The following is a 55,735-nucleotide window of genomic DNA, read 5'->3' as shown; positions in this document are numbered from 1 at the left end:
CGGCGACCCGGTCGCGGTGACCACCCGGTCCGCTCTCGGCCTGCTCGCCGGATCCGGGTCGGCGGCAGGGCATTTCACCGCGGGCGAGTACAGCGCCGTCGGCGCGGTGACCCTGTTCAACGCGCGGGCACTGCGCACCGCGCTCGGCACGGACGCGCCGCCACCGGACCGCACCGACGGCGAGTTGCTGCTGCGGATGTACGCGAAGTTCGGCGCCGCCGGAATCGCCAGGGCCGACGGCATGTTCGCGCTGGCCATCATCGACGGCCCGGATCTGGTGCTGGTCCGCGACCACGTGGGCGCCCGCAGTCTGTTCTATGCCGAGGCGGGCGGCGCGTGGGCGGCCTCGGGATCGATTCGCGCCGTGGCGAAGTGGCCTGCCCTGCGGACCGGACTGCACCTGCCCGCCGTGCGTTCCTTCCTCACCTTCGCCTACCTGCCCGGCCGCGACACCTTCTTCCGCGACGTGCGTGAGGCGCTACCCGGCCGCTGCCTCCGGGTGCGCCCGGACGGTACCTCGGTCGAGGAAACCTACTGGGAGCCCGCCGAATCCGTCGACGACCTGCCCGCCGCCGACCACGCGCTGACCCTGCGCGCCCTGCTCGACGACGCGACCGCGCGACGGCTGCCCGCGGGCGAGCCGGTCGGCGTCCTGCTCTCGGGCGGGATCGACAGCAGTCTGGTCACCGCCCTGGCCGCCAAGCGCCACGATCAGCCGGTCCGGACCTACTCCATCGCCTTCACCGGGACCACCCCCAACGAACTCGCCTACTCGGGCTTGGTGGCCGCCCACTGTCACACCGAACACCGGGTGCTGACAGTGCCGGGGGAGACCGTCGCGGCCCGGCTCGCCGACACGGTGGCCCTGCTCGACTGTCCCGTCGGCGATCCGCTGACGGTCCCGAATCTGCTGCTCGCCGAGGCCGCCGCGGCCGACGGCGCGCGCGTGGTCCTCAACGGGGAAGGCGGCGACCCCGTCTTCGGCGGCCCCAAGAACCTGCCGATGCTGGTCTTCGAACTCACCCGCGACGATCCGGACCCGGTGGCCCGCGCCGCCGCCTACCTCAACAGTTACCGCAAATGCCACGGCGACCTGCCGGTCCTGCTCAGTCGCGACGCGCTCGCCGCACTCGACGGCGCCCCGCCGCTCACCGACCTGCTCACGCCCCTGCTCACCCCGGGGCCGATGACGAGCCTGCTCAACCAGCTGCTGCACACGAACCTGCGCACCAAGGGCGCCCACCACATTCTCACCAAGGTCGAAAGGCTCACCGCCGCAGCGGGAGTCGAGGGCAGGGCACCGCTGTTCGACCGCGCCGTCATCGATCACGCGTTCCGGGTCCCGCCGCGGTTCAAACTCGCCGGCGCCACCGAGAAGTGGATTCTCAAGGAAGCCGTCCGGGATCTGCTGCCCGCCACCATCGTCGACCGGCCCAAGAGCGGGATGCGGGTGCCGGTGCAGCAGTGGCTGGCCGGTCCGCTGCGCGATCTCGGGCACGAGCTGCTGCTCGGCCGGTCCGCCCGGGCGCGCGGGCTCTTCCGCGAGGACACCATCCGCGCCTGGCTGCGCGGCGACGGCGCGCTGCTGCCCCGGCAGGGCGGGAAATTGTGGTTGGTGCTGTCGCTGGAACTGTGGTTGCGTGCGTTCGAGGTCTGATGAGCAGAGGAGTCACCACCGCATGGCCGAACCGAGGATCAAGCACGCCGCGGACGACGAGAACGAGATCCACGAGGTGGCCGGCTTCGCGGACGCGGGCCGCAACACCGTGACACCGGTCGCGAGTCTGCCCGCCGAGGTCGCGCTGGTGGTGGTGCGGACCTTCGCCGACATCGTCCGCAAGGCCAAGACGATCCACGCCGCGACCACCCCCGACGCCGACGGCATCGTCCGCGCGCAGACCTTCGAGGAGGGCGACGTCTACATGGTCGAGAAGCCCTTCGACGGCTTCTTCGCCGACCGGTACCTGATGGACTTCTACGACGTCACCGACCGCGGGATCTGCTCGCGGATGCACCTGCACACCGGCCTGCGCTTCGTGCGGATGATGACCGGACCCGGCACCCGCATCCGGGTCAGCAGCCTCTCCCCGTTCGAGGTCACCCACGTCGAGGGCGTGACCCCGTTCCGGCCGGAACAATTCACCGACGACCTCCCCGGCCTGCCGCCGCAGCAGCAGCGCACCCGCTACAACCTCATCGTGCCGCCGTGTTCGTTCGTGGACATGCAGATCCCGCGCGGAGTGAGTCACCAGTTCAATGCCTTCGGGCCGCACGCGGTGATCGACTCGGTGCACCCGGAGGAATCCATCGAGGTCTTCCGCGAACGGATGTCGGGCTTCCGGATGACCGCGCAGACCGTCTTCCTGGCCGAGACCGCGCCGGATGCCGCGACCTGCGCCGAAGTCTCGGTCGCCGGACGCTGACGGGCGCCGCGGTCAGACGGTCAGCGGCCGGACGCCGGTGGCGATCTCGGTGGCCTCGGCCAGTTCCAGCCGCAGTTCCCGGTCCGGTGCCGCCGCGGGACCGTCGTGGTGGGTGACGCCGTCGGCGGTGATCACGTAGTGCAGCACGGTCTCGCCGATATGGACCGTCACCGTGCCCGCCGGGACGATCTCGGCGACCGCGTTGCCCAGCGGCAGCGCCAGCCAGTGCGCGCGCACCGCGTCGGTCGGCTTGCGGTCGCCGAGCCGGGGCGTGCCCCAGACCGACAGCGCGTCGAGCACCGGGCGCAAGGCCAGGCCCGCGTCGGTCAGCTCGTAGCTCGAGCGCATGCCGTTGCGGTGGTGGGTGAGCATGCCCTCGCGCTCGAGATCCTTGAGCCGGGTGGCGAGCATGTCGGTGCTGATCCCGGGCAGGTCGGCGAACAGGTCGCTGTACCGGCGCGGTCCGGCACACAGTTCGCGGACCACCAGCAGGGTCCACCGGTCCCCGACGAGGTCGAGCGCGCGGCTGACCGCGCAGTAGTGGTCGTAGCTTCGGCGTGGCACGTGTACTACTTTAACCAGAGGCTTGGAAAAACCAAGTGAAATCTTGGAATTACCAAGTAGTGTGTGCGGCAACCACGGTTCGGAGGGATGTTCATGCAGGTCAAGCAGTCCAGCAAGCTGTCGGGAGTGTCGTACGAGATTCGCGGCCCGGTCGCGGAGGAGGCTGCCCGGCTCGAAGCCGAGGGGCACCACGTGGTCAAGCTCAACACGGGCAACCCGCTGATCTTCGGCTTCGACGCGCCCCCGGACCTGTTGCAGGACATGGTTCGTACGCTGCCGAGTTCCACCGGCTACTCCTCGTCGAAGGGCCTGCTCTCGGCCCGGCGCGCGGTGGTGCAGTACTACCAGACCCTGGGCGTCGACGATGTCGACGTCGAGGAGGTCTTCCTCGGCAACGGCGTCTCCGAACTGATCATGATGGCGATGACGGCGCTGCTCGAGAACGGCGACGAGGTCCTCGTCCCCGCTCCCGACTTCCCGCTGTGGACCGCCGCGACCGCCCTCAACGGCGGCACCCCGGTGCACTACCTGTGCGACGAAGGCGCCGACTGGTACCCCGACCTGGCCGACATCGCCGCCAAGATCACCGACCGTACCCGCGCGATCGTGCTGATCAACCCGAACAACCCCACCGGTGCGGTGTATCCGCCGGAGGTACTGCGCGACATCCTCGAGATCGCCCGCAGGCACAATCTGGTCGTCTTCGCCGACGAGATCTACGACAAGATCTACTACGACGACCTCGAGCACACCGCCGTCGCCTCGCTCGCCCCCGACCTGCTGTGCCTGACCTTCTCCGGCCTGTCCAAGAACTACCGCGCCGCGGGCCTGCGCTCGGGCTGGCTGGTGGTCTCCGGTCCCACCCAGCACGCCGCGAGCTACCTCGAGGGCCTGACCATGCTCGCCGGTCTGCGGCTGTGCGCGAATGTGCCCGCACAGCAAGCGATCCAGGCTGCCCTGGGCGGACACCAGAGCATCTATGACCTCACCCTCCCCGGCGGGCGCCTGCGCGAACAGCGTGACCGCGCCTGGGAAGCCCTCAACGCCATCCCCGGTGTCTCCTGCGTCAAGCCCAAGGGCGCGCTCTACGCCTTCCCCCGCATCGACCTGGACATGTACCCCATCCACAACGACGAGAAGTTCGTCCTCGACCTGCTCCTGCAGGAGAAACTCCACATCGTGCAGGGCACCGGCTTCAACTGGCCACGCCCCGACCACTTCCGCATCGTCACCCTGCCGCACGCCGACGAACTCGAAGCCATCATCGAACGCATCGGCCGCTTCCTGGCGACCTACCGGCAGTGACACCTCGGGTGCCCGGCGCCGGGGATCCGGCGTGAGCGAGACCGCGTGGCGCGGTGCCGGGGCATTGATCCGTCCCGGCGTCCTCGCCTTCACCGGGACGATCGGCGGCACGCGAAGCCACGCGCACCACGCCGTGCAGATCGTGGTGGCCGACGCACCGGTGACCGTGCTCGACGGAGACGGCCGACCGCACACCGGGGCCGAGATCGTCATCCCACCCGACACCGAGCACCGCGTCGAAACCGGCGGCGCGACAGGGATTGTCGTGTTCCTCGACCCCGATTCCGCGGCCGGTCGCGGTGCGGTGCTCCGCGTGGCGACCGCGGGGTGGTCCGGTGGGTCCGCCCTGCGCGATCCCGTCCGCCCGGCCACCTCGACGGCGGACTTCGTCGACGGACTGCTGAGCACGCTCGCGACGGCGAGTGGCGGTGCCGTCGCCGTGCGGCATCCTGGTGTCGTGGCCGCGGTGGCAGCACTGCCCGCGATGGTGGCCCGCGGGCCGGTGCGCCCCGGCGAGGTCGCCGCTGCGGTCGGCCTCTCGGCGAGCCGGCTCACCCACCTGTTCACCGCCCAGGTCGGGCTGCCGCTACGCCGCTACATTCTGTGGCTGCGGCTGATGAACGCCGTCCACCTGGCCCGGGACGGACAGGACCTGACCACGATCGCGCACGCGGCGGGCTTCGCCGACAGCGCGCATCTCACCCGGACCTGCCGGGAGATCTTCGGTCTGCCGCCGTCGGCCCTGACCGGTGCCGTGGCCTGGGATGTCGGAGGCAGCCGAATCGTTCAAGCGCCGACGGGGGAGCGGCGCCCACGCTGAGGGCATGAACATCGCTCTGCGCCACCTCGCCCGCTACGGATATGTTCCGTTGATGCTGGTGGGGCTCAACGGAATCGGCATCGCCCTCGCCGCCACCCACGCCCCGAAACCCTGGCTGCTGCTCGTGCTCGCCGTGGCGATCGCCACCTCGTTCGCGGTCGAACACGTCATCCCGTACGAACCGGCCTGGAACGGTGCCAAGGCCGACAGCGTCCGCGACCGTGTGCACGCCGTCGTGAACGAGACGCTGATCCTGGTGAGCGTGGCGGTGATCCCGCTGCTCGCCGCGATCGTGCCCGCCCCGAGCCTGTGGCCGGGTGAATGGACGTTCCCGCTCCAGGTGGTCCTCGCCATACTGATCGCGGACGCCGGAATCACGGTGGTGCACTTGGCCAGTCACAAGATCGGCGTGCTGTGGCGCTTCCACGCCGTGCACCACAGCGTCACCCGGTTCTACGGACTCAACGGCCTGATGAAACACCCGCTGCACCAGACCGCGGAGATGGCCGCCGGTGTGGCCCCGCTGATCCTGATCGGCCTGCCGGTCGACGTCGCCGCCGCGCTGGCCCTGGCCGTGGCCATCCAACTGCTGCTCCAGCATTCCAACGCCGACTACCGCGTCGGTCCGCTGAAGTACGTGCTCGCCCTCAACGAGGGACACCGCTTCCACCACCTCAAATGGGCGGGCGTCGGCGACGTCAACTTCGGCCTGTTCACGCTGCTCTGGGATCACCTGCTGCGCACCTACAGCTACGATCCGCGCCGCCGGTTCACCTCCGAACAGCTCGGCATGGCAGCGCATCCCGACTACCCGGTCGGCTACCTGGACCAGCTGATCGAGCCCTTCCGCCGCCTCACCTGAGGCCCGAGCGCACGAACGCGGTGACCTTCGGTTCGCGGAGGTGGTGTCGACGGGAACTGAGCGAAAGCGCCTGTCCGATAGCTACTATCCGACGTACTGTTTGCGCATTCAGCGAGGGGTGTGGGGTGACATCAGGCGGATCGGGCACGGCAGGTAGGCGCGGCAAAATAGCCATCGTCGGAGGTATCCGCCCCTGTGAGCCAGGGGACGAGCCGCCGTGGAGCGAAGAAGCCGGTGCTCGAGCGGCGAGTGAGATCGGGGCGGCGCTGGCGAAGGCAGGGTACGACCTCATCGTCTATTCCAGCGCAGCGAAGTTCGTTGAACGCGATGTGGTGGGCGGCTATCTTTCGATCGAGCCGGTCCGCGCCGGTTCGATCCACGTTCGTCCTCCGTACGCAGGTCCCAGTATCGACTTCCCGCACGCGCCCGAACATTCCGATGCGTTCGTTGTTCGCCACGAAGCGGGGACCGACTGGGAGGTCGCCTACTACCGATCGCTGCGCGAAGCGGAAGGGATTGTTCTGCTCGGTGGGGGCCGCACCACATTGATCACGGCGATGGTGGCCACGGCCTTCGATATCCCGGTGGCACCCGTAGCCGCATTCGGCGGTGGCGCGCGGAAGGCCTGGGTGTCGTTGGGGCGGAACGAGAACAGCGCGACGCCCGACGAGATCTCGACTTTCGGCGCGGCGTGGCGTACAGGTTCGGCAGAGAGCGTCGTGGCCGCGCTGACGGGGCAGGGAGAACGTCACCGGTCCTTGGAAATCCAGCGCAAGACCGCCCAGCGCCGGATCGCCTACCGGGCGAACGCCGGCCTGGTGCTCGGAGCCCTCCTGTTGGTAGCTGGACTGGCCACCATTCCGCTGGTGTACGCAGGTGACGGGAACGCGTCGCTGACGTTGATCGGCTTGATCGCGGGCTCGCTGCTCACTGCTACCGCTGGTGCGATCACCCGGACCGCAGTCGACCGGGGTGACGGCTGGGGGCGGGCCGCGGTTCTGGGAATGTCTGCCGGCGCGATTGCCGTACTCCTGTTCATCTCCGCCCAGCTGGCGACGTCGCCGGATCTGTTGAGCGGACCGGATGCGCGGCGTCTGCTGTTCTTCGTGCTGTCGGTGGGGTTCATCGCCGGATTCACCTTCGACGCTGTCTATGCCAAAGTCCGGCAACAAGACGCGCTGCACGGTGCGGGCTTGCAGGCTGTGCTGCCCGACGGGCAGGAACACCACGATGACCGGTGACATCGAGCCGCCGAGCAGACCGCGCGTATTCCTCAGTCATCGGTATCAGTCTCCCGCCGTCAACCTCTTCTTCTGGCAGATCATCAGGACAGTGCAGCCGGTGGCCTTCCGCGTGGACGAAGGGCTGACCTTCACCAGCCCAACGCGGCTCGACCGGATGATCAGGGACGCAGACGGTTTCGTGGGTATCTACCCGCTACCGGGCGATCCGCAAGCTATCTGGGATCTCGCGGCGCTGAAACAGCAGGCACGCTACTTCTTGCTCGAATTGAGCATCGCGGCGCGTCAGCAACGTCCCAGCATCATCTTCTGCGACCACCGGTACGGCGTTGTCTTGCGTTGTCCGCCGGAGATTCTCGTTGTCGAGTACGACCCGCAGGAGATCGTCGAGGCGGAGGATTCGCCGCTGGCGGCACGCTGCACGACAGCGCTCACGGCGTTCGTGCATCGGCTGCGGGTCAGCATCGCGGCCCGCGCGGGTGTGCGTTCCTATCGCAGGAGGGAAGTCGGGCTCATGCTCGACCCTGGCACGAGGGTGGAACTCGGCGCAGCGGTGGAAGGCAGCCTGGAGAACGCCGTGTGGCAACCGATGTACATGCCGTGGCCGCCGAAGCTCGAGCTGTCGTTCATCAGTCGGCTGCGGGAGCTGGACTGGGTGGTGATACCGCTGGACTCCGCGTTATCCTACGTGGTGGCCAGTTTCGCCTTGGGACATGGAGTGCCCTGTCTGCTCCTGGCTCGCGAGTCCGCGGAGGGAGCGGGCGAGGATCTCTTCCAGTCCACCATCGGATATATAGAGCCCCATCACCCGCGCCGTGTGCTGCGCTGGGCGGAACCCGATGATCTCGCGAAGTCGTTCGAGGACACGCTGGAAGTGATCGGACGTCAACCCCGGCTGATCATCGATGCCGACCAGGCCGTCCGATACTTCACGGCGGCGGCTCGTCGCAAGGAGATGGTCTTCCTGAGCTATGCCCACGAGGACGGAAGTGTTGCCGAACTGTTCAATCGGGCACTGTCCGGGAAGTTCCAGGAAGTGTTCGACTATCGGAAGAGCGGGTCGATCCGGACCGGCCAGAACTGGCTCGACGAGCTGATGGACAGTCTGGCGAAGACCGCGGTCGGTGTGCTTCTGCTGTCGCCGGACTATGTGGCCAGTCCGTACTGCCTCACCGAGGCCCAGCGACTCTTCCAGGCCAGTATCGAAGGGCGTGTCACGCTGTTACCGGTTCGCCTGCGACACCTGGAACTTCCCGAGTTCCTGAAGGGGGTTCAGTATCGCCGCCTCGGAGCCGACCCTGAGGTTGATGTCGAGGCCGTCGTGTCAGAACTGATCGAACTACTCGGCGAACCCGAGTAGTTCACTTGAGCCCCGACCGTACGAAGGCATTGACGATGTGGCGTTGCAGGACGAGGTAGAGCAGCAGGACCGGGAGGCAGGCGAGACTGGCCAGGGCCATCATCGGGCCCCACTGGTCACCTTCGGTGCCCATGAAACTGCGCAGGCCCAGCTGCAGGACATCGTTGGACTGACGCAGAACCACTGCGGGCCAGAAGTACTCGTTCCAGGCGTTGATGAACAACAGGATGCCGAGGGCGGCCAGGGCAGGGCGCAGGTTCGGGACGACGACCGTCCACAGGATCGCCCAGGAGGAGCGGCCGTCGATCTTGGCGGCGGCGATGAGCTCCTTCGGGAAGGCGTTCATGTGCTGGCGCAACAGCAGCACGCCCAGTGCCGAGCACAGGGTCGGCAGGACACAGCCGATGAGTGTGTTGATCAGGCCCATCCGGTTGAGCAGGATGTAGTTGGGCAGCATGGTCACCTGGAACGGCACCAGCCAGACACCGACGAACGCGAGATACATCAGCCGCTGTAGCGGGAAGGTGTACATCGCGAACGCGTACGACGCCAGTAGCGCGATCAGCAGCTGACCCGCCGCGGACAGGATCGCCACGACGAACGTGTTGACGATCAGGCCGGTGACATCGACCTTGTTCGCCGCGTCGAGGTAGTTGTCGATCGACAGCGGCCACGGCAGCGGCGACAGCGAGGTGACGTCCTCGGGCCTGCGCAGAGCCGTCGCGAACAGCCAGTAGATCGGGAACACGCACACCAGCGCCGTCCCGGCGAGCAGCAGATGGCTGCCCGCTAGGCGGAGACGGTCAATCATCATGAACGGCAACCTTTTCCGAGATCCAGACCAGCACCGCGGCCAACGCGCCGAACCCGGCGAACAACAGCACACCCGCCGCGGCGCTCAGGCCCGCGTCGAAGCTGTGGAACGCGTAGTCCCAGAGCAGGTAGTAGATGTTGGTCGTGGCCTGCGACGGTCCGCCCTGGGTCATCGAGTCGATGAGCGGGAACGACAGGGTGGGACTGAGCAGCACGGTGGTGAGCACCAGGAACAGCAGGGTCGGTGACAGCAGCGGCAGGGTGATCCAGCGCCGGATCTGGCCCGGTGTCGCCCCGTCGACCTGCGCGGCCTCGCTGTAGTCGCCGCTGATGCCCGCCAGCCCGGCCCACACCACCAGCACCGCGAAACCGAGCAGCTGCCAGCCGGTGATCACGATGATCACGGCCTGCGCGGTCGAGGCGTCGTAGACCCAGTTGTGGCCGGTGCCGGCGAGCTGGTCGACGAATCCGGAACCCGGATGCAGCAGCCACCGCCACACCGCCGCGGCCGCGACGGGGGCGACGAGGAACGGCGCGAACACCAGCGCCTGATAGAACGTGCGAGCCCGGCCGTGCACCCGCCTGCTGGCCAGCGCGATCAGCACCGGCAGCAGCACCGTGAACGGCAGCAGGCCGAGGATCAGGGTGGCGGTGCGGCCCAGCGAACCCCAGAACGCCGGAAGATCCAGCAGCCGGGAGTAATTGGCCGTGCCGACCGGTGTCATGGGCGCGGTCGGCAGCAGGTTCCACGAATACGTGGACAACTGCAGGGCCTGCACCAGCGGCTGGTAGGTCCACACCACCAGCAGGATCAGGGCAGGCGCGAGATACAGATAGGGCGCGATGAGCCGGGCGGCCTTGCGCCGGGTGAACCGGCGCGGACCCGGCGCCGGGGCGATGCTCGCCACCTGCGCCGGGTCCTGCCTGTCGTCGATGACGAACATGTCACCGCGTCCGGGCGGCGATCGCCGCGAGCTGGTCGAGCACCTCGGATTCCGGCCGGTCGTAGACCGGCGTCGCCGGGGTCGCCTCGATCGCGGTGGCCAGCACCGTCGATCCGACGAGATCGATGCGGCTGTACCCGAATCCGGTGAGCCCGCGGTGCCTGCCCGCCGGCGCCATCGGATCGATGCGGTACGACAGCGCGGGCCCGATCCACACCGGGATACCGGCCACCGCCGCGGCGGCCGTCAGATGGTTGTGCCCGCACAGGATCATCCGGACATCCGAGCCGTCGAGCACCTCCACCAGCCGATCCGCATCGGTGAGCTTGAGGAAGTCGGCGGTGGCGATCGGGGAGGGCAGCGGCGGATGGTGCAGCACCAGCACGGTGCCCCGCGGGGCGGGCGTGCGGAGCTGAACGCTCAGCCAGGCCAGCTGCTCGAGTTCGAGCCTGCCCTCGTGCCGCTGCGGCGTTGTGCTGTCGAGCACGATGATGCGCAGGCCCGCGATCTCGACGCTGCGGTCGTGCGGCAACGTGGTGTCCACCGAGCCGGGAGCCAGATCCAGCAGCTCCTCGCCGAAGGCGGCGCGCTCGTCGTGATTGCCCATGACATAGACGATCTCGGCGCCGAGCTCGGCCGCGACCGGCTCGACGGCCGCGCGCAGCCGCCGGTACGCCTCGGGTGACCCGTTGTCGGACAAGTCACCCGAGAGCACCAGGGCGTCGACGTGCTGCCCGGCCTCGCGCAGGTGGGTGAGCACCCGCGCGAGGTTCGCGTCGGTGTCGACGACACCGTGGACAAGCTCACCGGCCGGGCGCAGGTGGGTATCGGTGAGCTGGACGATGGTCAGATCGCTCATGTGACCGGCAGGAGTTTGGTGCCCTCTGCCTGCGCAGCGGTCAACGTGGACTGAGGATCCTTGCCCTGGAACACGATCGCCTCGACCGCGTCCATCATGCCGTCACGCATCTGCAGATAGTTGTTGCCCGGCATCGACACCCACGGCTCCATGTTCGCCAGCTGGGCGACGTTCGGCTTCAGCAGCGGGTTCTTCGCCGCCCAGTCCTTGAGCCCGTCGGCCTGGTCGAGCAGGCCGGTGCGCAGCGGCAGGTAGCCGATGTTCTGCGAGATCTTGATGTAGGACTCCTCGCTGGTGAGGAACTTGATCAGCTCCCACGAGGCGCGCTGCTTGGCCGGATCGTTGGACAGGATGTGCAGGCCCGCACCGGAATTCGTCGGCACGGTCGCCTTGCTGCCGAACGACGGCATCGGCGCCGACCGCAGGTCCCACTTGTCCTTGGCGCCGGTCACGAAGGTGCCCTGGATGGCGCTGGTCTCGAGGATCATGCCGATCTCGCCGCGCGCGAACGCCTCGTAGCCCTGCTTCTGGTTCAGCTTGGGCATGCCGCCGGTGTTCACCAGGTTCTGCGCCATCTGGGTCACCTCGACGACGGGGGCGTCGGCGTAGGTGAGGGTGCGGCGGTCCTCGGAGATGACCCGGCCGCCGTTGGAGCGCACCAGCGACTGGAAGCACCAGTCCTTGGCGGTCTTGGTGAGGCAGTCGATGTACACCCCGCCCTTGCCGGTGCGGTCGGCGATCTGCTTGGCAGCGGTGGTGACGTCGGCCCAGGTGGCGGGCGGCTTGGCCGGGTCGAGACCGGCTTCGGTGAACAGCGAGGCGTTCAGGTACAGCACGGGGGTGGAGAACACGAAAGGCACGCCGTAGGTGTGGCCGTCCCAGTCGTCGAGGACCCGGGCGCGCGGAGCGTAGGCGTGGCGGCCGTCGAAGTTGCGGGCCACCTCCTGCTTGCCGACCAGGGTGTCGAGCGGCTTGGCCTGCAGCTGGTGCACCGTGAAGTCCAGGTCGGAGAAGCCGAGCTGGGCGACGTCGGGCGGGGTGCCGGCGACCATCTGGTTCTGGATGCTGGAGATGGTGTCGGTGGCCGGGTTCGGGCTGTTGCCCTGCGGCTTCTGCGCGGTGACCTTGATGTTGGGGTACTTCTTGCCGAAGTCGGTGATCAGCGCGTTGAACGTGTCGGTCCAGGCGCCGGCGAGACCGTAGTTGTAGGACTCGAAGGTGATCGAGACCTGCTGGTCGGGCTTCAGCTCGGGGATCTGCGCGGTCGTCGTGGTGTCCGTGGACACGGTGCCGCCCAGACCGCAGCCGCTCAGGGCGACGGCGGTGGTGAACACCACGCCCAGGACGGGCAGGGTGCGTTTCATGGTGGTTCTCCTCATCAACGGGTCGTGCGGAAATCAGGGGACGGGCACTGCCGCCGCGTCCTTGCTCGGTGTGGAATCCGATTGCGGCGCTCGCCAGGTCAGCCGGAGGCCGGTATCGGGATCGAACAGATGGATGTCGGCGGGATCGACACGCAGCGCGACGGCCTCGCCGGCGCGGACCCCGGCCGGGCGCGGTGCGCGCACGCACAGGCTGGTCTTGCCAGCGTCGAGGTGCACCAGCTCCTCGCTGCCGAGGTTCTCGACCATCCGCACCGTGCCGGTGACATCGCTGGCCGAGGGGTCGATACGCAGGCGCTCCGGGCGGATGCCCGCGATCACCGCGGTGGCGTCGCCGAGTTCCTCGGAGATGTCGAGGGCGGCGTCAACGCCGTCGGCCGTCACCCGCAGGCCGCCGTCGCGGGACTGCACGACCGCGGGGAACAGGTTCATCGGCGGCGAACCGAGGAACCCGGCGACGAAGGTGGAGCGCGGCTGGTCGTAGAGCTCGGCGGGTGTGCCGCACTGCTCGACCCTGCCCTCGTTGAGCAGGGCGATGCGCGAGGCCATCGTCATCGCCTCGACTTGATCGTGGGTGACGTACAGGAACGTCGCGCCGAGTCGCCGGTGCAGGGAGATCAACTCCGCCCGCGTCGCGCTGCGCAGCTTGGCGTCCAGATTCGACAGCGGCTCGTCCATGAGGAACGCGCCGGGATCGCGAACCATGGCGCGCGCCAACGCGACCCGCTGCCGCTGCCCGCCCGAGAGCGCGACGGGCTTGCGGTCGAGCAGGGCAGACAGTTCCAGGGTGGCCGACACCTCGGCGACCCGCTGGGCGATCTCGGCGCGCGGCCTGCGTCGTGCGCGCAGCGGGAAACCGATGTTCCTGGCCACCGACAGATGCGGGTAGAGCGCGTAGCTCTGGAACACCATCGCCAGGTCACGGCGCTGCGGCGCCGCGTCGGTGACATCGGTGCCGCCCACCAGGATCCGGCCTTCGCTCGGCTCCTCCAGCCCGGCGATCATCCGCAACAGGGTGGACTTGCCGCAGCCGCTGGGGCCGAGCAGCACCATGAATTCGCCGTCGGCGATATCGAGGCTCACCTCGCGCACGGCGTAGTCGGTGTCGAATCTCTTCGACACCGCGTCGATCTGCAGTCGCGCCACGTCTCTCCTTCAGGCCGGCGCGGTGCCGGCCGTGATCCACTGCGACACGCCCGCGGCGATCGCGGGCGAATCCTTGAGCCAGGTGAAGTGATCCAGGTGCTCGACCGCGGAGTTCTCGTCGATGTGCCACTGGGTCACCGCGGCCGAGGGCATCCGCGAGACCAGGAAGTCGACGTTGGACTTGGGGCCGAGTACGTCCTGGGACAGCGAGATCGCCAGCACCGGCAGGGTCATGTTCGCCAGCAGCGTGTTGTAGCGGCGCTTGGTGCCGCTGGGGCGGTAGTAGCTGGTGAGCGAGTGGATCGACCAGTCGACCATCACCCCGCCCGGCATCGGCGCCGGGATCAGCACGCCACCGGGCCAGTGCCCCTTGACCCGCGAGACCAGGCCGATCCACTGGATCTGGCTCAGTGCCTCGAACCAGCGGCGCGGACCGAACGCCCACCAGAACACGGTGCCGGTGCCGATCACGGTGATCCCGGCGACCCGCTCGGGCTCGGCGGCGGCGAACAGCAGCGCGAGCTGACCGCCCAGGCTGTGCCCGAACAGGTGCAGCGGCGCCTGCGGGAACCGCTCCTCGACCGCGGAAACGATGGCGGGCAGGTCGATTTCGAGCATCTCGCGGTAGCCGAAGTCGGTGTGCTCACCCAGGGCGGGCTCGGCCTCGCCGTGCGCGCGCAGGTCACAGGTCGCCACCGAGAGACCCGCGGTGTGCAGCGCCTTGGCCAGCGACTGGTAGTTGCGCGCCTTCATCGCCATGGCGGGCAGGATCAGCACCACCGGGGCGGTGGGGTCGGCGGCGGCCAGCCAGCGCACCGTGAAGCGCACGCCGTCGGCGGTCTCGACCGTCGTGGTGTCGGGCGTGGTCGTTGTCATCGCTCGTCCGTTCCGGCGATGCGGACATCGCACACGTAGTCGAAGGTGAATTCGGCGGTGCGCACGTCGTTGTCGTCGAGCAGCTCGGCGCGACCGGACAAGGCGAAGCGCGTGGTCTCGGTGGCGGCCAGGACGGCGGCCAGCTGCTCGGCATCGACCGTCGCGACGGCACGGATGCGGCCGCGGGCGGGCTTGCGGTAGGCGGCGGTGCCACCGCGCAGCACCAGCCGGTCGATCGTGTGCAGCCGGTGCGCGGCGGCGCCGACGAAGGCCGCGGCGCCCGCGATGTCGGCGGCGGTGAACAGCGCGCCCGCGTGCACGGTGCCCATGTGGTTGCACATCACCGGCTCGGCGGGGATCTCGACCACCGAACGGGCCGGGGAGATCTCGGTGATCCTGGTGCCGACGTGGGCGCCGAAGGGGACCAGCGCCTGCGAGGCAGCGCGCAGGTACTCGTAGTCGACGGCGTCGGGATCGAGGGCGGGGTAGGCGGCGCCGAAACCGGCGATGCTGCGCGTGGTCATGGGAGTGTCCTCTCAGCGCGGTCCGCGCAGGACGCGCCGCGCGATCGACCAGCGCAGCACCTCCGACGGACCCTCGTAGATGCGGAAAGCCCTGGCTTCCACCAGGAATCGGGCCACCAGGTAGTCCTCGCAGACACCGAGTCCGCCGTGCAGCTGCACCGAGCGGTCCAGGACGCGCCAGACCGCCTCGGAGACGAAGGTCTTGGTGATCGACGCTTCGTGACGGGCCTGCGAGGAGGCGGCGCCGTGCTCGTCGATGGTGGCGGCGGTGGACCGGATCAGGCTGCGGGCGGCGGCGATGTCGATCTCGTTGTCGGCGATCAGGCCCTGGGCCAGACCGTGTTCGGAGATCGGCACGCCGAAGGAGTGGCGGCCGGTGATGTGGTCGGCGGTGAGCTGCTGGGCGCGCACGGCCAGGCCGAGCCAGTTCATGCAGAAGACCAGCCGCGAGGGCGCGAGCCGCACCTGCGCCAGGTCGAGGCCGCGGCCGACCGCGCCCAGGATCGCGGACTCGGGGACCTCGCAGTCGGTGAACTCGACCTCGCAGTGTCCGCCGGGTGCGCTGGTGTGGTCCAGCGTCGGCATCCGGCGGCCCACCTTCAGGCCGGGGTTGTCCTGGTCGACCAGGAACATGGTCGGCCCGTCGGTGGTGGAGGCGACACAGATGGTGAACGCCGCGCCCTGGGCGCCGGTGGTGAAGTGCTTGCGGCCGTTGATGATCCAGCCGGTGTCGGTCTCCTCGGCGACGGTGGCCAGCATCCGCGGATCCGAGCCGGCGCCGGGGGCGGGTTCGGTCATGGCGATGGCCGAGCGGACCTCACCGGAGGCAAGCGGGGCCAGATACCGCTGCTTCTGCTCGGGATTCGCGACCGCGGCCAGCAGGTGGATATTGCCGTCGTCGGGCGCCCAGGCGTTGACCGCGAGCGGCCCGAGCAGACTCGCGCCCGCCGCTTCGAGTACCTCGGCCTGTGCCCTGGTGTCCAGGCCGAGGCCGCCGTACGCGGGATCCGACAGCGGGCCGAAGACGCCGGCCTCCTTGGCCTTCTTCTGCAGGTCGAGGCGCAGGGCGTCGTCGGTGACCCGGCCACCGACCACGACCTCGCGTTCCACCGGGATGACGTGGTCTTGCACGAACTGCCTGGTCTTGTCGACCAGTTCCGCCACTGGAGTCATGCCGCCAGTCTCGGACGGGTCGCCCGCAGGGAGCCGGGGCGATAGTGAATGTCGATCGGTCCAATCGACTCGCCACGCCCCGGCGGCGGTCGCGCCGGGGGTGCACCACGGTGATCTCGACAACGATTCCGCCGAGGGGATGGCCATGACCGACATGAGGGTGCGGGTGATCGAGCGCACCGACGAAGCCGATGCGGTGTTCGCCCTGGCGCTCGCCGCGGTCGACGGTGCTGATCTGCCCGCGTGGACGCCGGGTGCGCACATCGATGTCGCAGCCGGGCCGGCCGGGGTGCGCCAGTATTCGCTGTGCGGCGATCCGGCCGAGCAGGACCGCTGGCGAATCGCCATCCTGCACGAGCCGAACGGTCGCGGCGGGTCGGCGCATCTGTTCCGGACCGCCCTGCCCGGTACGACGCTGTCGGTATCGGCGCCCCGCAACAACTTCGAGCTGTCCACCGCAGCGGAGTACACGTTCGTGGCGGGCGGGATCGGGATCACCCCGATCCTGCCGATGATCGCCGCCGCCGAGCAGGCGGGCGCGCACTGGACGTTGCACTACGGTGCGCGCACCAAGGCGCACATGGCCTTCGCCGACATGCTCACCGAGCGGTACCCGGCGGCGCGGCTGGTGCCGCAGGACGAGTCCGGGCTGCTGCCGGTTGCGGAGATCCTGTCCGCGCGGCCGACAGCGACCGTGTACTGCTGCGGGCCGGAACCGCTGCTGGCCGCTGTCGAGGCCGAAGGCGCACGGCAGCGCGTCACGGTGCGCACGGAACGCTTCGTGCCGCGGCAGGTCGAGACCACCGGACCAGACCAGGCCTTCGAGATCCGGCTGGCGCAGACCGGCCGCACCCTGCGGGTCGGCGCCGACCGCTCCATCGTCGATGTCCTCGAATCGGCGGGCGTCGCGGTGATCACCTCGTGTCGCGAAGGTACCTGCGGTAGTTGCGAAACCCCCGTGCTCGACGGTGACGTCGAGCACCGCGATTCGCTGCTCACCGCCGAGGAGCGCGAGCGCGGCGCGACGATGATGCTCTGCGTCTCGCGTGCCCGCTCCGGTGTGCTGGTGCTCGACCTGTGAGCGCGTCGCGGAATCGGCGTCCCGAGAACGTGCGCGTATTCGACGCGCCGATTCCCGTCCGGGAATGTGAGAGGAAGAAATACACGATGAGGAAATCTGCTGCGGCTGCGGCAATGCTCGCTGTCGCGATCGGCGTGACCGCCGGCGCCACCGGCTCGGCTTCCGCGGACGCCGACGCGCCGGTCAACTTCACCGCGCAGGAAGTGGCCGGCAAGTCCGTCATCACCACCGATGCGGGCTCGATGGTCGTGGAGGAGGGCGCTTTCAAGCTGAAGGCTCCCAACGGCACCACCATCGCGGCCACCCCGCTGACCTTCCGTCTGGACGACTTCGAACTGCCGATCGCGGCCGAGATCGCGGGCAACACCGCGACCCTGTCCCCGCAGCTGGACGTCTCGAAGGCCGTCTACAAGCCGGTCGCCCTGCCCTATGAGGACAAGGCGCCGTGGAAGAACGAGTACGACCGTGAGGTCGCGGCCTGGAGCCGCCTGACCAGCACCATCTCCATGGGTGCCAGCATCGGCACCCTGGTCGGTGGCCTCGGCGGCGCCGCCGTCGGTTGCGTCCTCGGTGGCGTGCTCGCCGGCACGGTCGCCCTGGGCACCATCGTCGGCCTGCTCGGCCCCTTCCTGCCCGCCGCCGCCGTCGGCTGCATCGCAGGCGCCCTGCTCGTCGGTCCGGTCGGCGCCATCGCCGGCCAGATCTTCATCACCGCTCCGTTCGCGATCGGCGCGGCCATCCAGTACTTCACCACCATCAACCAGCCGATGCCCAACAAGTAGGTGGTGGGAGAAGACCCGGTATAGAGCGACCGGGGGACACCCGACCCCGTCCGATCACCCGATCGGACGGGGTCTTTCCCTTTCGGGGAGCGGTCCGGCGGTGCCGGGGACGCCGGTCGCTTTCGGTAGATTCGAGCGATGAGCTCGACCCGCGCCGCCCTGTACTGCGGAACCCGATGGGATGAACAGGGGCGATGGTCCTACGAACTGCTCCGTGCGGACGGCACGACCGAACTGCTGCCGGGAATCGGCACCCGGCTCGCGTTCCGCGTCCGCGACGGCGGCCGATTCTGCCTCGGTTACCACGGGTTCGGCGCGGGCCGCCGGGGTCGGCAGGCGTGCCCGCGGCGCGCGCGGGTCGACAGCGGGAAGCAGTGCGCGCAGTGCCGGATCACCGAAGGGTGGTCGGTGGTGCACAGTCATCGTGGTCCGCTCACGACGCTGCCCGAGCAGGTCCGTGACTATGTCGCGCAGCCACATCATCTGTATGTCGCGTACTTCGGCGACGGGATGGCGAAGGTCGGCACGGCCTCGGCCGCACGCCGTCACCGCCGCCTCTTCGAGCAGGGCGCGCTGGTGGCGCGATTCATCACCGATTCTCCCGACGGGTTGCACGTGCGGGAGCTCGAGCGGGTGGTGTCGGAGCGGGCCGGGCTCCGGCAGGCGGTCGCCGGTGTCACGAAGACCCGGATCCTGACCAAACCGCTGCGGCCGTGGTCGGCCCTGGAGTCAGCCGTCGCCGACGCGGCCGAGCATGCGGCCGGCACGCTGCCCGCCGAGATCACCCGCACCGACACCGCGTGGTCCGGCGGCCGGGAGTTCTACGCCACCATTCTCGCGCGCGGCCGCTTTCCGGACGCCACCGAATTCACCGAGGAATCCGGCGAATACGTCATCGACGCGGTCACCGCGCACGGCCACACCATCGCCTGCACGGACGCGGCCGAGACCGGTGAACTGGTGCTGGTCAACGACTCCCGGCTCATCGGCCGCCGGATCGAACTCGACGCATCGATCACCGCGGCACCACAAGCGGCCCAGACCAGCCTGTTCTGACTGTTCAGCGCACGCGGACCGGGAGTTCGAGCAGGCCGCGGATGAGGGTGCTGGTCTGCCAGCGGACGGTGGTGGCGGATTCGGCGAGGCGCAGGCCGGGGAAGCGGCGGAGCAGGGCGGTGAAGGCGATCTCGGCTTCGAGGCGAGCCAGGGGAGCTCCGACGCAGAAGTGGATGCCGTGGCCGAAGGCCAGGTGGCCGGTGGGATGGCCGTCGACGGCGAGGGCGTCGGGGTCGGCGAAGCGGGCGGGGTCGCGGTTGGCGGCGGCCAGCGCCACGTAGACGATTTCGCCTGCGGGAATCTCGGTGCCGCCCAACGCGATCGGCTCAGCGGTGTAGCGCACCGTGGCCATGTCGACGGGACCGTCGAAGCGGAGGAACTCCTCGATCGCGGCGGGCACCCCGGCGGGGTCGGCGCACAGGGCCTGCCACTGATCCGGGTTGCGCAGCAGGGCGTTGACGCCGTTGCCGATCAGGTTGACGGTGGTCTCGTGGCCGGCGACCAGCAGCAGGAACGCCATCGCCACCAGTTCGGGATCGGTGAGCCGGTCGCCGTCGTCGTCGGCGAGCACCAGCTCCGACAGCAGGTCGTCGGCGGGCTTGGTCTGCTTGGCGCGCACCAGCTCCGAGAGGTACTTGGCCATCGCGGCCGCGGCGGCGGGCCGGTGCTCCTCTTCGCCGACGACACCGACCAGGGCCCTGGTCCAGGCCTGGAAGTCGTCGCGATCGTCGAACGGGACGCCGAGCAGTTCGCAGATCACCGTCACCGGAAGCGGATTGGCGAAGGCCTCCATCAGGTCGACGTCGTCGGCGCCCGCCATCGCGTCGAGCAGTTCCTCGGTGATCTGCTCGATCCGGGGGCGCAGGGCGGCGACCTGGCGGGTGGTGAACGCCTTGTTCACCAGTTTGCGCAGGCGGGTATGGCCGGGCGGGTCGGTGCTGAGCATGTGGGTGAGCAGCGCGACGGCATTCGGATCGGTCGGGATGGTGCGGCGCTTGTCGTGCAGGATCGCGGTGGCGGTGGCGATGTCCTTGCTCAGCCGCGGGTCGGCCAATGCCAGCCTGGCTTCGGCGTAGCCGACGACCACCCAGCGGACGACGTCGTCGGGGAAACGGACCCGATGGACCGGGCCTGTGGCGCGCCAGCGCCGGTAGTGGGCGTGCGGATCGTCGAAGAAGTCGGCGCCGATGGACTCGACGCGGGCAGCAGCGGTGGTGTCGGCCATCTGACCGACGGTACCCGCGCGCGGTGAACAACACACTTACGACGCGTGATCCCGATCAGCCGATCGGAGCTCGAGATGGAATCCCCTGTGGCAACGCGGAATTCACCCTGCGCTGATCGAATGCCGGAGGAATCGTCCGCAGGGAGGAAAACCATGACAAGTACCGAAATCGACGCGACCGCCGACCGGCGGGTCGCCGAATTGACCGCGGTATTCGAACGCGGGCTGCAGGAAAAGCTGGGCGTCGGCGATTCGCTGGGAATTCGGCTGGACAGCGCGTCGAAGGGGCGCACACGGTACTACCTCGACCCGAATCCGGCGACCATCAACGCGATGTTCACGGTGCACGGCGGCGTGCTGGCCACCCTCATGGACACCGCCATGGGCAGTGCGGTGTTCACCGAACTCGGTGACGGTGTCGCGTACACGACGCTCGAACTGAAGGTGAATTTCATCCGCGCGGTGACGCTCGACGGCAGCAGGCTCACCTGCGACGCCACCGCCGTGCACGTCGGCAGGCGCACCGCCACCGCCGAGGGCCGCATCACCGATGCCGCGGGGAAGCTGATCGCCCACGGAACCACCACGATTCTCGTGCTGGCTCAGGGCAACTGACAGAACGACACCGGCCCCTTCTCCGCGAACCTTCCGGAGAAGGGGCCGGTCTCGTGTGTCAGGCCAGGGTGCGGCAGCTCTCGACGAAGGCGACCAGCTCGTCGACGGGCTCGCTGCGGGCGTCGACCGCGCGGTCGATCACCTTCACCAGGTGTTCGTAGGCGGCGGTGTGGTCGTAGTCGGCGACATCGGCGATCCGCAACGCCCACCGCCAGTAGCCGCGCAGCGTATCCGACAGCGGCATCCGGAAATTGGCGACGACATCGCGGATCGGCGCCACCACCGCGTCACCGTCGTGGCGCAGGTACCGCGTCACCACGTCGGCCATGAAGCTGAAATGCCGGGCCTCGTCGCGCGACAACCGGGTCAGCACCGCCGCCAGCACCGGATCGGTGACCACGTCGCGCAGCTGCTGGTAGTACATCTGCGTGGCCTTCTCCTGCACCAGGGCGTAGGCGAAGAACTGGACGGGGTGGTCGTAGGGCAGATCGAACGGCTTGTGGCCCTCGACCGCGAGTTCCGACCGCAGCGTGTCGCGGTCGGTGATGCCCGCTGCCTCCTGGTAGCGGGCCAGTGCCCTGGCGTGGGTGTCCTCCTCGAGCGCCCAGCGCACGGTGAAGTGGTAGAGCTCCCGATTGTGTTCGAAGGTCGGCAGATCCACGCTGTCGTCGACGGGGAAGTGCCGGTGGTAGACGTCGAAGTAGCCGGGCAGGTGGTCCTCGATGAGGGTGACGAACTGGACGGCGGAGCGCTGCCCCTCGGTGAGCCTGCCCGCGTCGGCGGCGGCCCAGTCGAAGGCGGTCTCCACGTCCCAGGCGCGGGTCGCGGGGGAGGCGGCGAGGAAACCGTCGACCGCCGCGACCACGTCACCGACGGGCAGCAGCCCCGGAGTGGTGATCATGTCCTACCTGGCATTCCGGCAGACCAGCGCGTAATGCTTGGTGGTGTAACCCCAGCCCGCGTTGGCGATCTCGAGATAGTGGCGCAGCTTGTCGGCCAGGCCGGGACCGTGCGCGTCGATGCGCGCGGCGGCGGTGTCGACATTGCCGATCCAGTCCTCGATCGTGCGCCGGTAGTGCTCGGTCAGATCGTCGACCGAGATCACCGAGAAGCCGGCGTTCTCGGCGGCGGCGATCAGTTCCGAGAGCGGACGTAGCTCACCGAAACCGAAGATGTCCTCGCGGACGAACCCGGTGCCGTCGCGATCGTCGAACGCGGTACGGGTGGCCGTATTCCGGAAGCAGCTCTCCGACACGTACAGTGTGCCGCCGCGGCGCAGGACGGCCCGCGCACGGCGGAACACCTCGTCGGGGTCGGGCATGTGCACGATCGAACCCAGCAGCGTGACGGCATCGAAGCTGCGGGCGGGCAGATCCAGCTGCTCGAAATGCCCGACCCGGGTGCTGACCAGGTCGGTCACGCCGCGCGCCGCCGCCTGGTCGGCGATGTAGTCGTGCTGGCGCGGCGCCGGACTGACACCGAGTGTCCGGCACCCCAGCTCAGCGGCCATGTACAGGATCAGCGAACCCCAGCCGCAGCCCACATCGAGCAGCTGCTCGCCGCCACGCAGCCCGAGCCGCTCGGCGACGAACCGCAGCTTGTTGCGCTGCGCCAGTTCCAGTGTGTCGCTGTCGGATTCGTAGAGCGCCGAGCTGTACTTGCGCAGCGGGTCGAGGAACTGCCCGAAGATGTCGGGGTCGAGGTCGTAGTGCTGATTGGTATCCGCGACGACGGTCATGCTGTTTCCTCACGCACGGACCGCTCCACGACAGCGGTCACCTCGGCCAGCGTCGACATCCCGAAAACGTCGGAGTCCTCGAGTTCGATGTCGAAGGTGCGCTCGATCCGGGCGATCATCCGCAGCACCCGCACCGAGTCGACGCCTGCCATGGCGCGCAGGTCGGCGTCGGGGGTCAGGTCGGCGGCGGTCAGGCCGGTCTCGGTGATCGCGATCTCGGTGACCGTGCGCAGGATGGTGTCGGCGGAAGTGGTGGTCATGGCCGGGCTCCGTTCGGGGAGAGGGTGTTCGCCGTGGACAGGGCGTGGTCGAGCAGGGCGACTTCGTCGTCGTCGAGGGTCAGCTGGTCGCGGACGGCATGCAGGTCGAACGGCTGATACGTCGCCGTCGACGACGCGCACACCGCGTCGTCGGCATCGAGGATCTCGGCGTGTGCCGCGATCGGCCCGTGCTCGCGTGCGGGCGGCAGCGTTGCCACACAGCGGTATTCGCGATCGATCAGCAGCGGGGTGAGGAAGCGCGTGCGCTGGGAGACGGTGAAGGCGGGGACCTGGCGGGCCAGCACGATCAGGTTGCCCATCACCTCGTCGCACACGACGCCGATCAGGCCGCCGTGCACCACACCGGGATAGGACTCGAACGCGCGCCCGAGCCGGAACGCGGCCACCAGCGCACCGTCGGCACGCGGGGTGAACCGCAGGCGCAGGCCGGTGGCATTGTGCGGGGAACAGCCGAAGCAGTGGTAGTCGGGAATCACCGACCACGGCACCTCGACGGCGCCCGGCTGTTCGACGGCCGTCATCAGGCGATGGCGTCGGCGAGGGCGCGGCGCACCTTCGCGTTGCTGGACAGGTCGAGCCCGGTGATGCCGGCGAAGGTGCGGCGCACCTTGTCGTGCAGCACATCCAGCTCACCCTCGGCGGCGACCTGCTCGAGGAACAGCTCGAATCCGGTGTCGATGGTCTCGTGGTCGCTCAGCTCGGCGATGCCCGCCTTGAAGGTGCTCACCGGGTGCTTGATCTTGGCTTCGGAGCTGTAGACGTAGAGCGTCTCGAGCACCGACGGCAGTTCTTCGGGCCGCTTCTTCAACCGCTCGGTGGTGTAGTGGATGAACTCGCGCGCGTGCCCGGCCTCGTCGCGGCTGGCGTTGAGCAGCAGCTCTTTCAGCACCGGTTCGCCGACCCAGCTCGACACCGCGCGGTAGACGTGATTGACGGTGAGCTCGGAGATGATGTTGGTGGCCAGCGTCGCCGAGGGCGTGCTGCCCGGCGCGTAGGGCTCGCGCATCGCGTCGACCGCGCGATCCTCGACGTCCTCGCCGACTGCACCCAGCCAGGAGCGGAAAGCGTAGTGGTGCTGCACTTCCTGATAGCCCCACACGACCGCGAAGGTGGAGAAGTCGTAGTCGTCGACGAACTCGTCGAGGAACCCGTGCACGGCCGCGATGACATTGGACTCGCCCATCGCCGCGCTCTTGGCGAGGGTGATGTACTCCGGGCGGACCAGGGCCGGGTCGACGGCGGCCAGGTCGAGGTCGCTCAGTTTCCAGTGCAGGCGTTCGTAGTGGCGGAAGACGTCAAAGCTGTGCACTAGGCACTCCCATTCGATCGCAGGGGCGAGCGGTGCGGCGTCGTCGCCACACCGATCAGGTCGCGGGCGGCCAGCCGCTGGAGCTTGCCGCTGCTGGTGCGGGGGATGCTGCGGGGCGCGACCAGATGCACCTGCACCGCCGTGAGCCCGAGGTGGGCGGTGACGGCGGCGCCGATGGCCGCGGCCAGGGCGTCGGCCTCGGCGCCGGTGCGTTCGGTCTCGGCGATCAGCGCGATCACGTCGGCACCGTCGGGGTCGACGGCCGCGGTGCAGCGGCCCTTGTGGATGCCGTCGAGATCGCGGACCGCGGCCTCGACGTCCTGGGCGTAGTAGTTCACGCCGCGCACGGTGATCATGTCCTTGCAGCGGCCGGTGACGAACAGTTCGCCGTCGCGGCGGTAGCCGAGGTCGCCGGTGCGCAGCCAGCCGTCGGTGAACCGGTCGGCGACCGCGTCGGGGTCGCCGGTGAGATAGCCGTCGGTGACGGGCGCGCCCTGGATGAGAATCTCGCCGACCCGGCCGTCGGGCAGGTCGGTGTCGGTGTCGGTGTCGGTGTCGACGATCCTGATCGCGATCCCGTCGACCGCGGAGCCGACCGCGGCGACGGCCCTGGCGCCGTCCTCGAAGCGCGAAACCGGCTCGGCCACCGCGGATTCCGAGAGCTGCGCGCGGTCGACCCACTCGAAGACGGGCTCGCGCAGCAGCGGCGGGAAGGCGACGGCCAGGGTGGCCTCGGCCATGCCGTAGACGCCGAACATCGTCGACGGTGCGAAGCCCGCGGGCCGGAACCGCTCGCAGAAGGCGGTGACCACCGATTCCGAGATCGGTTCGGCGCCGTTGAACGCGATCCGCCAGTGGCTCAGGTCGTAGCCGGGGACCTGCTCGGGGGCGATGGCGCCCAGCAGCGCCTCGTAGCCGAAGTTCGGCATGGCGGTGATCGTGGTCCCGGTGGTGGCGAACTCGCTCAGCCAGCGGGCCGGGTCCTTCACGAAGGCCAGCGGCGACCAGACATGGGCGGGGATACCGCGCAGCACCGCCGACAGCGTCCCGAACAGGCCCATGTCATGGAACAGCGGCAGCCAGAAACCACCCTGGTCGTCGAGCCCGAGGTCGATGCCGCCGCGGATCGCGGCCAGCCCGCTCACCACATTGGCGTGGGTCAGGCGCACGCCCTTGGGCAGGGCGGTGCTGCCGGAGGTGAACTGCACGATCGCCAGATCGTCGGGACCGTGCTCGGGCAGGGCGGCCAGGTCCGCGGTGACCTCGGCGACGAGTTCGGTGGTGTCGACGAATGCCACGCCGATATCGCCGATGAGCGGAATCATCGAGGCGAACCGCGGCGACACCAGCACGGTGCGCATCCCGGCGGCCGCGGTGATCGCGGCGAGCTTGGCCGGGTAGGCCGCAGTCGCGCGCGCGCCGGCGGGCAGCGGCAGGGGAGTGGCCGCCCCGCCCGCCGCGGCGATGCCGAAGAGGGAGACCAGGAATTCCGGCGCGTTCGGGCACAGGATGCCGACCGGCTCACCGCGCCCGATTCCGCGCCGGACCAGTGCGGTCGCCGTGGTGTGGGAGCGCCGTCGCAGCTCGGCGTAGCCGACCCGTTCCGACACCGACCAGAATGTCGCGGGCACCTGCGGATGCGCGGCGGCGACACCGGCCAGCAGCGTGGTGAGCGTGTCGCTCGGACGCGAGGAATTCATGACCGAAACGACAACAGTGCCATATGAAATCGCGCTGAACGAATTCCGAAATACGCGCGCCGATAATCACAGTCGATCGTCCAATTGCGCTGCCCGATAAAGATATTCGGCTATCGCCCGATCGGAGCAGGCAATACTGCACGAATTCGCGGCGCGCCTGCGGTGACGATGAGCGGCGAAATCCCCGCACCGATATCGCCCAGGAGCTGCCGGTGACTTCCGATCATGTCGCGGTCGACGACCCGACCCCGGTGCAGATCGCGGTGCTGGAGAGCGTCGCACCGCACTGCCGCCACGACCCGTATCCGAGCTATGCGACCCTGCGCGCGGCCGGTCCGTTCGTCCCTGGCCCTCGCGACACCCATCTGGTGCCGCGGCACGCCGAAGCCCAGGCGATCCTGAGCGACCCGCGCTGGAGCCACGCGGAGGAGCCGGAGTTGCTGCACGGTGACAGCGAGGTCGAACTGCCCGGTTCCTTCCTCTGGATGGAGCCGCCGGACCACACCCGGCTGCGCGGCCTGGTCGGCAAGGCGTTCACCGCGCGCACCGTGGCCGGACTGCACGAGCGGGCCGAGCAGCTGGTCGACGGACTGCTCACGGCGATGCTGGCCGACGGCGAGACCGATGTTCTGGAGGCGCTGGCCTACCCCGTGCCGTTGACGCTGATCTGCGAACTGCTCGGCGTCCCCGCCGAATCCCACGCCCACGTCCGCGAGATCTCGGCGCACATCGCCCGCGGCCTCGACCCGGACACCCTGCTCAGCCCGGCGGAACTGGCCGCGCGCACCACCGCCGTGCACGCGTTCACCGACTTCTTCGGCGACCTCATCGCGCAGCGCCGCCGCGACCCGCGCGAGGACCTGATCACCGCGCTGGTGCAGGCCGAGGACGCCGGCGTACGGCTGACCCGAAATGAGCTCATCGGCACCCTGCTGATCCTGGTCGTGGCCGGACACGAGACCACGGTCAACCTCATCGGCAACGGACTGCTGGCGCTGATCCGCCATCCCGGCCAGTTCCAGCTGCTGCGCGAGGACCCGGCGCTGTGTGTGCCCGCGGTCGACGAAGTGCTGCGCTACGACCCGCCCGTGCACCTGACCACCCGCACCGCCCGCCACGAGATCGAGCTCGCCGGAAAGACTTTCGTCCCCGGCGACGCGGTGATCGTGCTGATCGGCTCGGCCGCCCGTGACCCCGAGGCCTTCCCGGACGCCGACCGTTTCGACCTCGGCCGTTACCTGCCGGGCCGGCGACCTGAGCGGCACTTGTCGTTCGGGCTCGGTCTGCACTACTGCCTCGGCGCGCCGCTGGCCCGCCTGGAGATGCAGACGGTGCTGCGGGCCGTCGCCACCCGTGTCGAGCGGATGCATCTGCTCGCCGAACCGCCGTATCGCCCGAACGTGGTCGTGCGCGGCATGTCCGAACTGCGAATCAGCCTGGAGGGCCGATGAGTACCGCTGTCCCCGCCGACCTCACCTTCGACGCGTTCGCGCCCGATCACCGCGCCGACCCGTACCCCGCCTACCATCGCGTCCGCGAGGCGACACCGCTGTTCCCCTACGCACTCGGCGACGTCCCGGTGACGCTGGTGACCCGCTACGAGGAGTGCGCCGCGGTTCTCACCGGAAATGATTGGGGCCACGGCTATTCGGCGGGCATCAGCCCGTTCCGCGACACCACCGCCGCCATCCCCGGTTCCTTCGTCCGGATGGACCCGCCCGAGCACGGCCGCTACCGCAAGCTGGTGGCGAAAGCGTTCACCCCCAAGCTGATCGGCGAGATGGCGCCGGTCGCGGGCACGGTGGTCGACGGGCTTGTCGACGCCGCGCTCGAGCGCGGAGAACTGGACGTGCTCGAGGATCTGGCGGTGCCGCTGGCCGTCGCGATGGTCGCGGTGCGCCTGCTCGGCGCCGACGCGGCCGACGGAAACAGCTTCCGCGCCTGGCAATTGGCGATCGCGCGCGGCAGCGACCCGGACTCGCTGCTCGGTCCCGACGACATCAGCGCCCGCACCGACGCCGCCATCGCCTGCATGGGGCACTTCGCGCGGCTCATCGGCGAGAAGAAGCAGCAGCCGGGCGCCGACCTGCTCAGCGAACTGGTCGCGGCCAGCGTGGACGGTGATTTCCTCACCGAACCCGAAGTGATCGGGATGTCGCTGCTGCTGCTCGTCGCCGGTATGGAGACCTCGATCAACCTGATCGGCAACGGGCTGCTCGCCCTGCTGCGCCACCCCGGCCAGCTGGCGCTGCTGCGCACCCATCCCGAACTGATCGGGCCCGCGATCGACGAGATGCTGCGCTACGACGCGCCGACCCAGTTCACGATCCGGGTGGCGCTCGACGACACCCAGGTCGGTGCGCACACCTTCCGCCGCGGCGACGGCGTCGTCGTCCTCACCGGCTCGGCCAATCGCGACGAGCGGGTCTACCGCGACGCCGACACCTTCGACATCACCCGCTTCACCGGAAACCGGCCCCCGCGTAAGCATCTCGGCTTCAGTCTCGGCATCCACTACTGTGTCGGCGCGCCGCTGGCCCGGATCGAGGCCGAGGCGGCCATCCGCACCCTGCTGGACCGCGCACCCGACCTGGCGCTGGCCGACGAGCCGATCGAATACCGCCCCAGCCTGATCCACCGCGGTATCCGGCACCTTCCGGTGACACTGTGACCGCGCCAGGCGGGCACGCGATCGTCATCGGCGCCGGGGTCGCCGGGCTGCTGGCCGCGCGGGTACTCGCCGACACCTTCGAACGGGTCACCGTCGTGGAGCGCGACGAGCTGGACGCGAAAGAGACTGTGCGTCGCGGTGTTCCGCAGGCCTGGCATCTGCACGGCCTGCTCGATCGCGGCCGCCGGATCATGGAGGAGCTGTATCCGGGCTTCACCGAACAGGCGGTGTCGGACGGCGCGACCGTCGCCGAAGTGCTGATCGGCACCCGGTGGTATGTGGGCGGTTCCCGGCTCGCGGCCGGCTCGACGGGTCTGACCTCGGTGATCGCGACGCGGTCGCTGCTCGAGACGGTGTTGCGCAGGCGCACGCTGCGCTTGCGCGGTATCGAGTTGCTGACCCGCACGACAGTGCAGGGGCTGGTCGGTGACGCGCAGCGGGTCCGCGCGGTGACGGTGCTCGGTCCGGCGGGCACGCAGACGCTCGGCGCCGACCTGATCGTCGACGCGGGCGGTCGCGGCTCACGGATCACGCAGTGGCTCACCGAGATCGGCGCCGAGACCCCCGAGGAAGAGCGGCTCGACGTCGATCTCGGCTACACGTCACGGTTCTTCCGGCACCAGCCGGGTCAGCTCGGCGGGCAGGCCTCGGTGATCGTCTCGACCGGCGCCAACGGGCGCGGTGGCGGCGCGGTCCGGGTGGAGGGTGACCGGTGGCATGTCACCCTCGCCGGGATGCTCGGTGATCATCCGCCGGTCGACGACCAGGGCTTCCGCGACTACGCCGCGTCGCTGTCGGCCCCCGACATCCACACCATCATCGTGGATTCCGAGCCGCTCGGCGACGCGGTGCCCTACCGCTTCCGGACCGCGGTGCGGCGCCGCTTCGACCGCCAGAGCTCTCCGCCGAGCGGGCTGCTCGTGCTCGGTGACGCGCTGTGCGCCTTCAATCCCCTCTACGCCCAGGGCATGACAGTCGCCGCCTTGCAGGCCGCAGCGCTGCGGGAATGCCTGAGCGCGGGAGCGGCCGATCTACCCGCGCGCTACTACGCGGCCGCCGCCGACGCGGTCGCGGTGGCCTGGCAGCTGGCCGCCGGATCGGATCTGCGGCACCCGGGCGTCGAGGGCAGGCGCACGCTGCGGACCCGGCTCACCAATGTCTTCGTCACCCGGGTGCAGCGCGTCGCGCACCACGACCCCCGCGTAGCCAGGACCTTCCTGCGGGTCGCCCACCTGGTCGACCCGCCCGCCGCGCTCACCGCGCCGGGCACGCTGCGCCGAATCCTCCTTTCCTGACCCACCCACCGGAGAACACAGGAGACCCACCCATGACCTCCACGACTTCCCCGATCGATGCCCAGGCAGTCCAGACCGCACTGGTCCAGCTGTTCGGGCCGGACGGCCGCGCCGATCCGTATGCCCCCGCCCGCGTGCTGCGCGAGGCGGGCCCCATCCACCAGACCCCGCTCGGCCACCATGTGCTGACCCGGTACGAGGACTGCGCCGCGGTGCTGTCCACCACCGCGTGGAGCCACGCCGAAGAAGCGGCGATGATGCACCCGACGGTGTCGCCGGAGAACGCCGCCGAGGAACTGCCCACGTCGTTCCTGTGGATGGAGCCGCCGGACCACACCCGCCTGCGCAACCTCGTCACCAAGGGGTTCACCCCGCGCATGGTGACCCGGCTGCGCCCGCGGATCGAGCAGCTGTGCGAGCAACTCGTCGACGACGCTTTGGCCGCAGGCGAATTCGACCTCGTCGAGATGATCGCCTACCCGCTGCCGCTGATCATCGCCTGCGAACTCATCGGTGTGCCCGAGGACGCCTACGACCAGGTCCACCGGTGGTCCCAGGACCTGGCCCGCGGCTTCGACCACGACTACACGCTGCCCGAGGAATGCCTGAGCGCCCGCAGCGCCGCCTCACGCGGATTCATGGGCTACTTCCGCGAACTGCTCAACGAACGGCGCGTCACCCCGCGCGACGACCTGCTCAGCGTGCTGTCCCAGGTCGAGGACCGCGGCGATGTGCTCACCGAGCAGGAACTCCTCGCGACCTGCATCACGACCTTCGTGGCGGGCCACGAGACCACCGCCAACCTGATCGGCACCGGCATGTTGCGCCTGCTGCGCAACCCCGACCAGGTCCAGCTGCTGCGCGACCGTCCCGAACTGCTCGCCGTCGCCCCCGACGAACTGCTCCGGCTCGATCCGTCGGTGCAGATCACCACGCGCGCCGCGACCCGCCCGATCACCGTCGCCGGGCACGAGTTCGAGAAGGGCGAAGGCGTTGTGGTGCTGATCAACTCGGCCAACCACGATCCGGCTGCCTACCCCGATCCCGATCGGGTCGACCTGACCCGGTACTCCGATCCGATGAACCCGGCCAAGAAGCACCTCGGGTTCAGCCTCGGCATCCATTACTGCCTCGGCGCCCCGCTGGCGCTGCTGGAGATGGAGATCCTGCTCGACGTGCTGCTGCGCAAGGTCGGCACGTTCGAATTGCGGTCGGAGAACCCGCCGTTCAAGCCGAATGTCGTCATCCGCGGTCTGGAATCGCTGCAGGTCGCGGTCACCCCGGCCTGATCCGTATCCGCTACAGCCCCGTCGGTCCCGCCGGCGGGGCTGTCAGTGCTGATCTGCCGGGATATCCAGGGCCGCGAGGAAAGCCGTCGCCGCCGGGCTGCGGTCGGTGCGGTTCCACACGATGTACTCGATGCGGGTCGGCGCGTCGGTGACCTCGACGGTGCGCACGCCGGTGAGCTGCGGCGCGTGGGCGGCGGGCATCATGGCCACGCACAGGTCTTGCCCGACGAGGCGGGCGATGTAGTCCGCGGTCGTCACTTCGAAGGCGACGTCGCGGGTCAGGCCCGCCGCGGCGAACGCGAGATCCGATTGGATTCGTCCTGCCGTGCCCGCGGGCAGGTCGACGAAGACCTCGGTCGAGAGCCTGCGCAGGTCGACCGCCGGCTCGGTCGCGAGTGGATGGTTCGGTGCGACCACCGCGACGAGTCTGTCGCGGGCGAGTTCGTGGACCGCGACGCCGCGCGGTCGCACGGTGGTCGGCAGGCCGAGGAAGGCGACATCGAGCATGCCCTGCTCGACCTGGTCGGCGAGGTCCTCACTGGCACCCACCCGCAGGCTGATCCGCACGTGTGGATACCGCGCGCGGAATTCGCGCAGCGCGGCGGGCAGGTCGACGGCGGCGACCGTCGGGATCAGGCCGACAGCGAGCCTGCCCCGCACCTCGCCGACGGCGGCCGCGACCTCCGCCGCCGCCCGCTCGGCCGCGTCGAGACAGTGGCGGGCAGCGGGCAGGAAGGCCACCCCCGCCGCGGTGAGCCGCACCCGTCGGCTCGTGCGCTCGAACAGCTTCGCGCCCAATTCCCGTTCCAGCCGGGCGATCTGGTGGCTCAGCGCGGACTGCACGACCAGGCAGCGTTCGGCGGCCCGGGTGAAGCTGTTCGTCTCGGCGACGGCGAGGACATACCGCATCTGCTGGAGCTCCATGGATCCATCGTGAATCACGATCGGTGCGGTGACAAACATGTGTTGGATTCATCGATCGGCGCGGGGTGAGATGGAGTCCATGAAAATATCAGTGGCTCAGCCGGTTTCCACCGATGCGGGCCGCGGCGGCAGGCTCGCGCGCACCGTGCCCAGAGAGAAGGATGAGATGAAGCGAGTTCTCGCGACCGCGGCCGCGCTGGTCGGTGTCGCCGCTACCGTGCTGATGCCATCGCACCGGGCGGCCGCAGAAGACCCACTGTTCCCCACCACTATCGCGCTGCCCGCCGGGTTCCAGGCGGAGGGTGTCGCGATCGGATCGCTCCCGATCGCCTATTTCGGCTCCATGGCAGACGGTTCCATCTACCGAGCGAACCTGGTGACCGGGCACGGCGACCTGCTGACCCGTGGCCCCGGCACCCAGGCACTGGGCCTGCGACTGGACGACCGCGGCCGGCTGTTCGTCGCGGGCGGCACCGGCGGCGACTTCCGCGTCGTCGACGCCTGGACCGGCGCGGTACTGGCGACCTACCACTTCGCCACCGGACCACAGACATTCGTCAACGACATGGTCCTCACCCCGGAGGGCGCGTGGGTCACCGACTCGTTCGCCCCCGTCCTGTACCACCTGCCGATCGGTCCCGACGGTGCGCTCCCACCACCCGACGCGGTGGTCCGAATCCCCCTCACCGGCGACATCGACTACGTCCCAGGAGCTTTCAACGCCAACGGCATCGTCCGCACCCCGGACGGCACCGGACTCCTGATCGTCCAGTCGGTCACCGGTCAGCTGTTCCGGGTCGACCCGACCACCGGCCTCGCGCGCCGAGTCGATCTCGGCGGCGAATCGCTCACCGACGGTGACGGATTGCTCCTCCAGGACACCACCCTGTTCGCAGTCCAGAACCGCCGCAACGCGATCGCGATGATCACCCTCGACCCCGCAGGCACCGTCGGCACACTTGACCGCCGAATCACCGACCCGCGCTTCGACGTTCCGGCCACCATCGCCGCCTACGGTGACCGCCTGTACCTCCCGAACGCCCGCTTCGGCACCGCCCCCACCCCGAACACCCCCTACTCGGCCGTGGCTGTCGACCGGCCACGATGATTCGAAGCGCTGCGGGGCGACTCGAGGACCATCAGGCCGCGTCGACAGCCGAGGTGCCGCGGGGCAGGCATCGAGATCGCGACCTCACGGTGTGGCGATGCGGACGTTGCGCATCGTGACCAGGGCTGTCGCGCAGAGGGTTTCGCCGGTGTCGTCGACGGAGAACACGTCGGCGGCGGCGATGGTGAGCAGCGCGCCGGGCTTGATCACCCGGCCGCGCGCGATCACCGTGGCGCCCTTGGCAGGTGCGAGGATCTTCACCGTGTAGTCGATGGTCATGTTGACCCAGCCGATCGGCAGCAGGGTGCCCGCGGCCGAGCCGGCGGCGAAGTCGGCGAGTGAGCCGAGGACACCACCCTGGAAGTATCCGTCGTGCTGGGTGAGTTCGGGGCGGTGGGGTTGGACGATCTCGACCTCGCCGGGTTCGATCCGGCCGAAGTGGAAGCCCAGGTGGGCGGCGGCGGGCATGGACAGCACCGCGGCGGGGACCACCTGGGCGAAATCGGGGTTCGGGGCCTGCGTCGTCATCGGGTCCGGCTCCTCTGCTCGGGGGTGTGCGGCCATGCCGCGAATCCTGCCGCCGCGTACCGCGCGCGGGCAGCCGATCGCATGATCTTGCCACTGCTCGTCTTGGCCAGCTGGTCGGGCAGCGTCAGCACCAGGTCGCCGACGGCGAGTTCGTGTTCGCGGATCACCGCGGCCCTGATGGCGCCGATCACCTCGGCGGGGTCGGCGTCGAGCCGGTCCCGGCGCAGTTCTTGCACGACGACGAGGCGCTCGCCCGCGTCGCCGGGGTAGGCGAAGGCCGCCGAACTCCCGTGCCGGAGCGCGCGGTGTGCGGATTGCACGGTGTCCTCGATATCGTGCGGGTAGTGGTTGCGGCCACGGATGATCACCATGTCCTTGGTGCGGCCGACGACATAGAGTTCGCCGTCCACCAGCAGCCCGACATCGCCGGTGCGCAGCCACGCGGTGCGCGGATCGTCGGCCGTGCGCGCTCGCAACAGTTCCTCGGTCGCCTCGGGTCGCTGCCAATACCCCTGCGCCACATGGTCACCGGCCACCCAGATCTCCCCGGTGCGGCCGGGCGGGCACGGCCGCAGCGTGGCGGTGTCGACGATCCGCAGCCGTTCACCGGTCAGCACCCGGCCCGAACTCACCAGCGTGCGTGCCTTGCCGGGCCGGGCGGGCAGGTAGCGGCCCGCGCCGAGCGCCTCGGTGTCGACCGTCAGAGTGCGCGGCCCGCGACCCTTGTCGCTGCCCGTGACCAGCAGCGTCGCCTCGGCGAGTCCGTAGCACGGATACAGCGAGGTAGCCCGGAATCCGTGTGGGGCGAAGGTTTCGGTGAACCGGGCCAGGGTGTTCGGGCGGATCGGCTCCGCGCCGTTGAACGCGACCTGCCAGCTGGTGAGATCGAGGTCGGGCAGCGGTTCGACGGCGGCCCTGGCGACACAGGCGTCGAAGGCGAAGTTCGGTCCACCGCTGGAATGCGCGCGGTACTCGCTGATCGCCGACAACCACAGCAGCGGCCGCCGCACGAAGGTGGCGGGCGACATCAGCACGCCGGTCGCGCCCACCCAGAGTGGTTGCAGCACATTGCCGATCAGTCCCTGATCGTGGAACAGCGGCGCCCAGCCGACCACAGTGGACCCGCTGTCGTGCCCGAACGCCTGCCGGATCATCTCCTGATTCGCGGCGAGATTGCGGTGCGAGACCATGACTCCCTTCGGCGTGGAAGTGGAGCCGGAGGTGTATTGCAGGAAAGCCACCGCGTCAGGCTCGAGTGGCTCGGCGGCGAACTCGGCACGGCCGACGGTATCCACCGTGACCCAGTGTGCTTGGGGCAGTAGCGGTCCCAGCGTGGTGCGCAGCGAGTGCAGTATCGCGCTGACGGTGAGGACCGCCGCGGGCGCGCAGTCCTGCCCGATCGATCGGGTGGCGTGCTGGACGTGCTCACGGCGCGGCGGATTCACCGGAACCGCGATCACCCGCGCGTACAGGCAGCCGAAATACGCGGCGAGGAAATCCAGCCCCGGCGGGAAGACCAGCAGCGCGCGCTCGCCCGGCTTACACACCGAACGCAACTGCGCCGCGACGGCGGACGCTCGCGTGTGCAAGGCAGCGTAGGTGAGCCGGTCGGCCTCGGCGCCGGTGTCGTCGAGGAAGCGGTAGGCGACCCGGTCCGGATCGGTGTGGGCGCGCTCGCGCAGGACATCGGGCAGCAACGTGACGGGCCGGGTCATCTGCTCGCCCCGAACGACATCGGGAGACTGTCGAGACCGCGGAGCAGGAAACTGTGCTCCTGCCAGCGGAATCCGGCGCTCGGCGTGGTGAGCCGCGGATGCCTGCGGAGCAAGGCGTCCAGTGCGATGCGGGTCTGCAGCTCGGCCAGCGCGCCGCCGAGGCAGCCGTGCATGCCGTGCCCGAAGGCGAGGTGCGCGCCGGGGGTGCGGGTGATGTCGAATTCGTCGGGACGAGCGAAGACCTCGGGGTCCCGGTTCGCCGCGCCCAAGCACACCAGGACGTGATCGCCCGCGCGGATCGTCTCCCCGCCGATCACCATGTCCCGGGTCGCCTGCCGCTTGGTCAACTGCAGCGGCGTGTCGTAGCGCAAGGCCTCCGTGACGGCCGCGCCGAGCCGTTCGGGGGACCGGCGCACCATGGCGGCCTGATCCGGGTGCCGCAGCAGGGCCAGCGTTGCGGTGCCGATCAGCGACTTGGTGGTCTCGGTGCCCGCGACGAAACACATGATGCAGACGAAGATCAGTTCCTCGTCGGTGAGGTGGTCGCCGCCCGCGGTGCGCGCGGCGAGCAACCGGCTGATCAGATCGTCGCCAGGCCGGGCGCGGCGTTCGGCGAGCACCTCCGCCAGCGCGTCGGCGAACAGCTCGACCACCGTGCGCACCCGCGCCAGATCCGCTGCCTTCATGAGTCCGGGTTCGAGGAGGAACCGGATGTCGTTGGTCCAGCCGCCGACCCAGGCGTGCAGGGCCGTCGGCAGCGCCATCCACTCGCACAGCACCGCCACCGGGAGCGGCGCGGCCAGGTCGGTGACCGCGTCGACGCCGCCCGCCGCGACCGCCGGACGCAGCAGCCGTTCGGCGACCGCGGCGACCACAGGTTCGAGCGCCGCGATCGTGCGCGCGGTGAACACCTTGTTCACCAATCCGCGCAGCCGCGCGTGCTCGGGATTGTCGGTGAACACCAGCGAGGCGCGGCCGAGCCGGTCGATCCGCGCCACCTCCGGCTGACCGAGCCTGCGCGCCTGCTCGGTGACCAGCTTCGGGATCAGGCCCGCGCTGAACGACTTGTCGTGCAGGACAGCGCGCGCGTCCGGATGACGGGTCAGCACCCACATGCCGAGTGTCTTGTGCACCGGCCTGGTTTCCCGCAGCGCGCGGTACGAGGGGTAGGGGTCGCGGCGGAACTCGGTGCTGAACGGGTTGAACCGGGCCTGCGAGAGCGTCATCGCCGACTCCGGAAGAAGGCGTCGGGGTACGGCCGGGCGACGATCCGCAGCAGTCCCAGCTTGCCCATCCGGAACCCGAGCGCCGACAACTTCAGATAGCGCTCGTACCGGGCGACGGTCTCCGCGCCGACCAGCTCGACCGCCTCGGCCCGGTGCTCGCGCAGCCGCCGCGCCCACTGTTCGCAGGTCCAGGCGTAGTCGAGCCGGTCGTCGGTGAGCGTGGCGATCTCGAACAGGCCGTCGGCGGCCGCGGTGATCTCGGCGAGCGTCGGCAGATCGGCGTCGGGGAAGATCTCCTGCTGCATGAACGCGCTGGCCTGGTCGCGGCGCATATTGCCGTAGGCGATCGTTTGCAGCGACAAGGTGCCGTCGGTGGTCAGCCAGTCCCGGCAGCGGGTGAAGAACTCCCGGTAGACCGCGATCTTCGCGGCAGGCGGGTCGTCGGGTCGCGCGAAATGCTCGAACGCGCCGATCGAGATGATGCCGTCGAACCGGGAACCGGGTTCGAAGTGCACCCAGCTCTGGGTGCGGACCTCGACACCGGGCAACGCCAACGCACGCACATGAGCTGCCTGCTCGTCGCTGAGCGTCAAGCCGACCAGATGCGGAACACCGTGCTCCCTGCTGCCCCGCGCCAGGACCGCACCCCACCCGCAGCCGATGTCGAGCACCGACTCCGCCTGATCGGCGCCGACCGCGCTCAGGTGATGCCGGAGCTTGCGTTCCTGCGCCGATTCGAGTGTGTCACTCGGGCATTCGGGCATGGCGCACGAGTAGCTGAGCGACTCGTCGAGCCACAGGCGGTAGAAGTCGTTGCCGATGTCGTAGTGGTGCCGGATCGCCGCGGCCGCCGCCTCGGCGCGGGCGGTGTCGGCCACCTCGGTCACGAGTGCGTGGCGGGGGCGGTCAGCTGCTCGTGCAGATGACCCGCGACCGCGTCGAGCGTCGGGTTCTCGTAGAGATCGTCGGGCGACAGATCCACGCCGAACCGCTCCTCCACCTCGATGAGCAGGGCGACCGCCAGCGCGGAATCGACACCGAGACGGTCGAAGTCGGCGAGCGGGTCGATCGAGGCCGCCGGTACCTCGAGCAGCTGCCCGAGATACTCCTGGCACCACGTGACAATGGCTTCTCTGCTGGTGTCCATGTCAGCTCCTATGCGCGTTTGGCGGCCAGCCGGTCGGCCGACGGGATCTTGAGATCCCAAGCCAGACCGAAGGTTTCGAGCGTCCAGATCAGCCAGTAGCCGGGATCGAGCCGGTACCAGTGCAATCCGAACGACGGTGACTCGGGAAAGGCGTGATGGTTGTTGTGCCAGGACTCACCGAGGGTGATCAGCGCGAACACACCGCCGTTGCGGCTGTTCTCCCTGGACCGGTACGGACGGGTGCCGACCCTGTGCAGGAACGAGTTGATCGCCCAGACGATGTGCTCGAGCAGGAAGATCCGCACGAACCCACCCCACAGCAGCCCGCTGACGGCGCCCGTCCAGCTCAGGGTGAGCAGTCCACCCAGCACGGTCGGGATCAGCAGGCCCAGACCCACCCACCAGTAGTACAACCGGGTGACCCGTATCAGCGAGCGATCCTTGATCAGGTCGGGTGCGTAGTGGACGACATTCGGGTACTCGTGGTGGCGCATCCACAGGAAATGCGAATGTGCCAGCCCGCGCAGCACGCCACGCACGCCGTCACCGGAGAGGTTGGGGGAGTGCGGATCTCCCGCTCGATCGCTGTACTCGTGATGCCGCCGATGCAACGCCACCCACGACACCACCGGCCCCTGACCCGCCATCGACCCCAGCACCGCCAGCACGGCGGCGACCGCGGTGGTCGTGTGGAAGGTGCGGTGGGTGAACAGCCGGTGATAGCCGACCGTGATGCCGAGTCCGGTCGCCAGCCACATGCCGAACAGCAGCGCGAACTCGACGACACCGAACGGCCGCACGAACAGGAAACCCAGTGCGGCAACGGTTCCGGCGATCGGCGCGACATCGAACAGCAGGAAGTGCCTGCGTTGCAGCCGGTGGATGTAGGGGTTGCTGATCGTCTTCTTCCGCGGCACGGTGTCGTCGCGCGTCATCTCACCCTCGTCAGCTCGAAATCCGCCAGCCGGACAGTCGGACCGTAACAACGGGCGAAGCCCACGGCGTGCGCTCGCCGTGGGCTTCGATCGTCGGATCGGACTTGTGTATGGCGGTGTCACCGCGCGCCGGCGCGCAACACCACCTTGCCGTTGCGACCGGGGGTTTCCGACAGGACGGCCGCGTCGGCGGCGCCGTCGAGCGGGAACTCCGCCTGGACCTCCAGCCGGAGCGTGCCGTCGGCGGCGCGGCCGACGAGTTCGTGCACGAGGCGGACATAGTCGGCGTGGTCGATCTCGGCGCTGCGCTGCTGCCCCCAGAAGCCTTTGACCACAGCCTGTTTGAAGATGACGGCGCCGGTGTCGATGATCAGCGGCTGACCCGACAGCGCACCGAAGGAGACCAGTTCGCCACGCGGGGCGAGCAGCGACATCAGTGCGCCCGCCGCCTGCCCGCTGACCTGGTCGACGGCCCGCACGATCGGCTCGCCGTTGGTGACCGAGGCCGCCCTGGCCGCCCAGCCCTCGACCTCGGTGTCGATCACCGGCCCGTAGCCGATCTGCTCCATCGCCCGCACCGATCCGGGGCCGCGAACCAGGCTCAGCACGTGCACGCCCCGTTGCTGCGCGAACAGATTCACCAGGCGGCCGACCGCGCCGTTGGCGGCGTTGACCGTGATCCACTGTCCCGGCTGCACCCGCAGATCGTCGAGCAGCATCAGTGAACTGAGTGGCATGGCCAGCAGCTGGCAGGCGGTCTCGTCGGACACCGTCGGCGGCATCGGGACCACCTGCTCGGCGCGGGCGAGGAAGTACTCCGCCCACGTCGCGCGGGCGCCCGCGACCGCGACCCGCTGCCCGACCTGGATCCCGGCGCCCGGCCCGACCGCGTCGACGACACCGACCGCCTCGGTGCCGGGGATCGCGGGCAGCGGGGGCCGGTAGCCGTAGACGCCGCGGATGATGGCGAGATCATGGTTGTGGATCGGTGACAGCGTCATCGCGATCCGCACCTCACCCGGCCCCGGCGCGGGCGGCGGCACCTCTTGCGCGGTGAGCACGTCCTTCGGTTCGCCGAACCGGTCGATGACAACTGCCTGCATGTCCGCCTCCGTGGTGGTTGCGAGTTCTGCACGAGCCTTGTCCCATTGTGGCACCGCGGCCGGGCCGGGCCGGTCAGGCCAGGGGCGTCTCGTGGACCGTGCGCCAGCGCAGTCCGCCCTGGCCGTCGGTGACGAGGACGGCGGTGACCCGGCGGGCGGTGACGGTGCCGCCGACGAGGTGGCGTTCGAGGAAGCGGATCACCACCGTGGTGCCGTCGTCGAGGAGGGTCTCGACGTCGGTGATCTCTATCGTCAGGCCCGGTTGCGCATGGCGGGCCGCGCGCAGGCCGGTCAGCAGGTCGTTCCTGGCGACCACCTCGCCCGCGGTGGTGACCATGGTGAATGCCGGATGCTGGGCGGCGGCGAAGCGGTCGAAGACCTCGTCGGGGGCGGCCGTGCCCAGCCACCGCGCCAGGTCGGCATGCAGGGATTCGACGGCGGCGGGCACATCAGGGGTGGGGTGGGACACGCCCGAAGTCTAGGTGGCAGGCGCCGAGGCAGCGCGGGGACGGGAAGTCAATACGCCGCAGGGTTGATGAGCGTGGGCGGCGGTGTCGTCCGGAAATCGCCCGCGCGGCGGACGAAGTCGACCCGCCGGTAGGCCTACGCTCACCCCATGGCAGAGGCACTCGGAACACGTTCGCCCGCAGCGGCTTCCGGTCGGCGGATCGCCGAGGTCGACATCCTGCGCGGGTTCGCCCTGTTCGGGATCCTGATCACCAACGTGATCGTGGCGACGACCCTGTGGTCGGCGGTCGGTACCAAGGAAAAGCCGGTGCCGCTGTTCGACGGCACCGTCGACCACCTGGTGCGCGCCACGGTCGACGCGCTGTTCACCGGACGGTTCTACCTGCTGTTCGCGTTCCTGTTCGGATACTCGTTCACCCTCCAGATCGCGGCCGCGCAGCGGGCGGGCGCCGCACCGGCCCGGCGGTTGCTGCGCCGCTGTGCCGCGCTGATGGCGATCGGGCTCGTGCACGTGTATCTGCTGTGGATCGGCGACATCCTCACCCTGTACGCGTTCCTGTGCCTGCACCTGATCCTGCTGCGCAAGCTGCGGCCGCGCACCGCGGTGATCACCGCCGTCGTGCTGTACCTGGTGTGGTCGGTGTGGAGCTTCCTGCCGGGTGAGACGAGCATTCTGGCGCTGGGCGAGTTCCTCGACCTGCCGAAACTGTCCGCCGACTACACGGGCAGCTTCGCGAGCACGTTCGCGGCGCAGACGTCCATCGCGCCGGTGTTCCTGCTGCTGATCTGGTTCGGTCAGGGCATCCCCAGCCTGGCCATGTTCCTGCTCGGCATGGCGGCGGGCAAGCGGAACCTGTTCGAGGATCGAGACATCCAGCGCCGCTGGTCCACCCGTGCGATGGTCATCGGTTTCGGGCTCGGCCTGCCGATCTCCGCGCTGACCTTCGCCGACATCATGAACTGGTGGAACGCGCCTGCCCTGATCCACGGCCTGCAGTACCTCGTCGCCCCGGCCATGACCTTCGCCTACGTCGCCGTCGTCGTCCGGCTCGCCCAGTCGGCCCGGACCGGCCGCTTCGCCGCTCTGCTCGCCCCGGCGGGCCGGATGGCGGCTTCGAACTACATCGGCCAGTCGATCGTGCTCATGGTCGTCTACACCGGCTACGGGTTCGCCCTGGCCGACAAGGTCCCGCCGCTCGGTGTCGTCGCGATCGCGCTGGTCACCTTCGCCGCCCAGCTCGCGATCAGTGCGTGGTGGTTGCGCGGGCATCCGTACGGCCCCGTGGAGTGGGTGCTGCGCGCGGCGACCTACCTGCAGATCCCGGCGTGGCGGCGGCCTGCGGACATGGCGGCGGCACAACCCCGGTGAGTGCTGGTCGCGGTACCGGCCCGCGTGCCACACCTTCGCGGTAGGGAATCCGGAGTGTGGGTGAGGTATTCGGTCAGGCAGGGGTGCCGGCAGCCGGCGGGCGGTGGAATTCGGCGCGCCAGCGGTGGCGACCGGGCGCGTCGGGGCGGGGAAGGCGTTCGATGCGGACCGGGATGAGGTCGGGGCCGGCGAAGGCGTCGATGTCGGCGGCGGTGAGCGGCCAGGGCGGGCCGAGGGCCGGGGCGGTGGCGATATCGGCGATGACCAGGAGGGTGGCGTCGGGGGCGAGGAGGTGTTGGATGCTGGTGATAGCGGATTCCCGGACCTCGGGTGGCAGCGATTGGACCGTGATCGACTCGATCACCAGGTCGAAGGCGCCGAGCCAGGCGGCGGGCGGGTGCAGCAGGTCGGTGACCTTGTAGGTGACCGGAGACTGTGGGAAGCGGGCTCGGGCACCGCGGATCGCGGTGGGGGAAATGTCGAAGGCGGTGGTTCGAATGCCTTGGGCGGCAATGAATTCGGCGTCGGTGCCGTACCCGCAGCCGATGACGAGGCCGCGGGCGCCCTGGGGGATCGATCTGGCGGTCAGCCAGTCGACCAGGAGCGGATTGGGTTCGGCGCGGTCCCACGGAACGACCGTGCCGCCCGCCGCTGCCTCGGCGTAGAGCGGTTCGAACCATCCGGTCGGATCGTTCGCCGCCAAGGCCTGGGCGGCGAGACGGCGATCGGCGGACGACTGCGCGTCGGTCATGCCCTCAGTCTTCACCACCGCGCTGCCGCACGCCGCACGCCATACCGTGGTCTACGGCAAGAGTATCGCCCTGATCAGGGAATCAGAACGACTTTTCCTGTCGTGGAACGATTTTCGAGAGACTCGTGGGCCAGAGCGGCCTCGGCGAGGGGGAACTCGGTGATCGCCGGGGTGAGCAGGCCCTCGGCCGCCGCGGTCAGCGCACGCCGGGACAGGGTGAGTAGATCACCGCCGGCGCGTTCGATCATCGGCGGACCGAGCACCGAGCGTGAGGTGATGCCACGGGACGCGAGCGCGGCCGGATCGACGACGGTCGGTGTGCCCGCGGACCAGCCGAAGATCAGATGCGTGCCGCCGGGGCCGAGCAGGTCGACCGCGGCGGACCCGACCGCCCCACCGACGCCGTCGAACACTACGGTCGCCGCTCGGCCGCCGAGCTGGGCGCGCACCTTCTCCGGCCAGTCCTCGGCGGTGTAGTCGATCGCGATGTCGGCGCCGTTCGCCGCCACCTGGCGCACCTTCGCCGGGCCGCCCGCCACACCGATCACGGTCGCTCCCGCCGCGCGGGCGTATTGCACGAGCAGGGTCCCGATGCCGCCCGCCGCCGCGGTCACCACGGCGACGCTGTCCGCGTCGAGATCGGTGAACAGCGCGATGCCCAGGGTGGTGCGGCCGGTTCCGAGCATCGCGACCGCGGTGGCGGCCGAGACTCCGTCCGGGATGGTCAGCAGCCGGTCGGCGTCGGCCGTCGCGAATTCCGCGTAGCCGCCGGGCGCGGCGCCCAGATGGGTGACCACCGCGGTGCCGAGCAGGCCGGGGTCGACACCCTCGCCCACGCGATCGACGGTCCCGGCGACCTCGCGGCCCGGCACCGTCGGCAGGGTGGGGACGGGAAAGGGACCGGGTTCGCCGCGGCGCAGTGCCGTGTCGACCAGATGGACACCGCTCGCCGCCACCGCGATGCGCACCTGGCCGGGCGCGGGTTCGGGATCGGGGACGGACTCGTAGACGAGATTGCCGGCCGGACCGAAGTCGTGCAGTCGGATTGCGTGCATGGGACCACTGTTCAACCTGAACAGTGCTCGAGGTCAAGTCATCGGTGAGCCGAGGTCGGCGCTCCGAGGCACGGCCGAGCGCTAGTTCCGTTCGTTCCCCGAGACCGTCGCACCGGCGCGGCGTTCGGCGCGAGCGGCGAAGCCGTCGCAGAGGGCGTCGAGGCCGAGGAACAGCAGATTCTCCGAGGTGAGTTCACTCACGCCGGCGCCGTTCAGCTCCGCCAGCGCGGGCGGCACGGGAAACGACGGTGTGCCGTCGAGGAGGTCGCGCAAGCCGTTCGCGTCGTCGGTCGCCGTGCGCTTCTCCGCCAGCAGCGCACCGCCGACCACCGGCAGGCTGGCGCCGGAGATATAGTTCCAGACCGTGAACGCCATGGTGGTGGCCTCGCGGGCCGAGACGTCGAGCGCGCGCAGGCCCTCGACCAGCCAGGCCAGGCTGGTCAGGCCCTGCGGGCCGAAGCTGTAGCGGGGGACGGCGAAGGTGAGCAGCACCCAGGGATGCTGCTGGTAGAGGTCCCAATCGATCTCCGCGGCGATGCGGACCCGGTCGCGCCAGGTCCAGCCCTGTCCCGTCGGATCCGGGTAGGGATGCCGGGCGCCGATCTCGTCGGTCATGGCCGCGATCAACTCGTCCTTGTTCGCCACGTGCCGGTACAGCGACATGGTGCCGACCTCGAGCCGTTCGGCGATGCGGCGCATCGACACCGCGTCCAATCCGTCGGCGTCGGCGAGGGTGATCGCGGCGTCGACGATCGCGGTGCGAGTGAGTTTCGCTTCAGTCATCCCATGACTCGCTTTCGATTTTGCCCGTGCGTGCGTACACTGTACCCGTTCCCCGCGTACGGTGTACGCAAACCCCTGGAAGGATGTCGGAATGACGAAGCTGGAACCGGCGGTGCCCACCGCAGTCGCCGGTGGACGCCGCGCATGGCTCGGATTGGGCGTGCTGCTGCTGCCGGTGCTGCTGGTGTCGATGGACATCTCGGTGCTGTTCCTCGCCATGCCGACCCTCACGGCCGACCTGGATCCCAGTGCCTCCCAGCAGCTCTGGATCCTCGACATCTACGGCTTCATGCTGGCGGGCCTGCTCATCACCATGGGCAACCTCGGTGACCGGATCGGCAGGCGCAACATCCTGCTCGTCGGCGCCACCGTCTTCGGCCTCGCCTCCGTGCTCGCCGCGTTCGCGCCCACCGCGGCGATCCTCATCGCCGCGCGCGTGCTGATGGGCATCGGCGGCGCGACCCTGCTGCCGTCGAGCCTCGCGCTGATCTCGAGCCTGTTCCCCGACGCCCGCGAGCGCGCGACCGCGATCGGCGTCTGGACCGCGTTCTTCGCCGGTGGCTCGGCCGTCGGGCCGATCATCGGCGGACTGCTGTTGCACCACTTCTGGTGGGGTTCGGTGTTCCTGATCAACATCCCGGTGCTGGCGATCCTGCTGATCTTCGGGCCGATTCTGCTGCCCGAGCACCGATCGGCCGCGCTCGGCCCGCTCGATCTGCCCAGCGTCGCGCTGTCGATCGGCGGCATCCTGCCGGTGATCTACGGGATCAAGCACATCGCCGCCGAGGGCTTCGACCTGACCTCGCTGGGGATCGCCGCGATCGGTGTCGTCGTGCTGGTGGCGTTCGTGCGCAGGCAGCGTCACCTGGACGAGCCGCTGCTCGACCTCGGCCTGTTCACCCGGCCGCTGTTCCGGGTGGCGATCGGGGCGAGCCTGGTCGGCATGATGTCGCTGGCCGCGCTGAGCTACCTGACCAGCATCTACCTGCAGTCGGTGACCGGCCGCGATCCGTTGCAGGCCGCGCTGCTCGGTATTCCGATGGCGGTCGCGGTGTTCGTGTTCTCGATGAGTGGCGCGCGGGTCGGGCGCGGGCTCGGTGTGCGGGCGACGTTCACGCTCGCCCTGGTGATGTCGGCGGTCGGCAATCTGATGCTGCTCGGCGTCGGTGTCGACGGCGGCTTGGTCTGGTACATCCTTGGTTCGATGATCGCCGGTATCGGTTACGGCATCTCGTTCACGCTCGTGTCGGATGTGGCGGTGTCGGCCGTCCCCGCCGAACGGGCCGGCTCGGCGGTCGGTATTTCCGAGACCAGTTTCGAGCTGGGCAATGCGCTCGGTCTTGCGCTGTTCGGCTCGGTCGCCGCACTCGTCTTCCGGTCCGGCGGCGACTTCGGCGACACGCTCGGTGAGACACTCACCCACGCGAACGGCGACACCGGCCTGATCGATGCCGCGCGCGAATCCTTCGTCAGCGGTATGCATGTCGCGACCGCGGGCGGCGCGTTGCTGCTGATCGCGATGGCGGTGCTGGCCTGGCGCTCGGCGCGCGACACCCGCTGAGCGAGGACCGACGGTCGCCCTCATCGGGCGGATGTCCAGGTTCGTTGCATAGGATCGGCGGATGCGGAACGAGGGTGCGGCCGGCCTGGCGACATTGCTCGCGCTGGCCGATTCGCGCCTGCCGATCGGCGGGCACGTGCACTCCGGCGGCGTCGAGGAGGCGGTGTCGTCGGGATTGGTGCGCGACAACGCGACTGTCGAGCTGTACTTGCGCAGGCGGATCGCGACCTCAGGGCTCGTCGCCGCCTCGCTCGCTGCGGCGGTCTGCGCTGCGACGCTGACCCCGGAACGCGCCGAACTCGAAGCCGACGCCCGCACCCCGTCGCCCGCCGCCCGCGCCGCCTCGCGCGCCCAGGGCCGCGGTCTGCTGCGGCTGGCCAAACAATTGTGGCCGCATCATGATTGGGCTCCCGCCGGGGCCCGGCCGCATCTGTCGACGGTGTTCGGCATGGTCGGCGCCGCCTGCGCGGCCTGCCCCGAACAGCTCGCGGGCGTGGTCGTCTACACGACGCTCACCGGCGCGGCCACCGCCGCCCAGCGCCTGCTCGCCCTCGATCCCGCCGCCATCGCCGCGGGCACGATGCGGCTCGCGCCGCTGTGCGACCGGATCGCCGCCGAAGCCGCCACCGGTCTGGCCGCACTGTCGGATCCGGTGCACGACGCCCTCGCCGAACGCCATCTGCACCGCGACATGCCGCTGTTCGCGTCCTGACCGCACCGAATCCCCGTCCCCACGAGAAGGAGTTCCCATGCCTCCCCATCTGATCGATGGCGAACCGCACGATCACAGCCACGACCGCCCCAAGCGTCACCGCGCGCCGGGTGAGGCGCTGCGCATCGGCATCGGCGGCCCGGTCGGCTCCGGCAAGACCGCGCTGGTCGCCGCTCTGTGCAGGCAGCTGCGCGAGGAACTGTCCCTGGCCGTGCTGACCAACGACATCTACACCACCGAGGACGCGGACTTCCTGCGCAGGCACGCCGTGCTGCCCGACGAGCGGATCACCGCCGTGCAGACCGGCGGCTGCCCGCACACCGCCATCCGCGACGACATCACCGCCAACCTCGACGCGATCGACGACCTGGTGGCGGCCAACCCGCCGCTGGATCTGATCCTGGTGGAGTCCGGGGGCGACAATCTCACCGCGACGTTCTCCTCCGGCCTGATCGACGTGCAGATCTTCGTCGTCGACGTGGCGGGCGGAGACAAGGTGCCGCGCAAGGGTGGCCCCGGCGTCACCTTCTCCGACCTGCTGGTGGTGAACAAGACCGACCTCGCTCCGCTGGTCGGCGCGGATCTCGGTGTCATGGAACGCGACGCGGCCAAGGTGCGCGATGGCCGCCCCACCGCCCTGGTATCGCTGACCGACGACCCGGCCGCCACCCCGGTGCTGGCCTGGGTTCGCGAACAGCTGCGGGTCGCCGCCGAGCAGGACGCGGCCACCGGCGTTGCGCACTGAGCTGAGCATCGTCGCCGCACCGGGCAGGCTGCCCCGCATCGAGGCGGTGGGCGGCCTGGCCGGACGGTACACCGGTGCCGACACCGTGCATCTGATCGGCACGGCGGCCACCCCGCTCGGCGGGGACGAACTCGACATCGGCATCGTGGTGCTGCCCGGCGCGCGGCTGGTCGTCCGGTCGGTGGCGGCGACGATCGCGCTGCCGAGCACCCGCACCCCGCTGTCGGTGGCGCACTGGCGCTTCGAGATCGGGGCCGGCGCCGAACTGGACTTCGACCCGGAGCCGACGATCGTGGCAGGCGGCGCGCACCATCACACGGTGACCATGGTCCAGCTGGCGTCCGATGCCCGGCTACGGCTGCGCGAACGCGTGCAGGTGGGGCGCAGCGGGGAGGACAGCGGCGGATGGCGTGGTGACCTGGTGGCCGACCTCGGTGAGATCCCGTTGCTGCGGCACCGCCTCGAGCTCGGGGCTGGAGCGTCCACCGACGACCGGCTGCGTGCGCCGCGCGCGCTCGACAGCGAACTGCTCTATCCGGACGATCGAGCCGCCTGGGCGGGAAGCATCGACGCGGTGCGATTGCCGTTGGCTGCCGGTGGTTCACTCGCGACCCGCACGAGTGCTCGGCTGAGTGCAGGCGTGCCGGTCGCGGCGGACGTCAGGTAGCGCACGAAAAAACAGTGGGAGCCGGAGGGATATCCGGCTCCCACTGCTGTTTCCCGAGGATCAGGCGCTGACCATCTCCGCTTCGTCGGCGATCGAATCCGGCTCCGCCGCTCGTGGCGGAGCGAGGAAACCGCTCACCGCACCCACCGCGGCGCCGACTCCGGCGCCGACGATCGTGAACGGCACCGACACTGCCGTGTAGGCGGCCATCCCGCCCAGGATCGGGCCCGCGACCAGGCCGATCGGCAAGAAGACGACACCGGTGACGAGGCCGGCCACCGCGCCCGCCGTGCTCGCCGCCATGGCGAAGGGTGTGGCCACGGTCGACCCGACCGCAGCGCCGCGCGCCGCGGAGCCGAGGGTCGACGAGGCGATCCGGTCCGAACGGCTGCGCTCGAGCCCGACCGAGTCGAGGAACGTCGCGAGATTGGCCTCGGTGTTGGCCGAGGCGTCGTTGATCTGGATCGAGGTGTCGACCGGAACGAAGTCCGGAACCGGAACCAGCTGGTCACCGAAGCGGAACTGCCCCGGCGGCGGCAGGATCGGCGGCACCGGCGCGACCGGGGCCGGCGCGTGCAGCGTGCCCACCGGAGACAGGTAACCCGTTTCCGGGCCGGTCCGCGACCACTGCAGCGAGCTGCGCGTATTCTCCGGCATCTGCTGGCCCACATACGGAGTGGTGTTGGGCGCCACCGCGTCGAACACCGGTCCGGCCGGGTGCTCGGGCTGGGTCACCGCCGCCTGCGCGGGATCGGCATTCGCGGTGCCCGTGCCGATCAGGGCCATGACCAGGGGGACCGCTCCGGCCGCGACGACCGAACCTACCTTTTGTCGCTGCGGGCTCGGTGCCCTGTGTTTCCCCGTCGCCATAGATCACCTTTCATCCTGGGGATTGGTCTCACATATGACCTCCGACATTCGGACCGGTGCCGGACCCGGATGGGTCCGAAACGATGGCACCCCGGAATGCCGGTGTGCGCAAAGGCAACTGGAACAACGCAGGCCGGGTGGTTCGGGGAACCATCCGGCCTGCGACAAAGATCATTGCCTGGCAATCGAATTGCGAATGTCGGGCGCCACACGCACCCGCATTGTCACGGGAGCGCCACCATCGCCCCGGGAAATACCGGGACACGACTGAGACAGCAGAGGACAACCCGACCGCCGTCTCCGGCGGTCCACGTCGGATTACCATTCTGCCAACCGTCGTGTCGGTACCACTCCACGTCTTCGAAGATCGTGTCGTGCGGGACGGGGTTGTCGCCGGCTGTCCCGTCACCGTCGCCGACGGGCCCTTCACCCAACGTGCCAGAGGGCTTCTCGAAGCCATAGATCTGGCCGCCGGCGTCGTAGGAGCCGAACACCCGGCTGTACGCGTTCCATCCGCTGCCGACGCGTCGTCCGCCATCGCCCCCGGTCCAGGTCGGCGAGCCGTTCGTCCAGCCGTCATGGCGAAACCAGTCCATCTCACCGTCGGCGGTGATCCCGTAGATGATGCCGCGACCGACCGAGAAGACCCTCGGATAGGTATTCCATCCGCTGCCGACACGTCGTCCGCCATCGCCCCCGGTCCAGGTCGGCGAGCCGTCGGTCCAGCCTTCGTGGCGGTACCAATCCAGCTCACCCTCAGGCGTGATCCCGTAGATGACGAAGCCGTTGGATTCCCCCGCGACTGTCCGCCTGCCACCCGCGAAGACCTGGGCGTACGCGTTCCATCCGCTGCCGACGAGACGCCCGCCCTCCCCGGCTGTCCAGGTCGCGGTGCCGTCCTTGAAGCCATCGTGGCTGTACCAGTGCATGTCCCCGTCGGGGGTGATCGCGTAGATGATCCCCTGCGCTCCACCCCAGAAAACGGAACTGTAGGCATTCCAGCCCGATCCGACGTTGAGCCCGTCGTCCGGTCCCGTGAATTCGGAACCCACTCCCGTCCAGACGAGCGTGCCGTCCGATGTTCCGTCATGACGGGCCCACTGCAAATTTCCGTCGGGCTTGATCCAGTAGAAGACTTGACCGAAACCGCTCATCGATCCTCCATTCGTATACCGAGGAAGAACGCAAGATGTCAGCCGGAAAAGTATTCCACGTGGGTCGAGTCGGGGCGGCTCCTAGCCGACTTCGCGCTGCTCCCGCACCCGCGCCGGCTTGTAGTTGCTGCCGGGGGGCGCGCCGAGGGCGGCCGCGAGTTCGTCGGCGTCGGCCTGGTCGGACTGGACCTCCTCGATCGCCAGCCGGGCGAACACCCACTGCTCGGTGGCGGCCATCTGACCACGGTTGCGGCCGAGGAACGAGACGAACCAGCCGATCACGGTGACGATCCGGCTGCGGTAGCCCACCAGGTAGTAGAGGTGCAGCGCCAGCCAGGCCAGCCAGGCGAGGAAACCGCTGAACTCGATCTTGCCGATCTGGCAGACGGCGTCGAAGCGCGAGATCGTCGCCATCGAGCCCTTGTTGAAGTACTTGAACGGCGCCCGCTGCTCGGGGGTCTGACCCTTGAGACCGGCCTTGATGGCCTTGGCCGCATACGTCGAACCCTGGATCGCGCCCTGCGCCTGACCCGGCACACCGGGCACCGACATGAGGTCGCCGACCACGAAGACATTCGGGTGGCCCTTGACGGTGAGGTCCGGCTCCACGATCACGCGACCGGCCCGGTCGACCTCGGTACCGTCGGAACGCTCGGCGATCATCTTGCCCAGCGGGCTGGCCTGCACACCGGCCGACCACACCTTGCAGGTGGCTTCGATGCGCCGGGTGCTGCCATCGGCGTCCTTGACGACGACACCGTGCGCGTCGACATCGGTCACCATGGCGTTGAGCTGGATCTCCACGCCCATCTTCTCGAGCCGCTTGGCGGCCTTGGCGCCCAGCTTCGGGCCCATCGGGCCGAGAACCGCGCCCGCGCCCTCGAGCAGGATGACGCGCGCGTCGCGCGGGTCGATGGTGCGGAAGGTGCCGTCGAGCGTGCGGTCGGCGAGCTCGGCGATCTGGCCGGCGAGCTCGACACCGGTGGGGCCAGCGCCGACGACGATGAACGTCATCAGCCGGTCGCGCTCTTCCTGGGTGGTCGCCAGCTCGGCCTGCTCGAACGAGCCGAGGATGCGCGCGCGCAGTTCGAGCGCGTCGTCGATGGTCTTCATGCCGGGCGCGAAGGTGGCGAAGTGGTCGTTGCCGAAGTACGACTGCTGCGCGCCGGTGGCGACGATGAGGCTGTCGAAGGGGGTGACGGTGTCGCGGTTGAGTAGTCGAGAGGTGACCGTGTTGTTGACCAGGTCGACATCGTGGACGTCACCGAGCAGCACCTGCGCGTTCTTCTGCTTGCGCAGCACCAGCCGGGTGGCGGGGGCGATCTCACCGGTGGAGAGGATGCCGGTGGCCACCTGGTACAGCAGCGGCTGGAACAGGTGGGTGGAGGTCTTGGAGATCAGGGTGATGTCGACATCGGCCTTGCGCAGGTGCCTGGTGCCGAACAACCCGCCGAACCCGGAACCGATCACCACCACACGGTGCCGCTGGTTCCCGACAGACTGAGTGCTCATCGTCCTGCTCCTCGACAGACTGGGGTGGGCCCCGCAATGGTGGTGACGGGGTTAACCGTAGTCGGCTCCGGATGCGACGTCGCCACGAGATCCCGGTTCCGATCTTGCTGTGGTGCGTTCCTTCACCGGGTGCCGGGCGCCGCGGTGAGATCCACCAGGGCGCCCGGACCGGCTGACAAGATCGAGAATACGGGACGGGACGGGTCAGCGACCGGCAAGCAGAAGCTCGGCCACCTTGGTGTCCGTCTCGGCGCCCTCGGTGTAGCCGCCCTCGGCGCCGAGCGCGTTCATGATGGCGAGGGTGTAGCGCTCACCGTTGCCCGCGACGCCGACCGAGTTGACCACCCAGCCGTCGGCCTCGGCCGACCAGCCGTTCTTCAGGCCGGGACGCATCCGCGAGCCCGCGCCCCACACGCCCCAGTGCTGGTTGGAGTCGACCGACCGCATCCGGTCGAGCAGGTAGGCCAGGTCGTCGGGGTGCATGGTGTCGAGGATGGTGTTCATCAGCCGGTCGAGGTCGGCGGCGGTGCACTTCTGGAACGACCAGTCGGGGAACATCGCGGACATGGTCGGCTGCGGGATCAGGCTGACCATGCCGTAGGCGCGGAACGCGTTGTTGTAGGCCATCCGGTCGATGCCGATGTACTTGTTCCACAGCACGTTGGTGGCGGCATCGTTGGAGGTGGCCAGCATCGCTTCGATATTGGTGCGGTCCTCGGGGGACAGGCCGATGGCGCCGGCCCTGGCCCGGTTGAGCAGGTCCGCGGCGATGGCGAGTTTGATCGTCGACGCGGTCCACACCTGGTTCTCGGCGTGCTCGTTGGCGTAGATCCCGCCGGTCTGGCGGTCGCGCAGCACGTAGCCGACGACGCCAGGGCGTCCGGCGAGGTAGGAGTTCACCCGCGCGATCCGCGAACTCATGTCGTTGTCGAAGCCGGGTAGCGACACCTGGGTCAACGCGGGCGGCGCGGCGTGCGCCGGAGCGGTCAGTACAGGAACGCCCGGAGTGAGGACGGCCGCGGCGGCGAGGAGACAGGCGGTTGCTGCGACCCGGGATACGACGCGGGTGGAGGGGGAACGGTCACGCACGAGGGACCACACTCGCACACCCGGCGCCCCAGCGCACTATTTGCGAAGAAATCCACGATCTTGTGACAGCGCCGTTGCGCCGCACGGGTTTTCCGCTCAGTGGTGGGCGGCGTGCGGCGTCGCGATCGGGCAGCCGTTGAGCCGATGACAATGTTCGAACGCTTCGCCGTGCTGATCGAGCGGCCAGGAGTGCAGCACCTGCTCCGGCCCGTAACGCCGGGAATTGATCAGCTCCCAGCGGGCGCCTGCGCGGCGGACGATGAAACCGCCACCGGGAACCAGGGGAATCACCTGCGCGATCATGAACCGGACCAGCCTTTCGCCTGCGGCCGAACTGTCCCACCCGAACGACAACGATCCCACGGCCGGTTTCCCCGGTAGCGCAGGCGCGGCCGGTAACGCGTTGCGGTGTGGCCTATTTCACTTGCCCTGGTCGGTGGCGACGGCGGGGCCGCACGATTGCGGGTCGGTCGCTGGGCGTATAAACAACGGATGCCGTTGCACCTCCATCGCGCCGAACGCGCCGACGCGCTGGCCGACGGACTCGCGGGTGTGCTCGGCGCCGTCCCGGCCGACCCGTTCACCACCGAGGTGGTCGCGGTGCCCGCCAAAGGCGTGGAGCGCTGGCTGGCGCAGCGGCTGTCCGGTGTGCTCGGGGTGACGGGCACGGGGGACGGTGTGGCCGCCAATATCGCGTTCCCCGCCCCGACGGCGCTGGTGGCCGAGGTGCTGGCCGCGGCCAGCGGGATCGCGCCCGCCGACGATCCGTGGGCAGGGCAGCGGCTGGTGTGGACCTTGCTCCGGGTGATCGACGAGGTCGCGGATCAGCCGTGGGCGGCGGTTCTGGCGCGTCATCTCGGCCTGCCCGGTGCCGGGCATCGGGTGGGCAGACGCTATGCCACCGCCGCGCACCTCGCGACCCTGTTCGACTCCTACGCCGCGCAGCGGCCGCAACTGCTGCTCGACTGGGCGGCGGGCGCCGACACCGACGGCGCAGGCGGGACCGTGCCCGACGACCTGGCCTGGCAACCCCTGCTCTGGCGGGCATTGCGCACGGCCGTCGGCTCGCCGAGCCCGGCCGAACGCCTGGCTGCCGCGTGCGCCCGGCTGCGGGCCGAACCGGATTCCGTCGATCTCCCTGGACGCCTGTCCCTGTTCGGTCTCACCCGGCTGCCCGCCGACCAGATGGCCGTGCTGACCGCCCTGGCCGAACATCGCGAGGTCCACCTGTGGCTCGCGCATCCGAGCCCCGCGATGTGGACGGCACTGTCGGAGGCGATGGCAGCCGGTCCGGTGGCTGTCATGCCCGCGCCGGACCGTAGCGGTGTGGTCTCGCGGTCGGCCGACCACACCGCCGATCTGGTTCGCCACCCCCTCCTGTCCGGACTGGCCAGAGACGTTCGTGAACTGCAACAGCGTCTGAACCCGTTGCTGCACACCGAGATCCACCTCCCCGTAGAGTCTGCGGCGACAACCTTGCTCGGCGCCGTGCAGACCGCTGTCCGCGACGACCGGGTTCCGGCCGCAGGCGCCGTGCCGGACGGCACCGTCGAGGTACACGCCTGCCACGGCCCCGCCCGGCAGGTGGAGGTTTTGCGCGATCTGCTCCTGACGACCTTCTCGGCCGATCCCACCCTCCAGCCGCGTGACGTGCTGATCATGTGCCCGGACGTCGAGGCCTACGCCCCGCTGGTGCGGGCCGCCTTCGGACATCGCGGGGCAGGCGCGGTGGATCTGCCCGTCGAAGGCGAGCATCCGGCGCATCAGCTGCGGGTCCGGCTCGCCGATCGCGGGCGGGCGGTCACCAACCCGATGCTGGCCGTGGTCATCGAGTTGCTGGAGCTGGCAGACGGACGCGTCACTGTGACGCAGGTGCTTGACCTGGCGGCGAGCGAGACTGTGCGCCGCCGCTGTGGGTTCGACGACGACGACATCGAGCGGCTGCGCGAGTGGGCGGCCGAGTCGGGCGCCCGCTGGGGGATCGGGCAGCGCCAGCGCGAGGCGTTCGGCCTCGCCGACTTCGCGCAGAACACCCTCAATGCCGCCGTCGACCGGATCCTGCTCGGCGTCACCGCCGACGAGTCCGGTGACGACTGGCTGGATCTGGCCTTGCCGCTCGACGACGTCGACTCCAACGATGTCGACCTGGCGGGCAGGTTCGCCGAATTCGTCGACCGGCTCGCCGTCTGCCTGCGCGATCTGCGCGGACCGCGGCCCGCCGCGGAATGGACGGCGGTGCTGCTGCGCGCGGTCGACCTGCTCACCGACGTGCCGGACGCGCACTCCTGGATCCGGACCGAGGCGCGCCGCGAGATCGTCGCCGCCACCGAGCACGCCGGTGCCCCCCCGCTGCGGCTGGCCGATGTCGCGGTGCTGCTGACCGGGCGCCTGGCGGGCGGGCCTGGGCGGGCCAACTTCCGCACCGGCGAACTCACCGTGTGCACGCTGGTCCCGATGCGGTCGGTGCCGCACAAGGTCGTGCTCCTGCTCGGCCTCGACGACGACGTCTTCCCCCGCCCCGGCACCGTCGACGGCGACGACCTGCTGGCCCGCGACCCGCTGGTCGGGGAGCGCGATGCCCGCAGCGAGGATCGTCAGCTGCTGCTCGACGCGATCATGGCGGCGGGGGAGAAGCTGCTGATCCTGCACACCGGCGCCGACCCGGTGACCGGCGCCGCGCGCCCACCCGCGGTGCCGGTGGCCGAGCTGCTCGACATCCTCACCGCCCATGTGGGCCGGGCGGCGATGGACGCGGTCCATGTCCGGCACCCCTTGCAGTCTTTCGACCGTCGCAATTTCGCCCCCGACCGTCCGCGCAGTTTCGACACCGTCGCCCTGGCCGGTGCCCGGGCCGCCGCGCGCCCGTCGCAGCCGCGTCCGCCGCTGCTGGCCGCGCCGTTGCCGCCCGCCCCGCTCGCGGATGTCGCACTGGCGGAACTGATCTCGTTCGCCGAACATCCGGTGCGCGCGTTCCTGTGG

Annotated in this window: 55 protein-coding genes (2 of these 55 only partly in view); 22 read left to right on the top strand and 33 right to left on the bottom strand. The window is 69.6% G+C overall.

Annotation, left to right across the window (positions count from 1 at the left end; all coding sequences use genetic code 11):
• A protein-coding gene (locus ACWF9G_RS14725) for an asparagine synthetase B family protein (protein ID WP_452515750.1) crosses the window boundary here: on the top strand, positions 1–1,657 show its 3' portion. Its footprint begins 62 nt before the window's first position; 1,657 of the gene's 1,719 nt are visible here — the last part of the coding sequence; the start codon falls outside the window, past its left edge; its stop codon occupies positions 1,655–1,657.
• A 22-nt stretch (positions 1,658–1,679) separates the two neighbouring features.
• Positions 1,680–2,423 (top strand): hypothetical protein, encoded by a 744-nt coding sequence (locus tag ACWF9G_RS14720; RefSeq protein WP_452515748.1) that lies wholly within the window; start codon positions 1,680–1,682, stop codon positions 2,421–2,423.
• Positions 2,424–2,435: 12 nt separating this feature from the next.
• On the opposite strand, the gene ACWF9G_RS14715 is transcribed toward ACWF9G_RS14720, so the two are convergent.
• Positions 2,436–2,987 carry a winged helix-turn-helix transcriptional regulator gene (locus ACWF9G_RS14715; protein WP_379308580.1) on the bottom strand — a complete coding sequence of 184 codons (552 nt, stop codon included), beginning with the start codon at positions 2,985–2,987 and terminating at the stop codon, positions 2,436–2,438.
• 87 nt (positions 2,988–3,074) lie between these two features.
• On the opposite strand from ACWF9G_RS14715, the gene ACWF9G_RS14710 reads away from it, so the two are divergent.
• The 5 genes from ACWF9G_RS14710 to ACWF9G_RS14690 all read left to right on the top strand — a co-directional run bounded on the left by ACWF9G_RS14710 (position 3,075) and on the right by ACWF9G_RS14690 (position 8,575).
• The gene (locus ACWF9G_RS14710) at positions 3,075–4,292 is read left to right on the top strand and encodes a pyridoxal phosphate-dependent aminotransferase (protein WP_452515746.1); all 1,218 of its coding nucleotides are present in this window, start codon (positions 3,075–3,077) and stop codon (positions 4,290–4,292) included.
• 31 nt (positions 4,293–4,323) lie between these two features.
• Complete coding sequence (locus tag ACWF9G_RS14705; RefSeq protein WP_452515744.1) at positions 4,324–5,112, top strand: helix-turn-helix transcriptional regulator; 789 nt, start codon at positions 4,324–4,326, stop codon at positions 5,110–5,112.
• Positions 5,113–5,116: 4 nt separating this feature from the next.
• Complete coding sequence (locus ACWF9G_RS14700) at positions 5,117–5,974, top strand: sterol desaturase family protein (protein WP_452515742.1); 858 nt, start codon at positions 5,117–5,119, stop codon at positions 5,972–5,974.
• A gap of 125 nt (positions 5,975–6,099) precedes the next feature.
• Positions 6,100–7,215 (top strand): hypothetical protein, encoded by a 1,116-nt coding sequence (locus tag ACWF9G_RS14695; protein ID WP_452515741.1) that lies wholly within the window; start codon positions 6,100–6,102, stop codon positions 7,213–7,215.
• Positions 7,205–8,575, top strand: a complete 1,371-nt coding sequence (locus ACWF9G_RS14690) for a toll/interleukin-1 receptor domain-containing protein (RefSeq protein ID WP_452515739.1) — start codon at positions 7,205–7,207, stop codon at positions 8,573–8,575. The genes ACWF9G_RS14695 and ACWF9G_RS14690 overlap by 11 nt, the downstream gene beginning before the upstream one ends.
• A 1-nt stretch (position 8,576) precedes the next feature.
• Here the strand turns inward: ACWF9G_RS14690 and ACWF9G_RS14685 are convergent, their stop codons facing one another.
• From ACWF9G_RS14685 to ACWF9G_RS14650, 8 genes are read right to left on the bottom strand one after another with little or no spacing between them, the layout of a single operon-like run.
• Positions 8,577–9,389, bottom strand: coding sequence for a carbohydrate ABC transporter permease (locus ACWF9G_RS14685; RefSeq protein ID WP_379308584.1), 813 nt, complete (start codon positions 9,387–9,389; stop codon positions 8,577–8,579).
• The gene (locus tag ACWF9G_RS14680) at positions 9,379–10,332 is read right to left on the bottom strand and encodes a carbohydrate ABC transporter permease (protein ID WP_452515737.1); all 954 of its coding nucleotides are present in this window, start codon (positions 10,330–10,332) and stop codon (positions 9,379–9,381) included. The genes ACWF9G_RS14685 and ACWF9G_RS14680 overlap by 11 nt, the downstream gene beginning before the upstream one ends.
• A 1-nt stretch (position 10,333) precedes the next feature.
• Positions 10,334–11,191, bottom strand: a complete 858-nt coding sequence (locus ACWF9G_RS14675; RefSeq protein WP_452515736.1) for a metallophosphoesterase — start codon at positions 11,189–11,191, stop codon at positions 10,334–10,336.
• Positions 11,188–12,555: an ABC transporter substrate-binding protein gene (locus ACWF9G_RS14670; protein WP_379311235.1), complete on the bottom strand. Its 1,368-nt coding sequence runs from the start codon at positions 12,553–12,555 to the stop codon at positions 11,188–11,190. Before ACWF9G_RS14670 ends, ACWF9G_RS14675 begins: the two co-directional genes overlap by 4 nt.
• 33 nt (positions 12,556–12,588) lie before the next feature.
• Positions 12,589–13,719 carry an ABC transporter ATP-binding protein gene (locus ACWF9G_RS14665; protein ID WP_379311236.1) on the bottom strand — a complete coding sequence of 377 codons (1,131 nt, stop codon included), beginning with the start codon at positions 13,717–13,719 and terminating at the stop codon, positions 12,589–12,591.
• Between the two features lie 9 nt (positions 13,720–13,728).
• Positions 13,729–14,595, bottom strand: coding sequence for an alpha/beta hydrolase family protein (locus ACWF9G_RS14660; protein WP_379311237.1), 867 nt, complete (start codon positions 14,593–14,595; stop codon positions 13,729–13,731).
• The gene (locus ACWF9G_RS14655; RefSeq protein ID WP_452515733.1) at positions 14,592–15,119 is read right to left on the bottom strand and encodes a YiiD C-terminal domain-containing protein; all 528 of its coding nucleotides are present in this window, start codon (positions 15,117–15,119) and stop codon (positions 14,592–14,594) included. The genes ACWF9G_RS14660 and ACWF9G_RS14655 overlap by 4 nt, the downstream gene beginning before the upstream one ends.
• A gap of 12 nt (positions 15,120–15,131) precedes the next feature.
• Positions 15,132–16,292: an acyl-CoA dehydrogenase family protein gene (locus ACWF9G_RS14650; protein ID WP_452515731.1), complete on the bottom strand. Its 1,161-nt coding sequence runs from the start codon at positions 16,290–16,292 to the stop codon at positions 15,132–15,134.
• Between the two features lie 145 nt (positions 16,293–16,437).
• Between ACWF9G_RS14650 and ACWF9G_RS14645 the strand changes: the two genes are divergently transcribed.
• The 3 genes from ACWF9G_RS14645 to ACWF9G_RS14635 all read left to right on the top strand — a co-directional run bounded on the left by ACWF9G_RS14645 (position 16,438) and on the right by ACWF9G_RS14635 (position 19,211).
• Positions 16,438–17,373, top strand: a complete 936-nt coding sequence (locus ACWF9G_RS14645; protein ID WP_452515729.1) for a PDR/VanB family oxidoreductase — start codon at positions 16,438–16,440, stop codon at positions 17,371–17,373.
• 86 nt (positions 17,374–17,459) lie between these two features.
• Complete coding sequence (locus ACWF9G_RS14640) at positions 17,460–18,155, top strand: hypothetical protein (RefSeq protein ID WP_452515727.1); 696 nt, start codon at positions 17,460–17,462, stop codon at positions 18,153–18,155.
• Positions 18,156–18,293: 138 nt separating this feature from the next.
• Positions 18,294–19,211, top strand: a complete 918-nt coding sequence (locus ACWF9G_RS14635) for a hypothetical protein (protein WP_452515725.1) — start codon at positions 18,294–18,296, stop codon at positions 19,209–19,211.
• A 4-nt stretch (positions 19,212–19,215) separates the two neighbouring features.
• On the opposite strand, the gene ACWF9G_RS14630 is transcribed toward ACWF9G_RS14635, so the two are convergent.
• On the bottom strand, positions 19,216–20,436 hold the full coding sequence (locus ACWF9G_RS14630) for a cytochrome P450 family protein (RefSeq protein ID WP_452515723.1): 1,221 nt from the start codon (positions 20,434–20,436) through the stop codon (positions 19,216–19,218).
• Positions 20,437–20,589: 153 nt separating this feature from the next.
• On the opposite strand from ACWF9G_RS14630, the gene ACWF9G_RS14625 reads away from it, so the two are divergent.
• Positions 20,590–21,051: a PaaI family thioesterase gene (locus tag ACWF9G_RS14625; protein WP_189023235.1), complete on the top strand. Its 462-nt coding sequence runs from the start codon at positions 20,590–20,592 to the stop codon at positions 21,049–21,051.
• Positions 21,052–21,109: 58 nt separating this feature from the next.
• On the opposite strand, the gene ACWF9G_RS14620 is transcribed toward ACWF9G_RS14625, so the two are convergent.
• From ACWF9G_RS14620 to ACWF9G_RS14595, 6 genes are read right to left on the bottom strand one after another with little or no spacing between them, the layout of a single operon-like run.
• Entirely contained in the window at positions 21,110–21,952 is an 843-nt protein-coding gene (locus tag ACWF9G_RS14620; protein ID WP_452515721.1) for an acyl-ACP desaturase, read from the bottom strand.
• Positions 21,953–21,955: 3 nt separating this feature from the next.
• Positions 21,956–22,789 (bottom strand): SAM-dependent methyltransferase, encoded by an 834-nt coding sequence (locus tag ACWF9G_RS14615; protein WP_452515720.1) that lies wholly within the window; start codon positions 22,787–22,789, stop codon positions 21,956–21,958.
• Entirely contained in the window at positions 22,786–23,049 is a 264-nt protein-coding gene (locus tag ACWF9G_RS14610; RefSeq protein ID WP_379308815.1) for an acyl carrier protein, read from the bottom strand. Before ACWF9G_RS14610 ends, ACWF9G_RS14615 begins: the two co-directional genes overlap by 4 nt.
• A complete protein-coding gene (locus tag ACWF9G_RS14605; protein ID WP_452515718.1) occupies positions 23,046–23,591 on the bottom strand; it encodes a PaaI family thioesterase in 546 nt (181 codons plus the stop codon). The genes ACWF9G_RS14610 and ACWF9G_RS14605 overlap by 4 nt, the downstream gene beginning before the upstream one ends.
• Positions 23,591–24,379, bottom strand: coding sequence for a ferritin-like domain-containing protein (locus tag ACWF9G_RS14600; protein WP_379308817.1), 789 nt, complete (start codon positions 24,377–24,379; stop codon positions 23,591–23,593). The genes ACWF9G_RS14605 and ACWF9G_RS14600 overlap by 1 nt, the downstream gene beginning before the upstream one ends.
• Positions 24,379–26,079 carry an AMP-binding protein gene (locus ACWF9G_RS14595; protein WP_452515715.1) on the bottom strand — a complete coding sequence of 567 codons (1,701 nt, stop codon included), beginning with the start codon at positions 26,077–26,079 and terminating at the stop codon, positions 24,379–24,381. The genes ACWF9G_RS14600 and ACWF9G_RS14595 overlap by 1 nt, the downstream gene beginning before the upstream one ends.
• A 212-nt stretch (positions 26,080–26,291) precedes the next feature.
• Here ACWF9G_RS14595 and ACWF9G_RS14590 point away from each other — a divergent pair, with 212 nt between their 5' ends.
• Genes ACWF9G_RS14590 through ACWF9G_RS14575 form a run of 4 tightly spaced genes read left to right on the top strand, consistent with a single transcriptional unit; the run spans position 26,292 to position 31,334 of the window.
• Positions 26,292–27,530 (top strand): cytochrome P450, encoded by a 1,239-nt coding sequence (locus ACWF9G_RS14590; protein ID WP_452515713.1) that lies wholly within the window; start codon positions 26,292–26,294, stop codon positions 27,528–27,530.
• On the top strand, positions 27,527–28,750 hold the full coding sequence (locus ACWF9G_RS14585; RefSeq protein WP_452515712.1) for a cytochrome P450: 1,224 nt from the start codon (positions 27,527–27,529) through the stop codon (positions 28,748–28,750). Before ACWF9G_RS14590 ends, ACWF9G_RS14585 begins: the two co-directional genes overlap by 4 nt.
• Positions 28,747–30,045, top strand: coding sequence for an FAD-dependent oxidoreductase (locus tag ACWF9G_RS14580; protein WP_452515710.1), 1,299 nt, complete (start codon positions 28,747–28,749; stop codon positions 30,043–30,045). Before ACWF9G_RS14585 ends, ACWF9G_RS14580 begins: the two co-directional genes overlap by 4 nt.
• 32 nt (positions 30,046–30,077) lie before the next feature.
• Positions 30,078–31,334, top strand: coding sequence for a cytochrome P450 (locus ACWF9G_RS14575; RefSeq protein ID WP_379308822.1), 1,257 nt, complete (start codon positions 30,078–30,080; stop codon positions 31,332–31,334).
• Positions 31,335–31,376: 42 nt separating this feature from the next.
• Here the strand turns inward: ACWF9G_RS14575 and ACWF9G_RS14570 are convergent, their stop codons facing one another.
• Positions 31,377–32,258, bottom strand: coding sequence for a LysR family transcriptional regulator (locus tag ACWF9G_RS14570; protein WP_452515709.1), 882 nt, complete (start codon positions 32,256–32,258; stop codon positions 31,377–31,379).
• Between the two features lie 166 nt (positions 32,259–32,424).
• Between ACWF9G_RS14570 and ACWF9G_RS14565 the strand changes: the two genes are divergently transcribed.
• Positions 32,425–33,366, top strand: coding sequence for an SMP-30/gluconolactonase/LRE family protein (locus ACWF9G_RS14565; RefSeq protein ID WP_452515707.1), 942 nt, complete (start codon positions 32,425–32,427; stop codon positions 33,364–33,366).
• 84 nt (positions 33,367–33,450) lie between these two features.
• Here ACWF9G_RS14565 and ACWF9G_RS14560 read toward each other — a convergent pair whose 3' ends face one another.
• The 8 genes from ACWF9G_RS14560 to ACWF9G_RS14525 form a co-directional block, all read right to left on the bottom strand.
• On the bottom strand, positions 33,451–33,894 hold the full coding sequence (locus tag ACWF9G_RS14560; RefSeq protein ID WP_379308825.1) for a PaaI family thioesterase: 444 nt from the start codon (positions 33,892–33,894) through the stop codon (positions 33,451–33,453).
• Positions 33,891–35,609, bottom strand: a complete 1,719-nt coding sequence (locus ACWF9G_RS14555) for a fatty acyl-AMP ligase (protein WP_452515705.1) — start codon at positions 35,607–35,609, stop codon at positions 33,891–33,893. Before ACWF9G_RS14555 ends, ACWF9G_RS14560 begins: the two co-directional genes overlap by 4 nt.
• On the bottom strand, positions 35,606–36,835 hold the full coding sequence (locus tag ACWF9G_RS14550) for a cytochrome P450 (protein WP_452515703.1): 1,230 nt from the start codon (positions 36,833–36,835) through the stop codon (positions 35,606–35,608). Before ACWF9G_RS14550 ends, ACWF9G_RS14555 begins: the two co-directional genes overlap by 4 nt.
• Positions 36,832–37,722 carry a class I SAM-dependent methyltransferase gene (locus ACWF9G_RS14545; RefSeq protein WP_452515702.1) on the bottom strand — a complete coding sequence of 297 codons (891 nt, stop codon included), beginning with the start codon at positions 37,720–37,722 and terminating at the stop codon, positions 36,832–36,834. The genes ACWF9G_RS14550 and ACWF9G_RS14545 overlap by 4 nt, the downstream gene beginning before the upstream one ends.
• Positions 37,719–37,982, bottom strand: coding sequence for an acyl carrier protein (locus ACWF9G_RS14540; RefSeq protein ID WP_379308829.1), 264 nt, complete (start codon positions 37,980–37,982; stop codon positions 37,719–37,721). Before ACWF9G_RS14540 ends, ACWF9G_RS14545 begins: the two co-directional genes overlap by 4 nt.
• 8 nt (positions 37,983–37,990) lie before the next feature.
• Positions 37,991–38,917 (bottom strand): acyl-CoA desaturase, encoded by a 927-nt coding sequence (locus tag ACWF9G_RS14535; protein WP_452515700.1) that lies wholly within the window; start codon positions 38,915–38,917, stop codon positions 37,991–37,993.
• 119 nt (positions 38,918–39,036) lie between these two features.
• Positions 39,037–40,020 carry an alcohol dehydrogenase catalytic domain-containing protein gene (locus ACWF9G_RS14530; protein ID WP_379308831.1) on the bottom strand — a complete coding sequence of 328 codons (984 nt, stop codon included), beginning with the start codon at positions 40,018–40,020 and terminating at the stop codon, positions 39,037–39,039.
• A 73-nt stretch (positions 40,021–40,093) separates the two neighbouring features.
• Positions 40,094–40,489 carry a hypothetical protein gene (locus ACWF9G_RS14525; protein WP_452515698.1) on the bottom strand — a complete coding sequence of 132 codons (396 nt, stop codon included), beginning with the start codon at positions 40,487–40,489 and terminating at the stop codon, positions 40,094–40,096.
• Positions 40,490–40,636: 147 nt separating this feature from the next.
• Between ACWF9G_RS14525 and ACWF9G_RS14520 the strand changes: the two genes are divergently transcribed.
• The gene (locus ACWF9G_RS14520) at positions 40,637–41,857 is read left to right on the top strand and encodes a DUF418 domain-containing protein (protein ID WP_452515696.1); all 1,221 of its coding nucleotides are present in this window, start codon (positions 40,637–40,639) and stop codon (positions 41,855–41,857) included.
• Positions 41,858–41,930: 73 nt separating this feature from the next.
• On the opposite strand, the gene ACWF9G_RS14515 is transcribed toward ACWF9G_RS14520, so the two are convergent.
• The 3 genes from ACWF9G_RS14515 to ACWF9G_RS14505 form a co-directional block, all read right to left on the bottom strand.
• Positions 41,931–42,608: a class I SAM-dependent methyltransferase gene (locus ACWF9G_RS14515; protein ID WP_452515694.1), complete on the bottom strand. Its 678-nt coding sequence runs from the start codon at positions 42,606–42,608 to the stop codon at positions 41,931–41,933.
• Between the two features lie 74 nt (positions 42,609–42,682).
• The gene (locus ACWF9G_RS14510; protein WP_452515692.1) at positions 42,683–43,663 is read right to left on the bottom strand and encodes a zinc-binding dehydrogenase; all 981 of its coding nucleotides are present in this window, start codon (positions 43,661–43,663) and stop codon (positions 42,683–42,685) included.
• Between the two features lie 81 nt (positions 43,664–43,744).
• Positions 43,745–44,446, bottom strand: coding sequence for a TetR/AcrR family transcriptional regulator (locus tag ACWF9G_RS14505; protein WP_452515690.1), 702 nt, complete (start codon positions 44,444–44,446; stop codon positions 43,745–43,747).
• A gap of 91 nt (positions 44,447–44,537) precedes the next feature.
• On the opposite strand from ACWF9G_RS14505, the gene ACWF9G_RS14500 reads away from it, so the two are divergent.
• From ACWF9G_RS14500 to ACWF9G_RS14485, 4 genes are all read left to right on the top strand, one after another.
• The gene (locus ACWF9G_RS14500) at positions 44,538–46,007 is read left to right on the top strand and encodes an MFS transporter (protein ID WP_452515688.1); all 1,470 of its coding nucleotides are present in this window, start codon (positions 44,538–44,540) and stop codon (positions 46,005–46,007) included.
• A 61-nt stretch (positions 46,008–46,068) separates the two neighbouring features.
• Positions 46,069–46,719, top strand: a complete 651-nt coding sequence (locus tag ACWF9G_RS14495) for an urease accessory protein UreF (protein ID WP_452515687.1) — start codon at positions 46,069–46,071, stop codon at positions 46,717–46,719.
• Positions 46,720–46,756: 37 nt separating this feature from the next.
• Positions 46,757–47,464, top strand: coding sequence for an urease accessory protein UreG (ureG, locus tag ACWF9G_RS14490; RefSeq protein ID WP_379308839.1), 708 nt, complete (start codon positions 46,757–46,759; stop codon positions 47,462–47,464).
• Complete coding sequence (locus ACWF9G_RS14485; RefSeq protein ID WP_452515686.1) at positions 47,454–48,131, top strand: urease accessory protein UreD; 678 nt, start codon at positions 47,454–47,456, stop codon at positions 48,129–48,131. The genes ureG and ACWF9G_RS14485 overlap by 11 nt, the downstream gene beginning before the upstream one ends.
• 60 nt (positions 48,132–48,191) lie before the next feature.
• Here ACWF9G_RS14485 and ACWF9G_RS14480 read toward each other — a convergent pair whose 3' ends face one another.
• From ACWF9G_RS14480 to ACWF9G_RS14460, 5 genes are all read right to left on the bottom strand, one after another.
• The gene (locus ACWF9G_RS14480; RefSeq protein WP_452515684.1) at positions 48,192–49,001 is read right to left on the bottom strand and encodes a hypothetical protein; all 810 of its coding nucleotides are present in this window, start codon (positions 48,999–49,001) and stop codon (positions 48,192–48,194) included.
• A gap of 224 nt (positions 49,002–49,225) precedes the next feature.
• Positions 49,226–50,155 carry a tachylectin-related carbohydrate-binding protein gene (locus ACWF9G_RS14475; RefSeq protein WP_452515682.1) on the bottom strand — a complete coding sequence of 310 codons (930 nt, stop codon included), beginning with the start codon at positions 50,153–50,155 and terminating at the stop codon, positions 49,226–49,228.
• Between the two features lie 81 nt (positions 50,156–50,236).
• Positions 50,237–51,667, bottom strand: a complete 1,431-nt coding sequence (locus tag ACWF9G_RS14470) for an NAD(P)/FAD-dependent oxidoreductase (protein WP_379311076.1) — start codon at positions 51,665–51,667, stop codon at positions 50,237–50,239.
• A 204-nt stretch (positions 51,668–51,871) separates the two neighbouring features.
• Entirely contained in the window at positions 51,872–52,768 is an 897-nt protein-coding gene (locus ACWF9G_RS14465; RefSeq protein ID WP_379311078.1) for a serine hydrolase, read from the bottom strand.
• Positions 52,769–52,852: 84 nt separating this feature from the next.
• On the bottom strand, positions 52,853–53,119 hold the full coding sequence (locus ACWF9G_RS14460; protein ID WP_378848373.1) for a hypothetical protein: 267 nt from the start codon (positions 53,117–53,119) through the stop codon (positions 52,853–52,855).
• Between the two features lie 129 nt (positions 53,120–53,248).
• Between ACWF9G_RS14460 and recC the strand changes: the two genes are divergently transcribed.
• Positions 53,249–55,735 carry the 5' portion of an exodeoxyribonuclease V subunit gamma gene (gene recC / locus ACWF9G_RS14455; RefSeq protein ID WP_452515680.1) on the top strand. The gene runs 876 nt beyond the window's last position, so only the first 2,487 of its 3,363 coding nucleotides appear in the window; its start codon is at positions 53,249–53,251; its stop codon lies beyond the right edge, outside the window.

The sequence above is a fragment of the Nocardia sp. NPDC055029 genome, from assembly GCF_053608525.1.
Note: the sequence above shows the minus strand (reverse complement) of the source record. Positions and strands in the feature narration are given on the sequence as shown.

Coding starts and splice junctions, on each gene's coding strand:
- ACWF9G_RS14720 (WP_452515748.1), top strand. CDS start 1,680: ATGGCCGAACCGAGGATCAAGCACGCCGCGGACGACGAGAACGAGATC.
- ACWF9G_RS14710 (WP_452515746.1), top strand. CDS start 3,075: ATGTTCATGCAGGTCAAGCAGTCCAGCAAGCTGTCGGGAGTGTCGTAC.
- ACWF9G_RS14700 (WP_452515742.1), top strand. CDS start 5,117: ATGAACATCGCTCTGCGCCACCTCGCCCGCTACGGATATGTTCCGTTG.
- ACWF9G_RS14690 (WP_452515739.1), top strand. CDS start 7,205: ATGACCGGTGACATCGAGCCGCCGAGCAGACCGCGCGTATTCCTCAGT.
- ACWF9G_RS14685 (WP_379308584.1), bottom strand. CDS start 9,389: ATGATGATTGACCGTCTCCGCCTAGCGGGCAGCCATCTGCTGCTCGCC.
- ACWF9G_RS14680 (WP_452515737.1), bottom strand. CDS start 10,332: ATGTTCGTCATCGACGACAGGCAGGACCCGGCGCAGGTGGCGAGCATC.
- ACWF9G_RS14675 (WP_452515736.1), bottom strand. CDS start 11,191: ATGAGCGATCTGACCATCGTCCAGCTCACCGATACCCACCTGCGCCCG.
- ACWF9G_RS14670 (WP_379311235.1), bottom strand. CDS start 12,555: ATGAAACGCACCCTGCCCGTCCTGGGCGTGGTGTTCACCACCGCCGTC.
- ACWF9G_RS14660 (WP_379311237.1), bottom strand. CDS start 14,595: ATGACAACGACCACGCCCGACACCACGACGGTCGAGACCGCCGACGGC.
- ACWF9G_RS14655 (WP_452515733.1), bottom strand. CDS start 15,119: ATGACCACGCGCAGCATCGCCGGTTTCGGCGCCGCCTACCCCGCCCTC.
- ACWF9G_RS14650 (WP_452515731.1), bottom strand. CDS start 16,292: ATGACTCCAGTGGCGGAACTGGTCGACAAGACCAGGCAGTTCGTGCAA.
- ACWF9G_RS14645 (WP_452515729.1), top strand. CDS start 16,438: ATGACCGACATGAGGGTGCGGGTGATCGAGCGCACCGACGAAGCCGAT.
- ACWF9G_RS14640 (WP_452515727.1), top strand. CDS start 17,460: ATGAGGAAATCTGCTGCGGCTGCGGCAATGCTCGCTGTCGCGATCGGC.
- ACWF9G_RS14635 (WP_452515725.1), top strand. CDS start 18,294: ATGAGCTCGACCCGCGCCGCCCTGTACTGCGGAACCCGATGGGATGAA.
- ACWF9G_RS14630 (WP_452515723.1), bottom strand. CDS start 20,436: ATGGCCGACACCACCGCTGCTGCCCGCGTCGAGTCCATCGGCGCCGAC.
- ACWF9G_RS14625 (WP_189023235.1), top strand. CDS start 20,590: ATGACAAGTACCGAAATCGACGCGACCGCCGACCGGCGGGTCGCCGAA.
- ACWF9G_RS14620 (WP_452515721.1), bottom strand. CDS start 21,952: ATGATCACCACTCCGGGGCTGCTGCCCGTCGGTGACGTGGTCGCGGCG.
- ACWF9G_RS14615 (WP_452515720.1), bottom strand. CDS start 22,789: ATGACCGTCGTCGCGGATACCAATCAGCACTACGACCTCGACCCCGAC.
- ACWF9G_RS14610 (WP_379308815.1), bottom strand. CDS start 23,049: ATGACCACCACTTCCGCCGACACCATCCTGCGCACGGTCACCGAGATC.
- ACWF9G_RS14605 (WP_452515718.1), bottom strand. CDS start 23,591: ATGACGGCCGTCGAACAGCCGGGCGCCGTCGAGGTGCCGTGGTCGGTG.
- ACWF9G_RS14595 (WP_452515715.1), bottom strand. CDS start 26,079: ATGAATTCCTCGCGTCCGAGCGACACGCTCACCACGCTGCTGGCCGGT.
- ACWF9G_RS14585 (WP_452515712.1), top strand. CDS start 27,527: ATGAGTACCGCTGTCCCCGCCGACCTCACCTTCGACGCGTTCGCGCCC.
- ACWF9G_RS14575 (WP_379308822.1), top strand. CDS start 30,078: ATGACCTCCACGACTTCCCCGATCGATGCCCAGGCAGTCCAGACCGCA.
- ACWF9G_RS14570 (WP_452515709.1), bottom strand. CDS start 32,258: ATGGAGCTCCAGCAGATGCGGTATGTCCTCGCCGTCGCCGAGACGAAC.
- ACWF9G_RS14565 (WP_452515707.1), top strand. CDS start 32,425: ATGAAGCGAGTTCTCGCGACCGCGGCCGCGCTGGTCGGTGTCGCCGCT.
- ACWF9G_RS14560 (WP_379308825.1), bottom strand. CDS start 33,894: ATGACGACGCAGGCCCCGAACCCCGATTTCGCCCAGGTGGTCCCCGCC.
- ACWF9G_RS14555 (WP_452515705.1), bottom strand. CDS start 35,609: ATGACCCGGCCCGTCACGTTGCTGCCCGATGTCCTGCGCGAGCGCGCC.
- ACWF9G_RS14550 (WP_452515703.1), bottom strand. CDS start 36,835: ATGACGCTCTCGCAGGCCCGGTTCAACCCGTTCAGCACCGAGTTCCGC.
- ACWF9G_RS14540 (WP_379308829.1), bottom strand. CDS start 37,982: ATGGACACCAGCAGAGAAGCCATTGTCACGTGGTGCCAGGAGTATCTC.
- ACWF9G_RS14535 (WP_452515700.1), bottom strand. CDS start 38,917: ATGACGCGCGACGACACCGTGCCGCGGAAGAAGACGATCAGCAACCCC.
- ACWF9G_RS14530 (WP_379308831.1), bottom strand. CDS start 40,020: ATGCAGGCAGTTGTCATCGACCGGTTCGGCGAACCGAAGGACGTGCTC.
- ACWF9G_RS14520 (WP_452515696.1), top strand. CDS start 40,637: ATGGCAGAGGCACTCGGAACACGTTCGCCCGCAGCGGCTTCCGGTCGG.
- ACWF9G_RS14515 (WP_452515694.1), bottom strand. CDS start 42,608: ATGACCGACGCGCAGTCGTCCGCCGATCGCCGTCTCGCCGCCCAGGCC.
- ACWF9G_RS14510 (WP_452515692.1), bottom strand. CDS start 43,663: ATGCACGCAATCCGACTGCACGACTTCGGTCCGGCCGGCAATCTCGTC.
- ACWF9G_RS14505 (WP_452515690.1), bottom strand. CDS start 44,446: ATGACTGAAGCGAAACTCACTCGCACCGCGATCGTCGACGCCGCGATC.
- ACWF9G_RS14500 (WP_452515688.1), top strand. CDS start 44,538: ATGACGAAGCTGGAACCGGCGGTGCCCACCGCAGTCGCCGGTGGACGC.
- ACWF9G_RS14495 (WP_452515687.1), top strand. CDS start 46,069: ATGCGGAACGAGGGTGCGGCCGGCCTGGCGACATTGCTCGCGCTGGCC.
- ureG (WP_379308839.1), top strand. CDS start 46,757: ATGCCTCCCCATCTGATCGATGGCGAACCGCACGATCACAGCCACGAC.
- ACWF9G_RS14480 (WP_452515684.1), bottom strand. CDS start 49,001: ATGGCGACGGGGAAACACAGGGCACCGAGCCCGCAGCGACAAAAGGTA.
- ACWF9G_RS14475 (WP_452515682.1), bottom strand. CDS start 50,155: ATGAGCGGTTTCGGTCAAGTCTTCTACTGGATCAAGCCCGACGGAAAT.
- ACWF9G_RS14470 (WP_379311076.1), bottom strand. CDS start 51,667: ATGAGCACTCAGTCTGTCGGGAACCAGCGGCACCGTGTGGTGGTGATC.